A 56,255-nucleotide genomic window follows, 5' to 3' on the forward strand; every position below is an offset into this window, starting at 1 on the left:
ATCTTTTTTATTTATAAACAGAAATGGAAGATAAATAAGAGAGGGTATAAAAAATGGGATAAACCACTGCTCTTTGATAGTTTGGCTCATAAGTGTGTAAACTACTAAGGGGGTTAGTAGGAGAATCAAAACTCCAAAAATTGCATTTTTAAAAGTTTTTCTTAATTTAAAAGGAACTCTTGGAAGGTGCTCTTTGGAACTCTCATCTTCAGATCTTACAAAATGGATGTTTTTAAAAGCCTCAAAGATTGAGGATGCCCAAAACCATCCTAGAAAAAAGAGTAGAATAAGAACTGCTATATTTTGAAGATCATTCAAGCTGCTCCTTTCTCTAATGATACCTTACTTTTGATCTAGGATGTTTTAATTATCTGCGGAGGAAATTTTGAGAACGCTTTTTTAAAAGCATTTGCTCTTACGTCTTTGAACTTTCCAGTTGCGATAGGAGGCAGAAAGTATGCTCCCTCTTCGCTCTCTTGGGCATCATGATTGTTGTCATACATAAATGCTATCTCTTTGCCGAGTTTCTTTGCCTGAGCCGAGAGATTTCTGGCATAAGCGATGATATTTTTGTGATGTCTGTCAAACTTGTTACCTGAGCCAAAAAAGACAAATTTACCGCTTAGACGGATATTTAGATAGTCATGGTAGTTAAGCTCTCTGTCGTATCTCGTGAGCTGATTGCTCGTATATTTGTCCAAATCCGCATCGAACTCCTCTAAAATAGGCGTTGGCTCTATATTTGGCTTGTTGATGTTAAAGAGATATTTTATCTCTATAAGTTTGCCTCTGTATCCATCTTTTATGGCAGAAGCAAATAGATTACAGTTGTTGTCGAAGTTTAATTCACAAAATTTGCCGTCAAACTCATAACCCTGAACGGCAAGCTTTGTGTTGGTGTTGTAGCCGATAGGAGCAATAGTTGGGTTGTATAAAAATATAGTTCCAATTACAGATTTGCGCTTTTTGCTTAGCAATTCCTCTAGTTTTTCTATATCTATTACTTCGTTATCCTCTGGTATATAGATATACTGCTCTACTAGATACTCTATATCAAAACTTGTTAAAAATTTTCCAAATGCTTGCAAATTAAACCCTCTTTATCTTTATGCGAATTATACTACAATTTCAAATTATTAACGAGGGAAGAGCTTTATGGAGTTTGGATTTTATCTAAAGAAGTTTGTTACGTTTTTTATTGAACCGCTTGGTTTTGTACTGGCGCTTTTTACCATTGGGCTCTACTTTTTGCTCGCAGATAAGAGAGGTTTTGCAAAACTATTTTTATCCCTCTCTTTTGCATTTTTGCTTCTATTCTCTTATGAGCCGTTCTCAAATTTTTTAGTAAAAAATCTTGAAGAGAGCTACCCCAAATATGACTACAATAGAGACATAAGATATATCCATGTTCTTGGAAGCGGACACAATACGGATGAGTCGCAGCCGCTCTCATCAAATATAGGCTCATCAGGCATTAAAAGAGTTTTAGAGGGTGTCATTATTCATCTGCAGACTCCAGACTCAAAGCTTGTGTTTACTGGTTATGAGGGAAATACAGATATTGCAAATGCAGTTATGAATGCGAGACTGGCGGCATCTCTAGGCGTTGAAGAGAAAAATATGATCATAAATCCTGAGCCAAAGGATACTAAAGAGGAGGCCCTCTTTTTAAGAAGCATAGTTGCAGATGAGAAGTTCGTGCTTGTAACATCCGCAACGCATATGCCAAGGTCTATGAAGCTCTTTGAATCCCTCGGTTTAAACCCTGTCGCGGCACCTACCGATTTTCGTAAAAAAAAGCATACAGGCTACTTTAAAGCGCCAGATATTGACTCACTACAAAATTCACAAATTGCAATTCACGAATATTTTGGAATTTTGTGGAGTATCATAAAAAAGTAGGGTATAAAAAGCAAACTTTTTGTTATATTTGTATAAGATAACATATCAATCAACAGAGTTTAAGGAAGTTCGTTTATGCATAGAGGCTTAAAAAATTTATATCTTATTTTTATCTTTTTTGCACTGTTTGCCCAGAGCAGTTTTTCAGATATTATAAAGGTGGATGGAAAGACACAAAAGGTAGGAGTTACTAAATTCTCTGAGCTTTTTATAGATGATCAAAGCCACTTCTCATACGAAGATGTCTCAGAAAATACATTTGGAGACAACTTTAAATCCTCAAACTCTACTGCAGTCTCATCAAAGACCCCAAGAGAGACAATATGGCTTAGATTTAACATTGTAAACTCAAGCAACACTACTTTTTCGGGCAAGCTTGAGATACCTATAGTTTGGCTAAATAAAGTCGAAGTATATTTAAGAACTCCAAGCAAAGATGCAAACAGAACTTTTGATACGCTAAAACTCTCTGATATAAAAGAGGTTAACGCAAGGTCTTTTTTTATTCCTCTTGAGATGAGCGCACTTCAAAGCTCCACTATTTATATCAAGGCTCAGGGCGTAAACAAAATGGCATTTGCACCTAAGCTCTACTCGCTTGAGAAGGCGGAGTCACGCACTATATATATCGCTATGCTAAACGGTGCTTTGATCGGCATACTACTTGTTATATTTTTGTATAATCTAAGCAACTATTTGACTCTCAAAGATAAAAACTATCTCTTTTATCTCTACTATCTAGTCGGTCTGCTCTTCTTGGTGGGCACATACTACGGATATAACATTCAGCTTCTGTGGGACAGTAGCTATGAGTTTAACGAGAATATTTACTACCCGATAGTCGCATTTAACTTTTTAACTGCCCTGCTTCTTAGTAGAAACTTTTTAAAAGTCGAGAGTCAATCTGCAAAAATTGACAAATATCTGTTAATTCTGGCAGGGTTGTCTGTTCTTCTTGGTATATTTGGACTTATCTTTGGCAGCTGCAACAGTTCTGCTTATGCAACTCTTATCTTCACGCTTGTAAACTTTATATTTTTGGTATCAATCTCTGCTATTTCTATAAAGCAAAATATCTCTGGGAGTGGCTACTTCTTGCTGGCATGGCTCTTCCTGTCGGTTGGAAATCTGGTTCTTATCGGTTTGGTCTTGGGCTTTATTAAGTATAGCGATTTGGTATATGACATATATGCTGTTTTGGTCGTGTTAAATATTCTGATGATCTCGTTTGCAATGGTTGAACGCATCAGGGATGAGGAGTCCCAGTGTGAATTTAAGGTGCAAAAAGAGCATGAAGTAGCAAGTAAGCTCAATATCTCAAAAAAAGAACTTAGAGAGTTAAATGAAAAACTTCAGCGTAAACTTGCAAGACAGGAGAAGGAGCTTGAGACAAAAAGCAAAGAGTCTCAGATGTTATCAAATAAAGATGAAGTTACTAAGCTCTACAATAAAAGTAAGCTTGAAGAGATCCTCACAAACGAGCTTCACAGAGCAAAAAGATATGACTACGAATTTAGTGTAATTGTTGCTAACATTGACGGAATGAAAGAGATAAACGATACGCACGGTTATGAAGTTGGAAACTCTGTAATGAAAGAGATGGGTGAACTCTTTATTCGCCATATCCGCTACTTAGATACGGTGGGTAGATGGAGTGATAACGAGTATCTTATAATATGTCCACAAACAGGCGGAAAACACGCATTTACGGCGGCGGAGCACCTTCAAAGCTATGTAGAGAGAAATAAGTTCTTTTTTATAGGTAAAGCAACTGCCAGTTTTGGAGTTACGGATTGTCAGCCTGACGACACTCTTCAAGAGCTTCTAAAAAGAGCCTATGAGGCTCTTGCAAAAGCGAAAGAGGGTGGAAAGAACAGAGTCGAAATACTATAATTCGACCCTTTTAAACGTAAGCAGACTCTTTTAGGTATCTGTTTACGGTAAGTTTTGAAAACTTATCAAGATACTGCCAGAAGTCATCTTTGATATTCTGGTCAATATCAAGCTCCATTAACACCTCTCTAAACGTTCCGAGCCACTCATCTCTTGACTTTTCGTAGATAGAGAAGTTTTTGTGAATATCTATCATATACTGATCAAGATCCTTGCCCTTCATCTCCTCATCATAGATTGATGGACCGCCGCATATCTGAATAAAGAACTTTGTGTTCTTTTTCTTCACCTCTTCAAACTCTTCGGGATCTTGAGGAAAAAAATGTGCTATGTTGCTCTCATAGATACGGTCGTAGAACTTATACATAAGCTCCTGCATACCGTCATAACCCAGCGCTTCATAAAAAGCAGGATCAGGGTTTTTAAACTTTACATCTTCGCCTTGGATCGCTTTTGTTATTTCGTAGCTCATCTTTTTTTCCAATACTTAAAATTGTCAAAATATTAGCAAAAGTTGGTTAATATTTTATCTTTGCCAGATAGAGTCCGTTGCTTTTTGCGGGTCTAATTTTTTGGTTTTTCTTGCATAAAAGCTGTTCTTTGATCTCGGCTTCATCAAGAGCAAGAAGAGCGCCAACCATCATTCTGATCTGGCTTCTTAAAAATCCGTTTGCCTCGAAATTAAGTATGATGTAACCTTTGTATCTATAGGCGAAAGCTTTATAGATACTTCTTCTAGTGCTTTTTACATCGCTGCCGCTTTTCATAAAAAACTTAAAATCGTGTTCGCCGATAAAGAGTTTTATATTTTGCTTTAACTTTGAAAAATCAACACTTTTAAAGAGGGTTACAAAATTATCTTCAAAAGGATTTTTTGATGACTCTTTTATTATGTAGCGATATACCCTTTTTTTAGCACTGTATCTCGCATGAAAATTATCATCGACGGCTTTGGCTGATTTGACTAAAATTGAAGCGCTAAGCATCTTGTTTAGAACTTTTTTTAGCTTATCTAAGTCACTCCAAAAGAGAGGCAGGTCAATATGGCAGACCTGTCCGGTCGCATGTACGCCTCTGTCAGTTCTTCCGCTGGCGACTACTTTCGAGTCTATATTTATTTGGCTCAGAACGTGTTCCAGCTCTCCTAAAATAGTATTTTTTGAGCTTTTTTGTGTTTGCGAACCCAAAAAATCCGTACCGTTATAGGCAATAACTAGAGCACATCTCATCTAAAACTTGGATACTATCATTTTTTTGTAGATCAAGTATGTGGCTATAAGCCATCCTACGATCATTACGGGGATCGCATAAACTGATATTACTAGCTGAAGAGCGACTGCAAGGGCATCATATATGATTATTGAGAGGAACAAGAAGAGGTACACTTTCCCCTTTTGATGTCTTACATGAACTATCCCTATACTTGCAATGAGAAAGAGGCTTAGAATTGGAAAGAGAGAGAAGAGGGTGTTGGTAATAAGTCTCTTTTGCGTCTTTATAGATGGCTCTTTTGGAAGCCAGTACTCCATCGGTGTCTGATACTCATCTAGTTCTGTTTTCATCGTATCGTTTATAAACATAGTCTCAAAATCTATCTGCGTAAACTTCTCCTCTGAGTAGCTGTAACCCTCTCCGTCGGTAAGCTTTAGACGCAATATGCCAGAGTCGTTTATGATCTCGGCTTTTTTAGCACCTATTATCACCTCTTCGTTCTGTTTTTTGTTAAATAGTATTACGTCCGAGTAGGTCTCGTTTTGGTTATCTTTTCCTATATAGAGAAGCCACTCTCCAAACTTATGTCCAAACTCCGATGCGGAGAGATTGAACTTTGCTTCGCTTTTTTTATAGGAGATAAAGTTGTTCGAGAGAACTTTTGCATGCGGAAAAAGGACAAAGAAGTTAAAGAGCATAACAATTGACAAAAACAGAGCAGGGAACAGCAGTGTTTTTAGGATTACTTTAGGGCGGATACCGAGTGCAAAAAGCACTACTATCTCATTATCGTTTGAGAGCTTGAAGAGTGCTAGGGTTGCCGCTATAAAAAATGAGATAGGCAGAGTATAAAAAAGAAGCTCCGGAAGCATAAAGAAAAAAAGCTTACCCATCTCAAACAAAGAGAGCTGTATAACAGCCGTATAGGTAGCCATCTTAATCAAAAATACGACCGATGCAATTGAAAAAAGCGGTAAAAATATAGATAAAAATAGGATCGAGAGAGACTGCTTTATATAGTTTTGTAATATTATCATTAGTAAGTGGCCTCTATGTATCTTAAAATCGGGGTATCAAACATGTAGACTATAAATGTCGCCATTGCCAAGAACGGAACAAAAGGAACCTTCTGCTCCTCCTTTGACATCTTTAAAACAAATAGCATAACGGGGAGTGCCAAAAGTGCTGAGAGAAAAATTGCCGCGAGTGTTAACTTGACTCCAAGTAGCGCTCCCATAGTAGCTGCGACCATTATATCGCCTTCCCCCATAGCCTCTATAAAAGGGTATGTATGATAGTTTTTGCTCCACGATGTCACTCTTTTTTTTGCTTCTCTATGAGCAGATGATGTCAAAATATATGAGAGAGCAAATCTAAGCAGGGTAAATCCGCCCGCAAAGAGCAGGGCATTTTGGAAATTCAGGGCAATGCCTCCTATGCTCCAAGCGCCAAATATTGCAAAAAGCAGAGCTAAAAGATTTAAAGAATCAGGAACCATCTTATACTTAAAGTCTATCATGGAGAGTGCTAAAAGCGTTAAAAAACTAAAACCTATCAGCAGAGCAGGAAAACTAAGTCCCAGTTTTAAAGCCAGAGCCAAAAATATAACTCCCGATATTATTTCGATAAACGGATACTGCAGTGATATTTTTGAGTCGCAATACGCGCACTTGCCTCTTAAGAATATCCATGAAAAGATAGGTATGTTATGCCAAGGCTTGAGGGTGTTTCTACACGCAGGGCAGTGTGAAAAACCATCCATAACGCTCTCATCTTGAGGGATTCTAAGGATAACAACGTTTAAGAACGAACCAAGCAGGACGCCCAGTATAAAAGCGGTTGTGAGTTCCACTATTTCAATCCTCCAAATCTTCTCTCAATTTTTGTAAAATCTTTTATAATTCTCTCAAGTTCATCCGTCGTAAAGTCAGGCCAGAGCGTATCGGTGAAGAAAAGCTCTGCATAAGCTGCCTGCCAAAGCAGAAAGTTAGAGAGTCTGTGGTCTCCGCCCGTACGGATAAGAAGATCAACATTGTGTTTGCAGTCAAGCGCATTGGAGAGCATCGCCTCTGTGATATCCTCTTGTGAGTTTTTGATCCCATTTACGGCTCTTAGTATCTCGTCATGAGCGCCGTAGTTAAGTGCTAGTGATTGAACAAGACCGTCACAGTGTGCAGTTTTCTCCTGAACGCCTTTAACAGTCTGCTGAAGAGATTTTGAAAATGCTCTCATATCTCCTATGGGCTCAAACCTGATGTTGTTTTGAAGATAGTTCTCAAGCTCGCTCTCCAGATATTTCTGCAACAGTTTCATCAAAAACTCTACCTCAAGGCGAGGTCTTTTCCAGTTTTCGGTCGAAAAAGCGTAGAGTGTGAGTCTCTCTATATCTTCATCTTTTGCACAAAACTCAGTGATCGCTCTGACAACTTTTGCACCTGCTTCATGCCCATTGACTCTCTTTTGCTCTCTTAGCTCCGCCCATCTGCCGTTTCCATCCATGATTATGGCTATATGTCTTGCTCTGTTCATATCTTTTTTGCATGCTCTAGTATTTGAAATGATACGCTTAGTTTATCAGAGCTTGGGATCAGCTCTTTTTTATTTGCTAATATAAACTCTATCTCGTTTGTATCACTTCCAAAGCTTGATGAGTCTTTTAAAACATTGAGGCAGACCGCATCTACGCCTTTTGAGTCTATCATTTTTAGAGCGTTGGTTATTGCGTGCTCTTTGTCCATCTCGGCTTTAAAGCCTATTGTGGTTATCTCATTTTTATCAATAGAGCTTAAAATATCGATATTTTTTTTGAGCTTCAGTTCCCACTCATCTCCAAGCTGCTCTTTTTTGAGCTTTGAGCTTTGCGGATACTCTGCCACATAGTCGCTAACTGCTGCCGCCATAAAGAGGTATGGCTTTTTTTGTATAAGATGTATCTGCTCCTCTCTCATAAGCGTTGCTTTAGAGAGCTTGCCTTTTTTAGCTATACGCACCGAGTCTCTTAGGTACTCCATCATCTCAGCGGAACTCTCAACATCTATGGTGTATAGGTCTTGCGGGAGATCTTTGTCAAATTTTGTAGCTATAAGATTTACATCCGCACCTCTACAGTAAAGAGCAGTTGCAAGGGCAGAAGCCATCTTTCCGCTTGAGAAGTTTGAGAGGTAACGCACTTCATCTATCTTCTCAACAGTTCCGCCTCCCGTTACTATAACGCGTCTGTCCGTCCAAAACTCATCTTTAAGAACTGTTTTTGCACAGTGCCAGAATATCTCCAGCGGCTCAGCCATTGCGCCATCACCCACTGTTTTACATGCAAGCTCTTTTGTCTGCGTCTCTATTATTTCATAGTTAGCGATTGCCAGCATCTTGAGATTTCCCTTTGTTATGGGATTGTTTATCATATTTGTATTTGCTGAGGGCGCTATCACTTTTAGATGCGGATAGGCTAGGGCGCACTGCAGAAGCATATTGTCGGCTATCGCGTTTGCAAGTTTTGCTATGGTGTTTGCCGTTGCGGGAGCGATAACAAAAAGATCCGCCCATTCACCAGCTTTTATGTGGTTGTGAGAGTCTGTCCAAGATTCGTTCATATCATCCAGAACTCTGTTTGAGGTAAGAGCTTCAAAACTAAGCGGAGTTACGAACTTTTTAGCCGCTTCACTCATAACTACTTTTACCTCTGCGCCGGCTTTGGTAAGAAGTCTTACAAGCTCAAGCGACTTATAAGCCGCGATCGAGCCTGTAACACCCAGTAGTATTTTTTTGTTTTTTAGCAAGTTTGATGGGATGAGCATTTTTTACCTCATAAGTATTAATGGCGGCATTTTAACATAAAAGAGCTGATTAGAGCTTACTTTTGTCAACCTCTACTCCACCATACTCAAGTGTGTAAATGAGGTCGGTAGTGTGGAGCTTGTCAAAGTTCTCAAGCATGATCTGACGCAGGTACTCCTTCTCTTCCTTTTCAGCTTTAATCAGACTAGGGGCAAATATCCCTTTTCTCTCAAGAACCAATGATGTAATATCTTTGTCCATCTGAATATGGTTCATAAGCTCTTTTATATCGGTCTCAAAAATAGAGCTAAGCATAGAGAACATTCCAGCAAGATAGGCTTTGTCTTTGTTTACACGGTCAGCTTCAGCTTCCATCTTTTCGGCTCTTCTAAGAGCTAGTGCCAAAATAGTCTTGGATGCAGGATTTTTTGAGACCTCCGAGTAGAGATACAGAAGCAGCCATCTTAGCAGTTTGTCTCTTCCCATAAGCGTGATAACCTGCATCAAAGACTCTATTTTGACATTGAATTTTTTTGAGTTGTTGAAAAACTGAACAAGCTTGTATGAGAGATCTGGCTGTTTTTTTATGAAAAACTCAAGCTGTTCTGTGCTGTTGTTGTCCTTTATGATCTTTATAAGCTGCAGAATTATAAACTGTGCAGGCTCTTTTGAACCTATGATCTCTATGACTTCTGGCTTGTCAAGATAGTACCCCTGATAGTAATCAAACCCCATCTTTGAGTACTTCTGATAATCCTCTTTTGTCTCTATGTTCTGCGCCAAAAGCTTGATTCTGCTGCCTTTGAACTTCTCCATCACCTTCTCAAGGTTCTCATGCAGGGATAGAACTACGTCCATTTTAATGATGTCTATGTAGTTAAATAGTCTGTTGAACTTTTTTATCATCTCGGCACTTGAGTCAAAGTGTTCAAGTGAGAATCTGAAGCCTCTTTTTTTGTACTGTATGATCTTTGCGATCACTTTTTCATTCAGATCAATATCTTCTAAAATATTAAGAACAAACCTGTCTTTGTCCAAAACGTCCAATATCCCTTTTTGAAGCGACTCCTCATCCACGTTTACAAATGCCAAGACCTTAGAGCCCAAAAGCTTGTCTAGTTCGTTGCTGGTTATTGAGCTGATGATTAGCTGTGAGGTTGCTCTGATCTTTGTCGAGAAGCCCGTAGGCTCCAGTGAGCTGTCCTTAAATACTAGCTCGTAGGCGAAAAGCTGGTTTTTGTTGTCAAAAATCTTCTGTTTGGAAATGTTAATTATGTTCACGTGCAACTTCCTCGGTTTTCTCTGTTTTACATTCTAGCACGAAAAAAATTAACGTGGGATTTTGATATACATCAAGCAGAAATATTTATAGAGTGATAGAATTTCAACTTATAATAATTAAAAGGATAGTTTATATGAAGAAGATGTTATTACTTGCCTTCGCATTATCGTCACTGATTTTTGCCGAATCGCAAACACAGACATGTAAAAAGTGTCATCCGGCGATAGTTGATGAGTTTGAAAACTCAATGCACAGACAGTCATCAATTTACGATGATACGATACACAAAGCTGTATGGGATATGCACCCTGCAAAAGAAAAAGGTGATTATGCGTGTGCCGAGTGCCATACTCCAAATGCAAAAGATGAGGATGATGCCAAAAAAGGCATAACATGCGCTAGTTGTCACACAATAAAAGACGTAGAGGAGCATGCAAGTGCTAATAAGAATGTTTATAGTAAAGATAAAAAGACGTTTTACTCGGCAGAAGCCGGCAGAGAGGGAGAGAAAGTAGTCTATAAAAAAGAGAGCTCATGGTTTGGGCTTAACAAAAGTACAGTAGGTTCGCCGTATCACGATATAGACTATACAAATGAGAAGTATTACAGCGCACAGGCTTGCATGGGCTGTCACTCTCACAGACAAAACTCTGCTGAGTTTATGATATGTGAAACATCAAAAGATGGTGCGCAAAATAAAGATGAGAACTGTATAACGTGCCATATGCCAAAGGTAGATGGAACAGCCACAACTCTCACTGAGACTAAACAACACGCTTTTCACGGTTTTGCGGGAGCTAGAAAAAATCCCGAAATGCTCTCAAAATATGTTGGAGTTGATTTTATAAAGAGCGCAAACGGTTTTGAGGTGATTATTGAGAACAAAGCACCTCATGACCTTATGCTTCATCCGCTAAGAGTGGTAGAGCTTAGAGTAAATCTTGTAAAAGATGTTAAATCAGTATCTTTAAAGACGCATACTTTTGCAAAAATAATAGGTAATGAAGATGGAGCTTCTATGCCGTGGCTGGCAGATAGAGTTGTATCTGACACAATGCTTAAAGCAAATGAGAAAAAAAGCATAAGCTATAATGATAAAGTTCACAAGGGAGATAAAATAGAAGTGATACTTGGATACTATATTGTTAATCCAAAAGCTCTAAAAAAGTTAAATCTGCAAAAAGATGAAGATGCTAAAAAGTTTACGGTTCTTAAAGTACAAAGTTTTATAGCAGAGTAGCCAAAAGGCTGCTCTACTCAAATCTTGACTGCTTTGCCGACCTCATCATCGTTGTAAATACTGTGAGTTCCGTCACAAAAAGGGAAGTTGTTGCTTGTCTTGCACATACAGATATGGTACTGTTTTGTCTTTTCAACAGTTACCTCTTTTGGCAGGCACTCTGTTACTTCATGGCTTCCGTCGCAAAAAATACCCTCTTTGCTTCTTCCGCACGCGCAGATCATATATGTGACCCCCGCTTCAAGAGTCACACCTTTGGGTTTGTTGTGAAATACGATCGCATCTTTACACATGACATCTCCTTTGATAGATACGCACTATTATAGTGGCGATTTTATCTAAATGTCAAGGTAAAAACAGCTATATGGAAGAAGATACCGTAAGCTGCAGTTTCTCTTTCTGGTTTAGTTCTTCTACGGCTATGCCGTATAAAGAGCAAAGCTCTCTTTTTGCCTCTTCGCCAAGGTTGTTTAGATCTACGACATAATCAACGTAGTCATCTTCCTCTGCTATCTTCATCTTAAATGTAGAAATCTGCTCTTTTGTCGGGTGTGTTTTAATTATTTTGTACACGGTTGACCTCTTGTTTTTAAATGGTAATATTGGAGTGGAATTGTATTATTTTTTTTGATTTTTGCGGTAATAAAATTAAGTGGTTTATAAAGTTGTGTAAATAGGGGTGTTTTGGGGGTTTATGATAGTTATGAGCGGAGAGATCCGCTCAAAGAAAGATTACAGACCTGTAACGTTTTCTGCTTGTGGACCTTTTTCGCCCTGACCAATTTCAAAAGTTACCTTTTGACCTTCGTCTAGTGAAACACGACCGTAGCCTGTGCTGTTGATTTGACGAAAGTGTACGAATACATCTTTACCGCCATTTTCTTGTTCGATAAATCCGAAACCTTTTTCACCATTGAACCATTTAACTGTACCGTTTACTAATGCTGCCATTGTAATACCTTTGTGTTTGAATACACCTCATTGCTGAAGTGGTCTAAAATCTAATATGAAGCTTTTCTTTTAGTAGCGGATTATACTGTTAACTAGGTCATCAATGTAAAGCAGACTAAAGATGTAACTCGAATCATCTTTTATTGAGGGAAGTATAACTGAATAAAATGTAAATGTATATAGATTAGGCAAATTCTTTTTAAAGTTGTTGTTTTTTATTGTGTTAAAAAGAAAAACGAGCAATTCGGATGCAATTGTAAAGTATAGTTTTCCAATTAAGTAAAATAGGGAAATAAAGATGAAAATAAACCCAGACTATAAATCAAGGTTTCGCATACTAAAAGGCGGGAAGATAGCTTTAGTCATAACTGCACTTATAGGGAGTATAACCATGTTGAGTGCAGCACCGAGCGATGGTGTCGTGACAACTGGAACAGCAACCATCTCCCAGACGCCCAATACCACGACCATAACCCAAAGCACTCAAAAAGCCAGTATAAACTGGCAAAGCTTCTCTATTGCAAGTAATGAGACGGTAAACTTTGTACAACCATCTTCCTCTTCTGTTACCCTAAACAGAGTCATCGGCAATAGCGCTTCTACCATTGCAGGTAATATGAATGCAAACGGTCAGGTGTTCTTGCTAAACCCTAACGGTGTTATCTTTACAAAAGGTTCTCAAGTCAATGTAGGAGCACTTGTAGCTTCTACACTGAATATGTCAGATACAGACTTCAATAACGGTAACTATGTACTCTCAGGTTCAAGCAGTGTCTCTGTCTTAAACCAAGGTGACATCACTACTGCAAACGGCGGGTATGTCGTCTTTGCTGCAAAGAGCGTAACCAATGAAGGAACCATAACTTCACAAGAGGGAAATGTTCAGTTGGCTTCGGGTGAGCAGATCTCTTTAAACATCAACGGTAACTCTCTGCTCTCTCTTACAATAGATAAAGGTACTTATGATTCTCTTGTATCTAACAAAGGAATTATTCAAGCAGACGGAGGAAGTGTCTATCTGACATCCCAGGCGATGGATTCTGTCTTAAGCGGTGTTGTGAACAACTCAGGTGTCATTGAAGCTCAAAGTATCGGTACTAAAGACGGAAAGATCGTTCTGTTCGCTCACGGAGGTAGTATTCATGCAGGAGGTACTTTAGATACAGGTGCAGGTACGGGTTTCATTGAGACTTCAGGAGAAGTGTTCAGCTCTGATGATACTTTACATGTAACGACAGGTGAGTGGCTTATTGACCCTGTAGATTTGATAATTGATTCTACTCTGGCAAGTACCATATCAACTACGCTAAACGGTGGTGCGGATGTTACCCAGTCAGCTACAAATGACATTACCGTTTCTGCTCCTATTAGTTGGAGCAGTAATATATTAACTCTTGATGCAGGCAATAACATCAACATAAATACTCAGCTTGACCTCACTTCCACGGCAGGACTATTTTTAAAATATGCACAGACTACATCAAGTGGTACTTACAATGTTTACGCTCCTGTCAATATAGCATCAACAGGTAGTTTCTCTACTCAGCATGCCAGTGATACCGTTGTTAACTATACCATTATCTCCGATGCAACTGCGCTTCAAAATATCAACAGCGGACTCTCTGGTAAGTATGCACTAGGAAGCAATATCGACGCTTCAAGTATTGCCAACTTTGTGCCGCTTGGAAAGATTTCAACGCCATTTACAGGAAAATTTGACGGGCTAGGGCATGCTATTGACAAGCTAACTGTAAATTCATCTGATTTATTAACAGATGTTGGATTGTTCGGTGATATAAGCGGTGCAACAATCGAAAATCTTGGCCTTACCAATATCGATATAACATCAACAAATAATTATTCTGTTGGTGGGTTAGTCGGGTTTATGAATAATGCTTCAACAATAAAAAAGAGTTATGTAGATGGTGGAATAATAAGAAATACAAATGCCAATAACGGTACAGGAGGATTTGTTGGACAGATTTATGATGCGGCGAGTAACATCTCAGAAAGTTTTGCAAATGTTGCAATAGTTAATACAAATACAATACAAAATGTAGGTGGATTTGTAGGAGAAAATGGTGGGGTTATTAAAGATAGTTATGCTTTAGGAAGTATAGATAATGCTGATTATACAGGGGGATTTGTTGGCTGGAATAGTAATGAGAATCAAACTTCAACAGGTTCTATAATCAATAGCTATGCAAATGTAACAATAACAAATAGTACGCATACCGGAGGATTTGATGAAAATTCGGATACTAAAGCAAACTTTACAAACTGTTATTTTAATACCGCCACCGGATTGACGGATAATAACCCAGGTGTTTCAGGATTAAGTAGTGCCCAGATGCAGCAACACTCGAACTTTGCCGGATTTGATTTTACAAACACATGGATCGGTTATGATGGGCATACCGCTCCTTTACTTCGTGCTTTTATGGTACCTTTAACAGTAACGGCGAATGATGTCACCACAACCTATAATGGAACTGCCCAAAGTGCAACTGGAGTAAGCTACTCTATCGCTTCACCAAACTCTCTACTTTTAGGTTCAGTTGGATATACATTTGGGACAAATAGTGTTACAAATACAGCGGGAGATCATACCAATGCAGGGAATGTTGCCATTACTCCTTCTGGATATTACTCCACACAACAGGTCGGCGGATATGCTGTTTCATTTGTAGATGGAACGATGACCATAAATAAAAAAGCCATAAGTATTTCAGGTCTAAGTGCGGATAATAAAGTGTATGACGGTACGACGAATGTAAATATTTCAAATTGGGGAAATGTAAGTACGGGAGTGGGAACTGAGACACTCACACTCAATCATGGCACTGCAAGTTTTAGCGATCAAAATGTAGCAACTGCAAAAATAGTCACGGCAACGGGTTACTCTTTAGCCGATGGAACAAATGGAGGAGTTGCTTCAAATTACACTCTTTCAAGTTCAAGTACGACTGCTACTGCTGATATTACGGCTAAGGTATTAACAATCAATGGACTAACAGCGGATAATAAAGTGTATGACGGTACGACGAATGTAAATATTTCAAATTGGGGGAATGTAAGTACGGGAGTGGGAACTGAGACACTCACACTCAATCATGGCACTGCAAGTTTTAGCGATCAAAATGTAGCAACTGCTAAAACTGTTACTGCAATCGATTACTCTTTAGCCGATGGAACAAATGGAGGCGTTGCTTCAAATTACACTCTTTCAAGTTCAAGTACGACTGCTACTGCTGATATTACGGCAGCTGCAAGTCCAGTAACTAACCCAGTAACTACTCCAACGGCTAATTTATCAATGCAGAATTTGTTAGCAAATATATACAATATAAAAGAACCAGATGATATGAACAAGCAAAATAAAAATATCTATCGGCTAAATAATTATCAATATCTCTCATCTGGCTTGGAGAAGATTTTTTATATCGGTGACATCCTAATAATAAATAGGATGCCGGATATCATAAATAATTTAAGATTAGAAGGAAAAGAGAATCAATTTTCAATTAAAGGAGCAAGTTTATGAATAAAAATAACATAGAGACAACTTGAAGAGAAACACTTAAAGTTATGTGTTTGTAGCAATCTGTTTGACATAAGCTATGTTGTTTATAGTCGTTATGATAGTAAGGCTTGACCTTATTGAAATAGTAATTTAAAAAGGAAATATGTTATGGAAGGTTATATAGGAGAAATAAGATTGTGGCCAGTAGTTTGGGCTCCAAAAAATTGGGCATTCTGTGCAGGGCAAACGATGCACATAACGGAAAATCAGGCTTTATTTTCTTTGATAGGAACAACTTACGGTGGAGACGGAAGAGTCACTTTTAAGCTTCCTGATCTTACGGGAAGAGTTCCTGTCGGCGTATCAAGTTTTCCTCATCTGGGTGAACAATTTGGTGATAAAACGGTAACTTTAACTCAAAATAATTTACCTGCACATAATCATGGGATCAAAGATTCCGCTCCATCAAATGCTACAGCAAATCTAAAAGTTTATGATGGAACTGCGAATACAAGCAAACTAGCTGAAGCACAAGCTTTATCTAGTGCGGGCAGTTATGACAATGGACATGGTGTGACTCCAGTTCCTATGTTATCCACATCGGTACCAAATGCGCTACTTAACAATGTTGTAACGGGTATTACATTAACGCTTCCTTCTGCCACGGAAAATACAGGGAAGGGCGAAGCTTTTTATAATTATCAGCCAAGTATGGGACTTCATTATATTATCTGTATAGTCGGTATATTTCCTGATCGTCCATAAAGTTGAAAAAAACCGGATAAAAACTTATCCGGTGACTAGGAGAAAATATAAGACTTTCTTCTAGCGAGCAATTGGAATGCAATTGTAAAGTATAGTTTTCCTAATAAATAAAATAGGGAAAGTATAAGATGAAAACAAATCATGAATATAAATCAAGGTTTCGTATACTAAAAGGCGGGAAGATTGCCTTAGTTGTAAGTACACTCTTTGGAACGATGACCTTATTAAGCGCAGCACCGAGTGGCGGAGTGGTGACAACAGGAACAGCAACTATCTTCCAAACTCCAAATACTACCACCATAACCCAAACTACCAATAAAGCTAGCATAAATTGGCAAAGCTTTAGTGTAGCTCCTACGGAAACAGTGAACTTCGTACAACCCAATAGTGCTTCTGTCACTTTAAATAGAGTAGTAGGAGTAACAAACTCACTTATAGAAGGAACCATAAACGCAAACGGTCAAGTATTTTTACTAAACCCAAACGGAATAGTATTTTCCAAAGGCTCAAGCATAAATGTAGGAGGCTTAGTTGCTTCAACATTAAACCTAAGTGATGAAGATTTCCAAGTAGGGAATTATACTTTAAGTGGTAATAGTACAAACGCTATCCTAAATCTTGGAACTATAAATATTAAAGATAATGGCTATGCTGTTCTAGCAGGTAATAGTGTTTCCAATGAAGGCTTTATAAAAGCAACACTTGGTGATATTCATTTAGTGGGAGCAAGTAAAGTGAGCCTCAATATCAATGGAAACTCCCTAATAAACCTCACCATTGATAAAGGAATACTTGATGCCTTAGTTGAGAATAAAGGGGCTATACAAGCAAATGGCGGAGAGATATATCTAACTTCTCAAGCCTTAAACACAGTACTCAATGGAGTAGTCAATAATAGAGGAATAATAGAAGCAGACTCAATAGATTCTCATAATGGAAAAATCATACTCTTTGCTCATGGAGGGACAACTAACATAGATGGAACTTTAAGTGCAAAAGATGGCTTTATTGAAACTTCCGGAACAAATTTATCTGTAGCTTCCTCGACAGATATTCAAACTAAAAAATGGCTTTTAGACCCAGTTAACTTAACCATAGACTCAAGTGGACTAGCAGATACAGTTAGTGCAATTGCTGTACAAAATTCACTCTCAACTGCAGATGTAGAACTCCAAGCAGACCAAGATATAACAGTAGATGAAGATATTATATGGGGAGAAGCAACTAAGCTTACTTTAACAGCAGGTGATGAGATATTTGTAAATGCTACCATCAACAATACAAACGCAACAACAGGCGGAGTTTACTTTAATGCAGCAAATAGAAACAATAAAGTTGCATTTGACCCGACAACGGGGAAAGTAATAGTAAACAATGTTTTTCAACTCCAATGGATAAACCAAGCGTTAAACGGAAAGTATGAATTGGGTTCAAATATAGACGCAAGTGCAACTTCTTCTTGGAACTCTAATGCTGGGTTTGTTCCTATTGGAACTAGCTCAAACAAATTCACAGGAAGCTTTGATGGGCTTGGGCATACTATTTCTAATCTTTTTATAAATAGACCGACCGAAAATTATGTGGGACTTTTTGGAGATACAAATACAGGTTCAATTATCCAAAATCTTGGGCTTACTAATGTTAATATAAAAGGGAGGAGTGATGTTGGTGGACTTGCTGGATATAATCTTGGTTCAATCACAAACTCCTATGTATCAGGAAGAGTAGATGGGATTTATAGTGTTGTTGGTGGTCTTGTTGGGCAAAATGATGGTACTCTTACTAAGAGTTATTCTACTGCTCAGGTAAGTGGAAATTTTAAAGTTGGTGGGCTTGTCGGACATAATATTGGTTCTATCACAAATACTTACGCAACAGGCAAAGTTAGTGGTGGTACTAGTGGAGCTCTTGTTGGTTGGAATGCAGGTGGAAGCACACTTACCGATTCCTATTGGGATATAGACATTACAGCTAATAGAGTTGGAGCAAATTTTGGAACAATCACAAACCTCACAGGAGTTCATAGCTCAACAAGCACAATAGATGCTTTCACACAAGCAACTTACTCAAATTTAGATTTTACAAATACTTGGTATATGATAGATGGTGAAACACGACCATTTTTAAGAAGTGAATATTCCACTACCATTTCCAATGACCATCAACTTCAACTTATGGCTATGGATTTAAGTGCAAACTATACTTTAGCAAACGATATTACATATAGTGGAGATATGTGGAGCAGTCGTGGATTTAATCCTATTGGGAATCAATCAAGTCAATTTACCGGAGGCTTTGATGGACTAGGACATACGATATCAGATCTTTTTATAGATAGAGGAACAACTGATTTTATAGGATTATTTGGTTTTATCAATTCTAATTTAACGATACAAAATATTGGACTTGAAAATGTAGATATTACGGGTCAAAATTATACGGGTGGTTTAGTTGGCTGGAATACTCTAACTATAAATAATAGTTTTACAACAGGGAAAGTATCTGGAGCTACTTCTGTAGGCGGTTTAGTAGGTTTAAGTGAAAATACGATTAAAAATTCTTATTCCACCTCAAATGTAGAAGGAAATAGTAATAATACTGGTGGTTTAGTTGGATACAACTCGAGAAAGATTGAAAATAGTTATGCAACTGGAAACGTAAGTGGCCGTGATTATGTGGGTGGTTTAGTTGGAGAAAACGGTAGTGCTAGCAGTGAAATCATAAATAGTTATGCAACAGGAAGTGTCACAACTACTAATGATTATGCAGGTGGTTTGGTTGGGCACTCTTATGGTTCAATTACAGATAGTTATGCAACAGGTCATATTACTAGTGGTCGTTACTATATTGGTGGTTTGGTCGCAGGCAATACAAATGGAGTAATTAATAATAGTTACTGGGATATAGATACAACTGGTACCTCAGTTGGATTTAGTTCTAATTCTGGAACAATCACAAATCTCACAGGAATTCACAGCACAACAGGCACAATAGATGCCTTCTCCCAAGCAACCTACACAGGCTTTGACTTCACAAATGACTGGATAATCTACGAAGGAGATACAAGACCGCTTCTGAGAACTTTTATGACTCCTATAACCGTAACAGCAAATGATGCCACAAAAACTTATGATGGAAATGTTTACTCAGGTGCTAATGGAGTAACATACTCTACGACTCCAAATAGCAATTTATTGGGAACGCTAAATTACGGAACAGATATTGATGCTGGGACATATACTTTAACACCATCAGGACTTTACTCAAATCAACAAGGGTATATTGTCTCTTATGGATCAGGAACATTAATTATTAACCCAGTGCCAATTATAACTCCAACAACATCTAATACTCAGGTTATAGATACAAGTGAAATCAAACAGATAAAAACACCTGTCAAAAACGGTATAGCATTTAGAACAGACAATATTATCACCCCAAATAATCTTCTAAATGCCACAATATTTAGCCAAACAAAAATAACCAACAACGGCGTAAAACTACCGGTCGGTTTAATAAATAATGAGGAATTATAAAATGTTACAAAAATTAAAACAAAGTTTTCTAACTTTACTGTTGCTGGCAAGTACACTATTCGCAGCTGATATACCGGATTCAGGAAGTATCTTAAATGAGATAAAACCTTCTTTAAAACAACTAGAAAAGAAAGCACCGCCGGTTATTCCTATGCAAGAGTACAAAGCTCCCATCACTGGAGATGACACGCTTAAAGTGCTGGTAAAAAAGTTTGAGATACAAAACAATACGGTATTTTCTACTGAAGTTTTGCATGACCTCATTAAAGAGTATGAAGGTAAAAACTTAACTATTTTAGAGATTAAAAAAGTAGCAGATATTATTACAAAATATTACAGAGCAAATGGTTATTTTGTGGCTCGTGCTTATATTCCTGTGCAAGACTTAAGCGATAATATTGTGAGAATCACTGTTATTGAAGGTGTATACGGCAAATTTAATATAAATAACTCATCAAAAGTAAAAGAGAGTACTATAAAAAGGTATCTGTCTGAATTTGACAATGAAGAAGTTATATCTATGGATAAACTTGAAAGACAGATATTTCTTATAAACTCATTATCTGGACTTCAAATAGTAAACGCAGAAATTGCTCCGGGAGAAACTGTAGGAAGCAGTGATTTTACTATTACCGCTGAAGAGTCTAAAAGAGTTGAGGGTCATATCTCAATGGATAACTATGGAAATAAATATACAGGTGATGAACGAGCCAATATTGGAGCAACACTCAACTCTCCTTTTGGATATGGCGATGCTCTAAGTATCTATATTCTCAACTCTTTTACCGATGAATTGAAATACGGCAGAATTGCTTACTCCTTACCTGTGGGCAGTGATGGGGTTGTGACAAATATAGGTCTTAGCAAGCTGAAGTATACTTTGGGAGACAGTTATAAAGCTCTTGATGCACATGGAGAAGCTACTCTTTTGGAAGCAGGAGTTAGTTATCCTATTATTAAAACATATACACGCAGTTTGGATTTAAAGGGAGAGTTTGTTCACAGAGTTATGTCGGATTGGATGAGTGGTGAAAAAGATAAAAAAAGTATTGATGATTTTACTTTGTCACTTACTTCTTATGAAACGATGAATCTATTTGAATTGCCGAGTTCTTTGCTGAGCGTTATCTCTTTTACGCACGGGCATAAAAGTTTAAAAAGTCAAACTGCAGAGACAAATGATGCCATTGTACAATCAGAAGGGAGTTTTTCTAAGGCAAACCTAAACTTGACTCATGCTTTGGGGTTCAGTGAAAAGACACTGTTGACAACACGCTTTAATGCTCAAACAAGTTTTACCAGAAATCTGGACTCAAGCCAAGAGTTATCTGTAGGCGGTGTTTATGGTACAAGAGCATACAGTGATAATGAACTCTCGGGAGATAAAGGTTTTTTCTTCTCGACTGAACTTGGCTATACTCTGCCTGCAGTTCAAAATCTTTTGCATAATATGGGACTATTTTACGATACCGCTAAAATATGGTCCAACACAAACAGATGGGCAGGACTGAGTGACAATACTAGAAGACTTAGTGACATAGGAGTTAGTTATAATGCTTCATATAAAAGTCTAAATTTTAAAGCTTCTTACGCTCATGGGTTTGGAAGTGAGGCAACGCCTGTATCACAAGAGTCGAGAAATAAATTTTTGGCTCAACTGTTTTGGTTGTTTTAAGATAAAATATAAGTTATATTTGTAAGGGAATATGATGTTTACAGCAACTCTATTTTTTATTATTATATTTCTTGTTTTGTGGATATTGCGATTAAAAAAGAAGATTAATAAAAAAGAAAAAATAGAAGAAAATTGTAAATACAGAGAAGAGCACTTTAAAAAACTCTTTGATATGGCTCCGATATTTATTGACTCTTTTGATACAAATGGGCATTGCTATTTATGGAACAAAGAGTGTGAGAGAGTATTTGGCTGGACTATTGATGAGCTCAATGCACATGAAAACGTGTTTGCACTTTTCCATCCAGACCCGGAAGTTCAAGAGACAATGAGAGAAGCTTTTGCAACTCGAAAAGAGACACAGTACATTGATATGAGTCCCTTGAGTAAAAGTGGAGAGCCGATACCAAGCAGATGGATAAATGTCGATTTGTCAGAGGGTGAGATTATCTATATAGGTATAGATATGCGAGCTCAAAAAGAGGCAGAAAAAAAGCTTTTGGAAGCTCAATATGAGTTAAGAGAGCTGAACAACTCACTTCAAGAGAGGGTTGATGTGGGTATTAAAGAGATTTATAAAAAAGAGCAACTTCTCCTTGGACAGTCACGAATGGCTCAAATGGGAGAGATGCTAAGTATCATTGCGCACCAATGGAGACAACCTTTGAGTGTCATAGATATGAGCGCTTTTAGTATACAAAATAAAATTGATTTGCAAAAGTTTGATTTTGATGATAAAGCTTCACAAGTAAAGTTTTTAGAGTTTTTAACAAAAGAGATAAAAGATATACATAGGTATACCCAGTACTTAACAGGCACGATAGAAGATTTTACAAACTTTTTTAAACCAACAAAAAGAAAAGAGACGACAACCTTGAATGTGCCGATTGAAAAGGCATTGAATATTCTTGATAGTCTGACAAAAAAAGAAAATATCGATGTAAAAGTTGATATTCAAACCTATAAAAGGGTAAAAATTTATACCTATGAAGTGATGCAGGTTGTTTTAAATATTATTAAAAACAGTATTGATAATTTTATAGAAAAAGAGATACTCAACCCCACAATAAACATTAGTGTTAATGAAGATAACAATAAGTTTACTATTCTTATTTGTGACAATGGAGGCGGCATCGACGAAGCTATTTTAGAGAAGATTTTTGATCCATATTTTTCAACTAAAAGTGAAAAAAACGGGACGGGGCTCGGACTCTATATCTCTAAAATAGTGATAGAAAACCATAGCTTTGGAATGTTAAATGCAAAAAATATTCACAATGGTGCTTGTTTTGAAATAATTTTGTATGGAGAGAGGTAATGGGGCAGTCACTGTATAAAAAATGTAAACATTTAAGTATCCTTTTTGTTGAAGATTATATTCCTCTTCAAGAAAAAATCTCATCGGTTCTTTGTGATTATTTTGGCTATGTTCAAACAGCTTCAAATGGCGAAGAAGGCTTAAGAGAATATGAGAAATTCCAAGAGAAAAATAAAAAAAATTTTGATATTGTGATGACAGATTATCAGATGCCAAAGCTCACAGGCATTGAGTTAATAAAAGCAATAAAACAACATAATAAAGAGCAGATCTTTATTGTTATATCCGCTCATCAAAACACTGAATATCTTATAGAGTATATAAATCTAGGTATCTCATATTTTGTACCAAAACCGATAGGTCCTGAAAATATGTTGGCAGTCTTAGAGAATGTCAGTAATGTTTTTAAAAGTAATGAATCAGTTCGATTAAACAGCGCATTGGTATGGAATAAGAGTCAAAAAGCTCTTTTTTACAATAATGAACTACTGACCCTGGCTAAATATGATTTACTACTGTTTGAAGTGCTCTTGGAAAATATTGGATTTATCTGCTCAATCGATAAGATACTCAACCATTTTTATCTCTACAATGAAGATATTAAACAGGAGAATATACGAAATATGGTTGTTCGCCTGCGAAAAAAGATTCCAGATATTAACATAAAGAGTTTATACGGGATCGGCTACTTACTAAGTGTAGATTAAAAGATCTCTAAGAGACTAGTTGTTTGCTATCATCTCTTGTACAACTTCTTTTAAAAGAGGTAGGTCATTTTGAATTGTATTCCAAACTATTTGGCTGTCAACTCCAAAATATTCATGTATTAGAAGGTTTCTAAAATCTTTTAAATCTCTCCATGGAACTTTTTTGTACTTTGATAATGTTTCATCACAAAGATGGATGGTGGCTTCACCAATAACCTCAAATTCTCTGATTGTTGCACTGTACACAAGTCTGTTATTTGAAAATGTATCAACATTCAAGCCGTGTGTGAACTCTAAAATAGCATTTACTGAGTCTAAAATATCTTGCAGAAAAAGAAGCTCGTCCCTTTTAGACATAAATGATCTCTTTTAAGATTTTCTTTTTTGCTATTGGTTTTAATGTACTCTCTATGCCAAGGTCTACTTTGAGTTTGAAGGCATCTTCAAGTTCTCTTTTGAGTGCAAAAAAGGTACTTAAACTCTTTTTTTCGTTTAACATCTCTATGGCAATATCTATGTCGCTCTCTTCTTTAAAGTCACCGCGTACGTAACTTCCAAATAGACCTATCTTAGTAACACCGTATTTTTGAAAGAATTCATTTTTATGCTGTGATAAGAAGTCTAATATAAACGCTTTTGTCATAAAAATGCCTTGTGTTCCATAAATTTATTTGAAAGATTATAGCAAAAAATGGATATTTTTTTATATGGCATGGATTTTTTCAGTATGTAAAATTCACTCTTTGGAGCGTAAATTAAATCAGTTCTCTTAAATGTTTTAAAACTTAGTGTCTTTTTTGTTTTTTGAGATGAACTCATCTGCAAACCTGAGCATATTTTTGTAGTGGAGAAATATCTCTCTTAACTGCTTTTAAAACACCGTATGAGCAAGATATAAAGCGTTGTGATGCTTCATTCTCTCATAGAGCATTTTGTCGCTTGTAAGAAGATGTTTCTGTTTTCAACGCATAAACCCGACTTCGGCGTTTATGCTTCATTTTAGTTCAAAATGTGCAAATGCACCCTCTACACTTAATACATTTTTATAGCTGGTCTTTGTTATAGTTACCTTTTTTGTAGTTAAGTCACACACCGCGATACGAAAGTTTGAACCCATATACGGTTCAACAATGCAGATGATCTTATCATCGATCTGTCTTGTTGCATGGATAACACCTTGGAGCGTATGAAAAAAATATTTTGGATAGCTCAAAGGCGTGATCTCTACAACCTCCGCAACTATTTTTTTGCCAAGATTTTGTCTTATAAGATTGGCATCTTCATAGTTGTCAAACTGAACACACCAATCGTCAAACTCTTTATTGAAGCGTTTTAAACCTTCGTCCAAAAAACCGCCTGCCTCTGACTGTAGGGCAAATATGCTCATTTGTAGAATCCTGTAAGAATATTCATAATTATACTTGTTAGCTTCTTTGATATCTTTTACAAATGGTAGTTAGCTATGAATTCCATCGGGTTATTGGGTCTTTAAAGGTGCGTTTCAATATCAACGAGTTCTACGCGGGAGCACTCTTTTTTTAAGAGTTTTTTGCTGTTTGCATCATCTTCTGCCAAACTCAAAAGATCTGCAAAGTCATCTTTAGAGACTTCAACAGTATGGAGTTCTTTAAGAGTTTCAATGCTGAGCGTTGCCTCTTCTTTGGATTTAAGCGTAATATTGCGATGCCCCTTGGCAAACTCTGATTTTATAGCTTTTGCCACTTTTTCGTTCTTAAGCAGTTCCTTAAGTGAAATCTTTTGATTGAGATCATTATCGCACAGTACTTTATACGTTACCACTATTTTTCCATCCATTATGCCGATTTCCTTTATTCTCAAGTTTCCAGCTCTTTTATAGCATCTACAAAGACATTATAACTTTCTTGTGAAGAAAATACAAAAGATAAATTGTTTATGTCGATTTGTTTAATACTCATTTAATATCATTTTTATTTTTAAACATGTCTTTTTCCAATCACTCTTGACAAACAAACACTTCATCGAAATTAAATATAAAATAACCGAGTGCTAGTTTATAGCTTAAACCAACTTGATATTCACTTTGGTTTTGTTACAATTAGGCATACAAAAAATTATTGGAGAATCTTATGAAAACATTAACAATTCAGGTGGAAGATAATTTTATGAATGATTTTTTAAATTTTGTCGGCACTTGTAAGGATAAAATCAAAATTACAAAAGATAAAAGTTTAGAGTACGACCCATATTTTTATGAGAGACAGGCAGAATTGCAACAAATCAGAGGTGATATCAAAAGTGGTAAGGCTGAGATGATTTCACACGATGATTTATGGGAAAATATAGAGACTCATTTAAAAACTAAACATAGTTAAAAATGAAAATAATTTATAAAACAGCTTTTGAAAGAGAATTGATTCAAATCATAGATTATATAGCGCAAGATAAAAAAAGTGCTAGTCTTAAATTTGCTTATGAATTAGAAAAGTCAATTTTGTCGATTTTAGATAATCCGCTCAAATATAAACAATCTATTTATTTCAATGATGAAAATATTAGAGACATGACATATAAAGGCTATACGGTAATTTATGAAATTAACTTTGAAAAAGAGTTAATTGAAATTTTCAAAATTTTTAATAGGAACAAGCCTTTATAACTCCACAACCCGCTCAAACATCTCTTTGATCTCCATCTCGTGGCTTATGAGAAATATCTGTCTGTACTGCTCTTTTATGGTGTGGAAAGCCTCTAGTATCTCCATGCGGCGGCTCTCGTCCTGACTTCCAAACACTTCATCGAATGCCAAGAAACCAATGCTGCTTGCACCGCTTAGTTCCGTTAGAGTTTTTGAGATTGCTATGCGAAGCACTAAGTTTGCAAGGTCTATCTCTCCGCCGCTAAAACGCTCTATGGGGTACTTTTTGCCCTCATCATAGATGAAAAAGTCAAAGTCGTTGCTGACCTCTATGTGCTGGTACTTGCCTTTTGTGATACGCGCGTACATCTCTGAGGCGATCTCCGAGATGCGGGGCGCTATTTTTGCATTTAGACGTGTCTTAAACTCAGTAAGGCTCGCTTTTATCTTCTCATAATCAAGCAGGTCATCTTTTTTACTCTGAACTTTTTTCTTTTGCGCTTCATTATTGTTAAGCGAGGCCTCTATATTTTTTATCTCGCCCTCGATCTTTGCGACTTTTACTTTTATCTCCATCAGAAGTGCGGTTTTTGCATCTATGGCTTTGAGCAGTTCGTCATGCTCCGCAAGCTTTGCTTTGTGCTTCTCTTCGTCGTAGATGACAAGGTTAAACTCCGCCTCTTTTTTCTTGTACTGCTCTCTTAGATCTTCGATTCTTTTGCTCACAAGTGCCAAGTCCGCTTTTACGACCGGTAGCCTCTTTAGCTCTGTTTCATGGCTCACGTATAGTTTGTATTTTGGTTCAAGAGATGCAAAGTCGCTTCTTATCTTCTCGTGCGCTTTCTCATCGTAACTGTAGGCTTCAAGCTCTTTAAGCTCCTGCTTGTTTTTAAGCCCTTTTTGCTCTACAAGGGCAAAGTGTTCTTGTGCGGCTTTTAGGTCTTTAAGTTTGCTCTCTATGATTTTAACACTGCTTACGATCTCTGAAAACTCTTTCTCTTTTTGCTTCTTTTCTGTCTCAAATGCGCTCTTTTGAGTCTCTACGTTGGTAAGCTGTTTTTTGTACTCATCTATCTTCTTCTGGTGTGTCTCGTTGACCGTGCCGACAAGCGAGTTTACAACATTGTCATACTCTTCAAGGAGCGGTCTCGTGCATGTCGGACAAGCGCCCTCGTTTCCTAGCTCTTTTAGTTTGGCTATCTTGGCGTTCGTGATATCTATCTGTTTGAGTTCTGAGGCTATTTCGGCTTTTAGCTCGTTTTCGATCGTCTGTTTTGTCTTTACGCTCTCTTGCAAAACTGCGATGTTTATTTCCAGATTTTTTGCATTTAAGACAAACTCGTCATACCCTTCGCAAGCTTTTTCAAGTGCGCCAATGTCTGATCTGCTCTTTGTGTACTGCTCTCTTAGCTGAACCTGCTCCTTTTGCAAACCCTCTTTTTTGAGGAAGAACTCTCTGAGCTTCTCCTGCTCCTTTAACTGCTGCTGCAGGCTAAGATACTCTTTTGCCGCAGGTTTTAAAGATTCGAGCTTCTCCTGCTTGTCTTCAAGTTCATGAAACTCAGCGTTAAGTTTTACCTGATTTAACAGCTCGCTGTTTTTAGAGTTTTTTGTCAGTTCCAGCTGTGATGCGAGTTTTTGCTTCTTCTCTTTTGTCTCTGCAAACACTCCGAGCTCTTTTTTTATCTCTTTTTCTTTTGTTTTTAGTGCATCAAGATATTCTGTCTTGCTCTTCTCATCTTTTACAAGAGCCTCTTTTGAAGCGATATTCTGCTTTATCTGCTCCTCTTTTTGCTTTATCTCCGCTTCGCCCAAAAGCACCTCTTTAAACGCTTCTATTTCGCGTTTTAGCTCTCTGCTTTTTTCAATCAGCTCTCTTTCGACAAAGTCTATTTTTTCAAGTCCCAAAAGACGGCGTATCATCTTTTTTCTATCTTCATTTTTAAGCGTACTGAGGCTTGTAAGCTCTTTTTGGGAGGCAAAAAGAGTGTTCACAAAAGCATCTTTGCTCATCTTTGTTAGTGATGTTATGGAGCTTGTCACCTCTTTGGCACCACTTGTGATAAGCTCTTCATTTTTGTAGAGTTTTGCGTTTGCGCTCATCGCTTTTCCGCGAAATTCACGAACTACTCTGTAGGTTGCCGCATCAAACTCAAACTCAAGCTCAACGACCACCGCATCTTTTGCGTCAGCATTTGAGTTTTTGACTATATCTTTATACCCTTTGCTTCTAAGTTCGCCGTAAAGTGCAAAAAATATCGCCTCGAAGATGGTAGATTTTCCGCTTCCGTTTTTGCCGATGATGCCTATCAAACCCTCGCCAAACTCTATTGTCTTAGCGCTGTATTTTTTAAAGTTTTCAAGTCGGAGTCTAGATAGTATCATCACAAACCTCCTCGTAGTGTGCAAAGAGCTCTTGGACTTTGAGTTTTAGCCTCTCAAACTCCTCTCCTTTTGCTTCCTCTTTTATGTGTTCAAGAAAAAACTCCTCAAGTGATACGGCTTCGGCTTCCATCATCGCTGTCTCACTGCTGACATGCTTGAACTCTCGCTTTACCGATACGCTCATAGCATCTGTAAAAATCTTTTTTATCTCCGAGTTTTGAATGTCAATGGATTGCAGAACGCTCAAATTTGTAAGTTTTACCTCGACTATTGCATCTTTTACGTCGCTTGTATCGATCTTTGAGACGGAGTTTTCATAATCCTCGCAATCTATCTCTTTTACGACTATGGGACGGATTTTTATCTCTTTGTATTCGACCTTTAGCTCATCGTACAAGCTTATCTCCGCAAAGCCTTTAGAGTTTCGTTTATCATTAAGACTTGTTCTCTCTGTAGAGCCGCTGTAGTAGACGTTTTCATGCTTGCCGACCTTTCCAAAACCGTGCCAATGCCCGAGTGCGACATAGTCCATCATCTTAAAGATATACTCTTTTTCACTCGGATAGACCCACTCGCCAAACTCGTTCATAAGATAAAAAGCACCCACGGAGCAGTGCATCATCATTATATTCTTTTTACTTTTGTCAATGCTCTCTTCGCATAGCTCTATCTGTGAAAGCGCCTTTGTTTCGTCGTTCATATGGGGCAGGGCGTGAAATATTATGTGCCCGAACTCTATCTTTTTATATTCTTGATTGTACGCCGCATATACGTTTTTAAAGTTGTCAAATATCTTTAGGATGGGCGAGCTTAGATTTGTTCTGGGCGTTGAGTGGTTTCCCGCTATAAGGATGAACGGGATATCAAGAGAGTCTATGATCTTGAACTGTTCAAGCGCAAAAGTGATAGCGCGGTTTGAGGGGCTTGAGCGGTGAAAAAGGTCACCCGTATGGATAATATAATCGGGTTTTATCTCTTTTATCTGCTCTACGACCTGAGCAAAAGCGTCGTAAAAGTCCGCTTCTCTCTGGTTTATGTTTTCCTCATTTAAGATGTCTAAGTCGTTAAAACCTAAGTGAGTATCGCTAAAATGTAATATTTTCAAAAAAAATCCTAATTCAACAAAAAAATTAGGATTATGATAACTAATGTTTGAGTAAAGTTTCTATAAATTAATATATTCTTTTTACAGAAGTAATGAAAGGTTCATATCTGCTTCCATACTTTACTTCTACCTTGTATTGTAAAGAGGTGTTTCGCGTGTTATTATGACTATTTATTGGTCCGATCTCTTTTAAAAGATATTTAAATTTATAAGGCAGATGAACAGTTTGAACATTAAGCCGTTGTATATAACCGTACAAGATTTTTTCTTTATAATCTTTAACTAGCCCTACAACTCCTTTGACTATAAGATAATCTGTTTTATTGGGATACTTCTGTCTTAATCCTTCATACTCTAAACCTGCATCGATAGCAAAAAGTCTTGATTGTGATATTTGTTCACGAGTAAAATTATTTTTGGCATTCTCATAATCTCTTTGCTTCTTCTTGTCGTCTTTATTAGCATTATATAAAGCCTCTTTTTCCATTAATACTGCTTCTGCTGATTTTAAAGATTTTTTATATAATTCACCATTATTTTCCAGTACGATAAAGACTTCCTTGGTTGGTGTCCTTGTGCTCTCTTTAGAATATAAGTACTTATCTGTATCAAAACCCAACTCTTCTAATTTATCATGGTTTAGAAAATTATCCTGATGTGAGCGACTTGATTTGTTTGCAGTTCTATATACAAGCCTAAGAGATACGCTATTGTTCTCTTTTCTTATATAACTTGGCAGTTGAAGTTCTCTTTGTGTTAATGTTACTTCTGATGTCGCCTCACTTGATCGATTAAGATAAACACCCAGAAGCATAACCGCGTTTGTAATAACTAACAGTACAAAAGCGGATGCAAAAAGCTTGGAGGATAATTTAAATATTTTCATAATAGATTCTCCCTTTTACCTTTTAACAACTCGCTTCTAACTCTTTTGAGTATCATAAGTATGAAAACGGCACTTATCCCTATTATTAGAAAGAAAATATATTTTGGCATCCAGTTCCACCACCAGTTAAAAAACTTTGTATATAGAAAAATGACAAAAAATACATTTCCCATATTTGTAACTTCAGAGAGACCTTTTTTTATCCCAATATATATGGCGAAGGCACTAAAAGCAAATCCTATAACTTGGTAGAAACCCTCTATTGAGTCTTCAGCTAGATTTATATAACTGATTGAGCCATTATTTGATAAGATTAATACAGGCAAGAAAAATAAAAACATAGAAAAATATCTGTAAACAACATCAAAGTTTGTGTATTTGGAATGATTTATAAAAGAGAGTAAAAACAGGATTAAAGCAACCGGAAAAAAGTTCTCAGGATGATTTGAAAAGTTAATCCAATAAGCTCCACCCCAAACTCCAACTTTCGCTGATAGAAAAAACGAAAAGAATATAATTCCTATGCCTAAAAGCAGTCTTGTGTTTAGAGCGTAAGCTAGTAAAAATGCAAACAGCGAGAATATTAAGGAAGCATTTGGCGAAGGTGTAATATTGAATATTTGAGCAATCATAGATATATTTAATACAAATGTAGTAAAAGTAAGTAGAGCGGCGATTTTTGTATAGTAATCTTTGTTTTGTTTATTTGATAGGTAGTATGTAAAGAAAACTAAAACAGTTGGGGTGGAAATAAGTATAAAAACTTGTGTACTTTCTTTAAAGTCGCCCCAAAATTGCAAAAATAGAAAAAATATACTAAATGCCAATCCAAGAGCCGCTAAAAACGAGACTATTTTCATACCAAGACTAAGTTGCTTTTCATTTTTAGTTGTATCTATGTCAAACTCTAAAGAGTAGTTTGATAAAAGATTTTGGTGGTATTTAGCTATCTTTTCATTTTGTTCAGCAGTAAGTGAAACTACATCTGTGTCTTTTAATATTTCAAGTTCTGCTTGAAATGATTTAATTTGATCTGTTCTTTGTTGGGCTGTAAGGGTTGATGTTTTATTCATATATAAATAAATCCTAATTAACAAAAATAATTATTAAATAGTATCAAATATTTTCTGAACTTCACATTATTTTTAGCATTTTTCTTTTTTATAACATCACTATTTTTTGAAAAACTTATAGTAAAAATCTTTTATGGTTCTTAGTTTTGTTCTGCTTATTGCCAGAGAGCCGCTTTCGACTTTTCCGCTTGTAACAGTTGTTCCTGCGGCTATCATCACATCATCTTCGATGGTCACAGGGGCTACAAGCTGGCTGTCGCTTCCTACAAATACATTCTTGCCGATGATGGTCTGGTACTTTTTAACTCCGTCGTAGTTGCAGGTAATGACTCCCGCGCCGATGTTTGTTCCCTCATCGACCGTTGCATCTCCTATGTAGCTTAGATGTCCAGCTTTTACACCTTTTAGGGTGGATTTTTTAACCTCGACAAAGTTTCCTATATGCGTATCTTCAAGTTCTGAAGCAGGGCGCAGATGAGCCAGAGGTCCTACGTCGGAGTTTTTAACTACGCTATCTTCAATAACGCTGTGCGCTTTTATATGTGAGCTGATTATCTTGGAATTGCCCGTTATACGGCATCCGTTCTCAACTATGCACTCGCCCTCGAAAATGACACCCTCTTCAATGTAGATGGTTGAAGGAAGCTGCATTCTCACACCCGCTTCCATCCATTTGGTTTTGATTCTATCTTGCATTATCTCCTCGGCGACAGAGAGATCTTTTTTGGAGTTTACGCCCCTGAAGTGCTCTTCGTCTACCAAAAGAGGAGAAATAGTAAGTCCGTCAGCTCTTGCCATGGAGATCACATCTGTAAGGTAGTACTCTTTTTGAGCGTTGTCGTTGCCAAGAAGAGGGATATATTTGTCCAAAACTTTTTTAGAAAAAGCGTATATGCCGGCATTTACGGTTGTAACTGAGAGTTCAAGTTTAGAGGCATCTTTTTGTTCGACTATCTTTTGTACTTCACCGTCTTTTATGATAACACGGCCGTATCCATCGGGGTTTGGCAGGTCAAAGATGGACATTACGATGTCGGAGTCGTTATGCAGAAATCCATCAAGAGCTTTGGCAGAGATGAGCGGCATATCTCCGTTTAGAACAAGGACTTTTTCATTTTTGACAGAGACGTTTTTCATAGCCCCGCCGGTTCCCGGAAAGTTGATATCGTCTTGAGTGACAAAGTTTATATCGTTAAAGTATGAGCTTACAGCTTTTTGTACGGCATCCTTTTGGTGAGCGATGACCACGGTTATATCATCGCTTATTTCGCGTGATGCTTTTATAATGTAATAGAGCATCTCTCTGCCGCAAACAGTATGTAAAACCTTCGCTTTTGAGGATTTCATTCGACTCCCTTTTCCGGCAGCCAAGATAACTATACTGATTCTGTTTTTGTTCATTTTTAACTCTTTATAATATTTGACAAAATTATACCCTCCGCCTCTTATATTTGAAATTAAATCTCGAAAATTCCCATTTATTGAAGAGCCTAATATTTTTTGTGGTATTATAAGCCCAATATTTTACTATAAGGTATTTGAATGGATTTAGGTACGGTCATAGGTATTGTTTTAGTCTTTGCACTTCTGATGGGTGCAATGGCGATGGGTGTGGGAGTAGGCCCTTATATCGATATCCCTTCAGTTCTTATCGTTATCGGCGGTAGTATCGGTGCGTTGATGGTATCGTTCAAGCCCTCACAGATGAAATCTTTCGTTAAAATCTTTATGGTAGCGGTAAAGCCTCCTCAAGAGGACAAAGTAGAACTTATAAAAAAACTTGTCGCATTTGCAACAAAAGCCAGAAAAGACGGCATATTGGCGCTTGAGGGCGAAGTAAATGACGAGCAGAACGACTTTTTAAGAAAAGGTCTCTCTATGGCGATTGACGGCAATGAGCCTGATAACATAAGAGAGCTTTTAGAGATAGAGATGGAGCAGACAAGCACGCGCCACAAGGTAAACGGTTCAATGTTTAGCCAATGGGCAGGTCTTGCAGGTGCTATGGGTATGGTCGGAACACTTATCGGTCTTGTTGCCATGCTTTTAAATATGGCTGACCCTTCGGCGATCGGTCCATCTATGGCGGTCGCACTCCTAACTACCATGTACGGTGCGATCATCGGTAACGTTTTGGGGACACCTATTGCCAACATACTGGGCATAAGAAATGATGAGGAGACTCTCATAAAAGAGATGATACTTACGGGCATAATGTCGATTCAATCAGGAGATGCTCCAAGAGCACTAGAGGCAAAACTGCTTAGCTATCTGCCTCCAAAAGAGCGTGTGAGTCAATATAACTAATGGCTAAGAAAAAATGTCCTGAATGTGAAAAGTGTCTCCCGCTGTGGCTTGTAGCCTTTGGAGACCTTATGTCACTGCTTTTGTGCTTCTTTGTCCTTCTTCTCTCAATGTCAAGCATGGATGCAAAAAAGATATCTGAAGCCATAGGTTCACTCTCTGGAGCTATGAGCGTCTTGGAGGGCGGTATTAAAACCGAGGTCTCCAAAAGACGTATCCAAGAGTCAACTCCTATTGAGTCTGCTGATGAGACCTCTGAACAGGTAAACAGAGTTATGCAGGCACTTACTGAAGTAAACGAGATGACCGCAGAGGGCGACGGTCCTGCCGTATCTCTTGAAGAGGCGCAAGACGGTTTTGTGATCGAACTTCCTGCCGCTCTGCTTTTCAAATCAGGCAGTGCTACCATACAGAGTGAGGACGCGCTTCTCTTCCTAAAAAGAATAGCACTTATAGTAGGTGAGCTTCCAAACCAAACAAAAGTAAGCGTTCAAGGACATACAGATAATCAGTTGCCGGGAACGGGCAGTCCATATAAAGATAACTGGGAACTCTCTTCTGCCAGAGCGATCTCTGTACTTCAGGAACTTCTTTTAAACGGAGTAGATCCAAAACGAATAAATGCAGCAGGATTTTCAGAGTTCTCTCCAAAAGCAACCAATGTTACAGAGAGCGGCAGAGAGAAAAACCGTAGAGTCGAGCTTCACTTTTACGGTGCAGATCCTGACGATAAACAAAAAGTCGAGCAAGGCGTCTTGGATAAGGCAGCAAGCAAATAATGTTTAAGCTTTTTCTACTTTTTTTGTGGCTGGGAGCAGCCTCTCTCTTTGGAGCTGAAAACGTCGCTATTCCAACTATGAACTTTGAGCTCTCCGCTCCCTCTTCTCCTCAGCAGCTAGTAAGCTCACTTAATGTTCTGGTTCTCTTAACGCTCCTTTTCCTGGCTCCTAGCATGGTGCTTGTGATGACGACTTTTACAAGGTTTGTCATAGTTTTTGGCTTTTTAAGACAGGCCCTTGGTACACAACAGGTTCCTCCCACGCAGCTATTGGTTATGCTTGCGATGATACTCACATTCTTTGTTATGGAACCTGTAGGTGTAAAAGCCTATGAAAACGGAATTAAGCCGTACATAGAAGAGAAAATTGGTTATGAAGAGGCGTTTGATGAAACAACTCTTCCATTTAAGAACTTTATGATCAGAAATACCAGAGAGAAGGACTTGGCTCTCTTTTTTAGAATAAGAAAGATGGAGAACCCGACTACGGTCGCAGATGTTCCTCTATCGGTTATTATTCCGGCCTTTGTCATAAGCGAGCTAAAGACCGCTTTTGAGATAGGCTTTTTGCTCTTTTTACCGTTTTTGGTCATAGATATGGTTGTTGCATCAATTTTGATGTCTATGGGTATGATGATGTTGCCGCCTATTATGATAGCGCTGCCCTTTAAGATACTTGTCTTTATTCTCATAGACGGATGGAACTTGTTAATAGGCAATCTGATAGCCTCGATAAAATAGATATAAAAGTAGATAATGTGAATTGTAAATATTTCGGTGAATGTGGTGCTTGTAGAGTTTATGAAGATGGATACGAGCATCAGCTCTCATTAAAAGCAGATATAAACCAAGATAGATTCAGACCATACTATGATGGAGTCATATCCCTCTTTAGGTCTCCAGAAAGTCACTACCGCTCAAGAAGCGAGTTTAAGATCTGGCACACGGATGATGATATTCACTATGCTATGAACCGCATAGACAAAAGCGGTGTTCTACTTATAGATGAGTGCCCACAGGTTAGCGAGCCGATCGCCGCTTTGATGCCAAAACTCTTAGATGCCATAAAAAAGCACGATATCGGCTTTAAGCTTTTCGGTGCCGATTTTTTAAGCTCAACAAGAGGCGAGACAGTAGTCTCACTCCTCTACCACAGAAAGTTGGATGAGCAGTGGAGAGAAATAGTCCAGAGCATAGCTTCAGAGCTTGGTGTCTATATAATAGGACGAAGCAGGGGTCAAAAGCTTGTAGTCGGTCAGGATTACGTAACAGAGCATTTAGATGTGGATGGAATGGAGTTTAGATTTAACTATATAGAGAACAGTTTTACTCAGCCAAACTCAAAGGTAAATGAGCAGATGCTCTCGTGGGCTTTGAAAAACCTTCCAAAAAGCGAAAGTGATCTGCTTGAGCTATACTGCGGAGCAGGCAACTTTACCATACCTTTTTCACTCAAATTCAGAAAAGTTTTGGCTACTGAGATATCAAAATCCTCAATAAACGCCGCAAAAGTAAATATGAAATTGAACAGTGTCAATAACATAGAGTTCGTTCGAATGAGCGTTGAGGAGTTTGTTCAGGCTCTTGATGGCGTAAGAGAGTTTAATAGAATGAGAGATGTAGATATAAAATCTTACGACATTAAGACAATATTCGTTGATCCGCCAAGAAGCGGTATGGATGAGGCTACGTGTGAGTTTGCTTCGAGGTACGATAATATCTTGTATATCTCTTGTAATCCAGAGACACTGGCAAGAGATCTGGACACTCTATGCAAGACACACTCTGTTTCGGATATGGCTCTTTTTGATCAGTTTCCATATACTCATCACGCAGAGATGGGTGTCAGACTAATCAGAAAAGGGAGCGCTCTGTGAGACTGCTATTTACTCTTTTTCTTCTGTTTTGTTTTGCATATTCTAACGAGATACAGAGAATTGAGGATATAGCAAAAGATATAAGCAAACTGCGCCTAGAGAGTGAGAAGTGTAAAAAAGAGCTGACAAACAGCAGGAAGCTATCAGAAGAAAACAGGGAGCTTCAAAATAGAGTCCAAGAGTTAGAAAAACTGGTAAAAAAGCAAGAAATTCTTTTAAAAACCAAAGAAAATAGTGAAAAAAATCTATTGATTTACAGCAATAGATGTGAAGAGGAGAGCCCTTTTCCCGAGCTTATGATGAAAGATGAGTATACAAAAAAGCCTTTTAGCAGAAATGAGATCATAACCTTTAAAGCAAGCGCTTTTCGCCTTAAAACAGACAGTGTGATATATGACGCGGCTAACGGAAAAAAGATCGATCTGTGGGAGAAGGGCACATCTTTTACCTCTAACAGTATGATGGATGGCTGGATCAAAATTTCTGGTTATTTTGTGAAGCGAAAGTGGAAAAAAGCCCAAAAAGAGCTCTGGGTAAAGTCCGCACAAACTATAAAAAGATAGCAAATATATTATAATGATATAATGCTGAAAATTTTTTAGAAGATTATAAATGAAAAAAATATTGATTATCGGTGACGGTGAAGTATCCAAACACTTTATAAACAGAATTATTGATACTCACACTAGTGAGAACATCTACTATGTAGTAGAGACCAAAGCAAAAAAATATAAAAATGTAAATCCGTCACGTTTTAAATTTTACGAGTTTGATCCTACAAGCCTCTATAAGCTTGCCAATCTTCTTAAGATGGAGTTCGTTCAGGTTATCATCGTTATGGACAGCAAAATGGATGTCCAGTACACTATTAAGAACATCAGAAGTATTAAAAAGCAGCTGCGCATAATTGTTCTGAATAAATGGAAGCTAGAAAACGAAGACTCAAACGTCGTCTTGATAGACTCAAATGAGATCCTCTCATCAAGACTGATCGATTATCTGCCTAATGTCCCGGTCATCGCTCAAAATGTCGGAATAGGCGAGGGTGAGATAATGGAGGTCCTTGTTCCGTTTGGAAGTTCATTTATCTACAAACACATCGGTGTCATCGAGCAAAAAGAGTGGCGAATCGTTGCTATATACAGAAACAGAAAACTGATAATGCCAAACCGCAGAAGAATGATCCAGCCAAACGACCTTCTGCTTTTAGTCGGCGATCCGACCGTTTTAAAATCAGTCTACAGGGCTATAAAAAGAGAGCTTGGACAGTTTCCTGAACCATTTGGATCCAACCTTTACCTCTATCTGGATATGGATATTTTAGATCTCAAAACCGTAGAAGATTTTATAAAAAGAGCGATCTTTATACATGACAAACTAGGGCACACTTTGATAATTAGGGTTGTAAATCCAAGTGATTTTGATGTGGTCTGGATGATAAAAAAGTATAGAGCAGAAAATATTGTTATAGATATAAACTACGATGCAACAGATTTAAAACAGAGCCTCTTTAACGACATAAAGACATATCATATAGGTTTGGTGATCGTCTCTAACGAGATATTTGACGATTATGAGATGAGAACGACGCTCTTTGAAGCTCAGGTGCCTGTTTTCAAAATTGCAGACAGAGAACTCTCAAGCGTAAAAGATGCATCTATCATACTCGGTGACAACCGTGATCTAGAGAAGATATCCTCTACAATATTTGACGTTGCCGAGCAGATGAGCCTTCATATTGAGCTTTACAACTATATGAACGAACATCAAGAGGCAAAAGAGCAGGTGATCGAGCACTACTATAACCTTGCGAGCATCTTCTCAAAGAGCATTAAGGTCATTAAAGAGAGCGAAAATCCTATAAAAAAATTAAAACAAAAAGATGATTTTATACAGATCATACCTTTTACAAAAAAATTAACAAAAAGAAAAATCTACTCCATTCTCTCAACTGACAGCGAAAGACTCTACCACAAACTAGACGCTAATCATCAGATATTTATCCCCGTGCAGATCTGATTTAGCCGTTTTTTATCCTTATTTAAGTATTATACATCTGATGTTACGCACTTAAAGCGAACAAGTCCGCTTAAGTGGCAGGGACAAATGTCCCTACAACCCCCTAAAGCTACGAAAAACTCTGTTTTTCGAGAATCACAAGGTGTTTTAAACACTTTTTTGTAAAAGTGTTTAACATCAAATATATGTAACTAAACTGTTGGATAAAGAATGCAAGTACACATTGAGCTTAAAAAGGTCGTAGACGACTCTTACGACATAACAATAGACAAGCTTCCAAAAATATATTTTGATACAAAAGTAGCAGTTGTTACCAACCCTACGGTTTCAGCTCTTCATCTAGATTATCTTCTCTCAAACATAAGTGCAAAAGAGCTTCATGTGGTAACGCTAAAAGATGGCGAAGAGTATAAAAATCAAGAGAGTATCGATGCCATACTGGACTCTCTGTTTGAACACCGTTTTAACCGTAAATCTATGCTTATTGCATTTGGCGGCGGTGTTATCGGCGATATGACAGGGTTTGCGGCAAGCATTTATCAAAGAGGAATAGATTTTATTCAGATCCCAACAACGCTTCTCTCACAGGTAGATGCGAGTGTCGGCGGAAAAACAGGCATGAACAACAAGTACGGCAAAAATCTTGTAGGAGCGTTTCATCAGCCCAAAGCCGTATATATTGACCCATCTTTTTTGACTACTCTTCCTAAAAGAGAGTTTGCGGCGGGAGTTGCAGAGATAGTTAAGATGGCAGTGACATTTAATAAAGAGTTTTTTGAGTTTCTAGAGAGTGCAGACCTTAGCGATGCAAAAGTGCTTCAAGATGTGATAAAGCAGGCAGTAGAGACAAAAGCAAACGTAGTGGCCGAGGATGAGAAAGAGCGCGGGCTTAGAGCTGCTCTTAACTATGGGCACACCTTTGGGCATGTGATAGAGAATGAGACGAAGTACAAAGAGTTTCTGCACGGAGAGGCTGTTGCTATCGGTATGGTAATGGCAAACGAGACCGCAGTGAAGATGAACCTTATGAGCGAGAAAGAAGCCCTTAGAGTAAAGGCACTGCTTGAAAAATATGACCTACCGACACACTATGAGATTTCAGATGTAAATACATTTTACGAAACATTTTTTCTCGATAAAAAGAGTTCGGATTCTGCCATAACGTTTATTCTGCCTTTGGGTATAGGCGATGTGGTCATAACGGACAAAGTTGACAGAGGAACTGTTATGTGTGTTTTAAATAAGTTCGGAAAAGATAAATGAAAAAGACACTCTTCTATCTGTTAATAGCATCATCACTTCTCTTTTCAAACAGCGTTACAATCGACAAAAATATGAGCGAGCAGGATATCCAGAAGATAAAACTTGCCCAAGAGGATGCAAAAAGAGAAAAAATTGCACAATATATCTCCGAGCTAAAAAATATTGAGGAGAGGATAGCAAAAAAAGATAGCGTCTGGATGAAGAGCTACTCATCATACCTTACTTCTCTGGACGTTAGAGAGAGTCTGGAGAAGATAGTAGAGAGAATAAACTATCTTGAAAAAAAGAAGAACAAAACTTTAAGTGAGATCGATGAGCTCAGTGCACTTATTGCAAGAGAGAAGATCCTTACATCCCAGATAGAGAAGCTCAAAAAAAAGGACAGCTCTCCGTTCTCAGACCTTTTGACCCCTCCAAATATTGACGAAATACCTGCAATAAAGAATCCGTTTGATATTTTTGTAGGTATATCGCTTATAAAGACTCTGGATAGGGACTTTAACGACTATGTGTTGAAAAAAGATGAACTAAAAGAGCTTATCGCCCTCTTGAGATCAGAAATACGCATATATGGAGAGATACTCTCTCTTGATGAGCAGAGCGAATATAGAGAAAAAGCAGAACTAAAACTAAAGCAGCTTGAGAGATTTGAATCTGCTCTTGACACCATGAAGGTCACGGCTGATGTCTATCAAAAAAGATTGGACATCATCGAAGTCAGCATCAACAAAGAGGTTGAGGCTCAAATATTTAAAATAGCCAAGATAGGCGTCGTCATTCTTGTAGTATTTGTCTTCTTCTTCTTGCTTAAGCTATTTGTCAAAAAATATATAACCGACAATGAACGCTTCTATATGGCGAACAAGATCATCACTTTTGTCAATTTTACGCTTATTGTCTTGATTCTGTTTTTCAACTACATTGAAAATGTCAGTTATCTTGTCACTATTTTGGGATTTGCTTCCGCAGGTATTGCTATTGCCATGAAAGATTGGTTTATGAGCATACTCGGTTGGCTTGTAATCGTCTTTGGCGGAAGCATACATGTCGGTGACAGAATACGTGTTGATATGGACGGTATGCAGTACGTCGGCGATGTTATGGATATATCGCTTCTTCGTATGACCATTCTTGAGGATATTACGCTCACGTCAGTTACCAATAACAGAAGAGCTGGAAGAATTATATTTGTGCCAAACAACTATGTCTTTACGAGAATGATAGCAAACTATACACACAGCACTCTTAAGACTGTTTGGGATGGTGTTCATATTACGATCACCTATGATTCAAACCATAAAAAAGCGATGCATCTTGCAAAAGAGATAACCAAGAAGTTCTCTAAAGGCTACACTGACATTACAAGAAAACAACTTAACAAGCTTCGTAATCAGTACAGTCTTAAAAATACAAACGTAGAGCCTAGAATATTCTCTTTTATAGAGCCAAACGGCATTGTCATAGACGCGTGGTATTTGACAAATGCTTATGCTACTTTAACGCTTAGAAGCGTTATCTCCACGGAGATTGTGGATGCATTTATGGCAGAGGATGATATAACCATAGCATACCCTACTCAGATGCTTCACCTTGAGCAGCCTGCCAAGAGAACTCCTCCTTTTGCAACAAATGAAGAGATCGTATAAAATGAAAAAAGTATATTTTAAAACCTTTGGATGCAGAACAAACCTTTACGACTCTCAGGTTATGATGAGCTCTATGCAGGAGTATACGGTAACAGAAGATGAGAGCGAAGCGGATATAATCGTAGTCAACTCATGTACAGTGACTAACGGAGCTGACACGCATGTGCGCTCATATATCTCCCATGTTGAGAACAGCGGCGGCGCAAAGATATTTTTAACTGGATGCGGTGCGCATACAAAAGGCGAGAACCTTTTAAAGCAAGGGCGTGTTTCAGGGGTCTTCGGGCAGAGCGAGAAGATAAAGATAGATGAAATGCTCAGCCGCGAAGAACCTTTTTACGAACTTGGTGATCTAAACTTCATAGATGAGAGCGTTGTCGATGATTTTATCGGCAAGAGCAGGGCGTTTATAAAGATCCAGGAGGGGTGTAATTTTCGCTGTTCATACTGCATAATCCCTTACGTTCGTGGTGATGCAAGAAGTATGAGCGAAGATAAGATACTTGAGCAGATAAGCAGACTTGCGCGAAACGGTTTTGGAGAGTTCATCCTCACAGGAACAAACGTGGGAAGCTACGGTCAAAAGAGTGATAGCTCAATAGCCTCTCTTATGAAAAAAATATCTCAAATACGCGGTGTAAGACGTATAAGGGTAGGCAGTGTAGAGCCTATCCAGATAACGGACGAGTTTAAGGAGATACTGGATGAGCCGTGGCTTGAGCGTCATCTTCATATAGCACTGCAGCACACTTCGCCACAGATGCTAAAGTTTATGAACAGAAGAAACGTATACAAGCAAGACAGAGAGCTTTTTGAGCTTCTTGCAGGCAAAGGTTTTGCGATCGGAACCGACTTTATAACTGGGCATCCGGGGGAGTCTCAGGAGCTTTGGGATGAGGCGATGAGAAATGTAAGAGAATTGCCTTTGACGCATCTGCACGCATTTACATACTCTAAAAGAGACGGCACGCCATCAGCGACGATGAAGCCTGAAGTAAACGGAAAAGTCGCAAAAGACAGGCTTCATGAACTCGAAAACATTGTAAAAGCTAAAAACTTTGAGTTTAGAAAAGCTTTTGGCAAAGAACTTGAAGTTCTTGTAGAGAGCGAAAAAGACGGAGCTTTTGTTGGATATGACCAGCACTTTAACAAGATCATAATCGACTCGGATGAGGATCTGCTTGGCAACTGGATAAATCTGAGCGAGTACGAGGTAAGAGAGGAGTCTAACTATGGTAGGGTCTAAAACGAACAGAGTAGCACTTTATGCATCGGCTTTTTTGGTAGTGATTTTGGTTCTTTTTGCAATGCTCAGAGACAATGCAGATGCCATCTCTTTAAAAGATGCAACTGCTATGCTTCAAGACAGAAGCGTTAAAAGCGTTGTTGCTTCAGAGGATTTTATCTATCTTAAAACAGACAAAGAGGTTTATAAGATAGCATCTTCTCAGATCTCTGCGGATATGCTAAGCGATTACAGAGTAAAAGTTAAAAGTGCCTCAAACGTAGTAGCCTACTTTCTATTTTTAGTTCTTATTTTGGGTATAGGCACACTTGTTTTTAAGTGGCTTCAAAAGAACAAGATATTAAGCACTGACAATATCACAAGCAGCAGGTTTAAATCATCTTTGGAGCACTCGCAGCCAATAGAGTCCATAAAAAGTGATGTAACATTTAACGACATCGGCGGTATAAGTGATGTTAAGATGGAGCTTGAAGAGATTATCGACTTTATGAAAAAACCAAAACGCTATAAAAGTTTTGGTGCAAGAATGCCGCGCGGTGTGCTTTTGGTAGGTCCTCCCGGTGTCGGCAAGACCATGATAGCAAAAGCCGTTGCAAACGCGGCAGGCGTTCCATTTTACTACCAAAGCGGCGCATCTTTCGTTCAGATATATGTCGGCATGGGAGCAAAGAGAGTCCATGAGCTTTTTTCGGCGGCAAAGAACAACTCCCCTTCGATCATATTCATAGATGAGATAGATGCCGTAGGAAAGAAGAGAGACGGACAGAGAAACGACGAGAGAGAAGCGACGCTAAATCAGCTTCTAACAGAGATGGACGGCTTTGAGAACTCAAGCGGCGTTATAGTCATAGCCGCTACAAATAAGATAGATGTGCTTGACTCCGCGCTTCTGCGTGCGGGAAGATTTGATAGAAGAGTCTTTGTCGAGCTTCCTACAAAAAGAGAGAGAGCCTCTATACTTACGAAATATTTGGAGAAAGTTCCAAACGAGGTAGATGTCAACTCTGTTGCAAATATGACCGTAGGCTTTAACGGAGCCTCGTTAGCGGCTCTTGTAAACGAGGCATCTCTGCTTGCCATCAGACAACACGATTTTCAAGTGACTATCGAGCATTTCCATCAGGTAAAAGACAAGGTTATGTTTGGCAAAAAGAAGCTTCAGATGTTAAGCGAGGAGCAGAAGCAGTACCGTGTGACATATCAGGCGGCAAAAGTAATCTGTGCGACATATTTTGACCTGCCTTTTGAGAAACTGCTTCTATCAAACGAGAAACTAACTCCCGCAACGGATGAGCCGCTTATCAAGCATGAACTTGAATCAAGAGTAAAGATGCTTTTAGCGGGCATTGTCGCGTGCAATATCAAATACAGCGAGCATGCAAGCAGCGCCAAGGGCGATCTAGACGAAGCAAAAGAGATAGTCGAGAGGATGATCTCAGAGTACGGCATGGGTTCATCTCTTATGGCAAGCGAGAGCGAAAAAGAGCTGCTTATGAAAAGGCTCTATGAAGAGACCAGAAATCTTCTTGAATCGATGCAAGATGTTATAAAGTATGTGGAGAGCGTCTTAAACGAGCGTGAGAGCATTACAAAAGCGGATGTGAAAAAGAAACTAAATGAAGTTTTATAGCGGCTTTTCTCTAAAAAATGAGCAGTACTACTTTAAAGAGTACATAAACTCATCTGAGTACAGCGTCTTTGGATTTAGCTATGGAGCCATAAAAGCACTCAGATATGTGCAGGATATGCTTAGTCAAAGAAAGCGTATAGACACTCTTCAGCTATTTTCCCCCGCTTTTTTTCAGACAAAAGATGAGAAGTTTAAAAAACTCCAACTATTAGGATATAGAAAAAATCAAGAGGCTTATCTAAGAGAGTTTATAGCCTCATGCTTTTCGCCTTATGAGAAAAAGATAGTAGAGTACGGTAAAAGCTCGATTGAGGAGCTTGAAGAGCTTTTGCAGCATGAGTGGGAGATAGATGAGCTAAAAGAGCTTTTGCAAAGCGGAGTAAAGATAGAGGTCTATCTCGGCGGGGAGGACAGGGTCATAGATGTTGAGAGAGCGAGGGAGTTTTTTTTAGAAGTCGCTACGGTGACATACATCAAAGAGGCAAATCATTTTTTATTAGTAAATTAGGAGAAGAGTATGAGCAAAATAAGAATAGGCGTAATAACGGCAAGTGACAGAGCGAGCAAAGGGATATACGAGGACATATCGGGAGTGGCTATCCAAGATACTATGAAAGACTACCTCAAAAGCGAGTTTGAGATAGTTTACAGATGTATACCTGATGAGCAGGAGATGATAGAGCGTACAATGATAGAGCTTTGCGATGATGACGAGTGTTGTCTAGTGGTTACAACAGGAGGAACAGGTCCTGCGCTTCGTGACGTAACTCCAGAGGCTACAGAGAACGTGTGCCAGAAGATGATGCCAGGGTTTGGCGAGCTTATGAGACAGGTAAGTCTGCAATACGTTCCGACTGCAATTCTCTCACGCCAGACAGCGGGCATCAGAGGCAAAAGCCTTATCATAAATCTACCGGGCAAGCCGAAGTCCATCCGTGAGTGTCTTGATGCTGTATTTCCTGCCGTGCCGTACTGTATAGATCTTATAGAGGGCCCTTACATCGAGACGAACGAGGAAGTCATAAAAGCGTTCAGACCTAAGGCAAAGTAAGTTTTCTGCTTACTCTGCTATGTTTTAATCTCTATTTAACCGCTTCAATATTTGCCGAAACTATGTAGTCTTCGATATTTTCGGACCAATCTTTTAAAAACTTCCTGCTCTCGTTCTTGGGTGTTATATGCATATTTTTAAAACCTGAGTTTTTTGGCAACGTTTCCAAGTCATCTATAAAAATGGCACCTGCTATGCAAGCTCCGTAGCTATCGAGCGTTATTATGTGTGATGGTATCTTTTTTGTTAATACTATGTCAGATATTGCCAATCTGCCGCCTGTTTTTAGAACCCTGAAAGCCTCTTCAAAAACTCTCTGTTTCTCTAATTAGAGGTTGATAATACAGTTTAAGATGATGACATCTACGCTGTTGTCTGCAACTGGAAGGTTCTCTTGTCTTTAATCTGTTTCTTGCCTCTAAAAATTATGTTTTTTATATTGCTTGAACTGATATCAAGTTTATCGGCTATCTAGAGCTATTTTATCTCAGAGAGATATAGTGCTTTGGCGTATTTAGGTGCAAGCGAGTTGATTATCGGTTCTATGCAATTTGACAATTCACTTATCGCATCTGCTTGCTCTTTGTCTTTTAAAATATACTCTTCATTAAACTCTATATTATCTCTGTTTTTGGCATCTTTTCTATAAAAGTCAATAATTGAATTTCTTGTGATTGTAGATATTCATTATTTCACTATCTCTTTGATAGTAGATTATCCCAAATGAAAATCTATTTGTTAAGCATCTTTCTTATCTCTCAATCAAGTTTCTGCCAAGCAGTAGGATATTCTAAAATTCTTTGGATTGTTTTTTGAACTTCATATGTAAATTCTGTACCAAGCCCATCTTTGCACTCTTGATAATAATCAACCGAAGCATTTAATTCAACTTCAGCATCCGGGCGGAAAGAGTAGGTTGTTTATGAGTTAAATCTTTGAGAGATTTTTTTGAAAACTTCGTCTCCATCAACTAGTGTAACGGAATCTGAATCGATTTCTTCTTTTCTTTTGTGAGCTTCTTTTACCCATAGCTTATCTATTTCACTATTTAACGGTGTAATGCTAGCTAATATTTTAAATGTGGATTAAAGAATAGTGAAAAAGATAAAACAGAGAGACTTCTCTCTGTTTTTGTAGTACTAGATGAAGTTTACGTCTGTGACGTGGTGTTTTAGACCAAGCTCTGCAGGGCTACATCCAAGTGCCAGACCTACCATCTGCTGCATATGAAGAACAGGAAGTGAAACTTCTCTGCCTATTGCCTCAGAAGCGTGTTTTGTCTGAGTGTCAAGTTTTAGGTGACAAAGCGGACAAGGTGTTACCATCATATCTGCATTTTGATCAGTCGCGCCTGCTATTGCGTTTCCCGTAAGCACTGCCGCAGTATGTGGAGCTTGAAGCTCAACGTGAAATCCACAGCACTTGTTTTTCTCTTCATAGTCAACATTCATACCGCCGCACGCGATGATAAGGTCATCAAGCGAAGTAGGGTTGTACGGGTTCTCTTTTTGGTTGTGAGACTCGTCATGAAGCTCTGAAGGGCGGATATTGTGACATCCGTAAAACGGAGCGATATTAAACTCGCTAAGAGGCTTAACAACCATCTCTTTTATCTTGTCAAGTCCGAAATCATCGATGATAGCATAGAGGAAGTGAATGATGTTTGAAGTACCTTTGTACTCTAAACCAACCTCTGCAAGCTTCTCATTTACTCTTGCTTTTAGTTCAGGGTTTCTGTCTAGTCTGTGTTTTGTCATAGCAGTGTTTAGCTGACATGTATTACAAATGGTTACCATTGTAAGACCGTGCTTCTCAGCGTAAGCTATGTTTCTGGCATTGAGTACAAGCGATAGGAAATCATCATAGTCTTGTAGATGTGAAGCCCCGCAGCAAGAAGCTTCAGTAAGCTCTACAAGCTCAATGTTCAATTTTTTTGCAACTGCCATAGTTGACATCATCTGTTCCGGAGTACTCTGCTTAGCAGTACATCCTGTAAAAAGTGCATATTTTAATTTTTTCATCTATTTTACTCCTAGAACTTTACAGTTGATGAAGATTTAATAAGTTTTTGTATCTCATCAAGATTGTCTGATTTTGGCATATTCCAAGGCATGATTATCTTGCCTTTTCTAAACATCTGAAGTGCGACAGGAATATGTTTAATGATCGATGGTCCCTCAGAGTAGAGAACTAAGCCGCCCTCATCAAGCACACCGTGTCTTTTGATAGAGTGTAGGAAACCGACTGCGTGGCGTGTTGCAACATTGTTCTTCGCAACACCTCTTTTAAATGCCATCTGGTGCAGTTTTGTGATCTTCTCGATAGGGTTGATCTCTTTTGGACAAACCTCCGCACACTCAAAACATTTGACACAGTCCCAAACGCCTTGCTTCTCTTCGTTGACATCAACAAGTCTCTGTCCATCGCTGTCACGTACATCCGCTTCAAAACGGTAAGCCGCTGCAAATGCCGCAGGACCGAAGAAGTCGCTGTTTATCTCAACAACAGGACAAGCGTAGTGACATGCCCCACACTGAATACAAAGGTCAGCTTCGTTCAGCTCCTCTGCATCATGCGGAGACACAAGGTTTTCAGAAGATGGACACTCATCTACATCTGCAACAAGGTAAGGAGTTACAGCTGCGTGTTTCTCCCAGAAGTCGGCTTTGTCGATAATCATATCTTTGATAGCTCTTTTTGTGCTTAGAGGCTCAATAGTCAAGTCGTTACCGAAGTATTCGATCATAGTAGACATGCTCTCTTTACAAGCAAGAGTGCTTCTGCCGTTTACTTTAATGGCACAAGCCCCGCAGATACCGTGGCGGCAGCTTCTTCTATATGAAAAGCTTCCATCGTGATCCCATTTGATTCTGTTTAATATATCTAAGACAACCTCTTCGGAAGTAACGTCCATACTGTAATCTTCATAGTATGGAAGATAATCTTCGTCAGCATTAAAGCGAAATACTTTGAAGTTTACTTTTTGTGTAGTAATTGCATTTGTACCCATAACTTCTCCTTAGTAATTTCTTGCTTTAAGTTCATGCTTGCCAAGAACGACAGGCATATAATCTAGCTCTATATTGCCATCTTTATCCATGTATGCCATCGTGTGCTTTAAGAAGTTCTCATCGTCACGAGTGTCGAAATCTTCTCTAAAGTGAGCACCGCGGCTCTCGTTTCTAGCGATAGCGCTCTCAACTATGAACGCTGAGTAGTCTATCATATGTCCGAACTCTATCGCTTCTTGAAGCTCAGTATTGAACACTTTTGATTTGTCTTTGACACGGATATTTTTAAATCTCTCTCTTAGCTCTTTGACTTTTGCTACAGCAATATCCAGAGTCTCTTTTGTTCTAAATGCGCCTGCGTTTGCAGTCATACACTGCTGAAGCTCTTCTCTTAGCTGAGTGATAGTCTCGTTTCCGTTGTTGTTTAGTACAAAATCAATCTCTTCAAGAGCTTTTTTAGCGTCTTCTTCAGTAGCTTCACGAAGCGGGATGGTCTCTATCTCGTTAACCATCGTCTTACCAACAAAACGTCCAAATAGAAGCGCTTCAAGAACAGAGTTCGCACCAAGACGGTTTGCACCGTGAACAGATACACAAGAACATTCGCCAGCTGCATAGAAACCCTCAACAAACTCGTCATTGTTCTTACGTACGTTTCCTGCAATATTTACAGGGATGCCGCCCATTGAGTAGTGTGCAGTAGCAGAGATAAGAATCGGCTCCTTAATCATATCAAGACCAAGGAAAGTCATTGCAAGCTCACGAAGCTCAGGCAGTCTCTCCATGATAAGATCTTTTCCTAAGTGAGTCACGTCGATGAAAACCGCATCTTTTCTAGGTCCGACACCGCGTCCTTCGCGGATCTCATTTAAGATAGCGCGGCTTACAACGTCACGTGAAGCTAGTTCCATTGCATTTGGAGCGTATTTCTCCATAAATCTCTCACCAAGAGAGTTGAAAAGACGTCCTCCCTCACCGCGAGCAGCTTCAGAGATCAAAACACCGTTTCCTGATAATCCAGACGGGTGGAATTGAACAAACTCCATATCTTCTAATGGAAGTCCGTGACGTGCTACGATCGATAGACCATCGCCCGTATTTGCATGTGCGTTTGAGTTTATCTTGTAGCTTCTTGCGTATCCGCCTGTAGCGAACATTACAGATTTTGCGTTGAAGATAGCAACTTGAAGGTCTCTGATGTTAAAAGCGACTACGCCCGAGACCTTGCCGTCTTTGTAGATAATGTCTGCTGCGTACCATTCGTCCCAGAACTCAACGCCTACACGGTAAGCCTGCTCGTAGATAGTCTGTAGAAGCGTTAAACCTGTTCTATCTTTTGCGTAACATGCACGAGGTGAAGATTGCCCGCCAAAAGGTCTCTGTGCGATCTTTCCGTCGGCAGTTCTGCTAAATGCCGCACCCATTCTCTCAATCCAACGGATAGTCTCAGGTGCATTTTTACACATAAACTCAACAGCATCTTGATCAGCTAAATAGTCACTCCCCTTTACAGTATCAAACTCATGCAGCTCAACGCTGTCTGCATCGCTAAAAGCTGCATTAACACCACCTTGAGCAGCTCCCGAGTGGCTTCTTAGCGGATGGAGTTTTGTAATAACTGCAACTTTTTTACCTGCATTTTGTAACTCTCTTGCAGCGGCGCATCCTGCTAGGCCTGCACCGACAATTATTGCATCGTAAGTATAAATAGGAATACCCATTAGCTTTCCTTTGTTGATTAAGAATAAAATAAGGCGGATTTTACAATTTTTAGCCTTTGTCTATAATAAAAGGTTGTTATAAAAAGTAAAAATGTTCCGTTATCACTCATTTTGGGCAAAAACAGAGAGCAAAAGTGTGTAGATTTGCTATAGTTAATTAGTGAATATAGATATATAAGAAGACCCCATAACAGCTACTTATGGGGCGAGATGATTAGAGTTCGCTGTGTGCGAGGTCTTTAATCTGAGATATTTTGTCTCCGCCTGTCTCTTTAGCGTAACTTAGTACTTTTTTAGCCTGTGTGATGCCCTCTTCAAGAGATATATGATTTGGTTTTATGACAAACCCACCGCTCATTTTTATGACTATAGGTCCAAGCTCAGGAGATGTCAGTTTGAGCTCTGCAACGCTTTGGCGGATGATATCCGCATCTTTATATGACTGCTCTTTGCTCTCTCTTGATAGAATAACTGTAAACTGGTTGTAGTCTGTTCTTGCTATTACATCAGCTGATTGTTTGTGAAGAGAGATGGCAAATGCAACCTTTTTGAGTATGTTTTGCGTAAGCTCTTGAGAGTAGACTCTGTTCGTCTTTGAGAAGTTGTCGATCTCAAATATCGTCACAGATGTATAGTTCTTCTCTTTGACATTTTTCTTCTCAGCGTAAGAGCTCATAAGACCTTTTAGGTTATTGATGCCTGTTACTGGGTCTACCATTGCAGGGTTTTCAGAGACATCTGGCTTTCTTCTCATTCTCACTGCTATTGCTCCGGCCTCTTGTGAAAATATCTCATACCCTTTTTTGTCTACATTATATAAGTATTCAATATCCTTATATATGGATGCCAATCTTTTTCTATACCAAAAAGCGATAGAGAGGATCAGTATAAATGCAAGATAGGTTATGTTTTTATGAATATTGAACTTCTGCTGGTTGTACGAGACGGCTCTGAATATTATGTTGTTGATCTGATCGTACAGAGAGAGAAAACTTTTTTGAAGAGCCTCCTCCTTCTCTTTGTCGCCGTTGTTTTTCTTTGTATAGAAGTCACTTGCCCTCTCGTTAAACTCTTTTGTAAGTGAGCTTAGTTTGTCCAGGTCTGATAGGTACTCTTTTGAATTTGATAGTATAAATCTCTCAATAAAACTAAACTCGTACTGATTGCGGAGTTTGTCAATATCGTGCAGAAGTTGGGTACTTTTGCCGTTAAACTGTATAAGTGCAAGATCAAGGTCACCCTTTGGAAGTGAGAGGAGAGAGCTGATAATTCGCTTCTGATTGTTAAGATTGTCTATTTTTTCGTATGATTTTGAGTGTTCAACTGCCGCCAGCACTCCAAATGCCGCAAATACTGCCGCTAATAAAAGTAAAAGCGATAAGTTCTGAAAAATCTTTTTTATAGAGTGCTTCATGGTAGAGTTTCCTATATAGATGGTATAATGTCCTGCTATTTTATACATATTGGCTTTAATGGTAACTTAAGGCATTTTAAGAAGTTTTATTGAATTTAGAAAATTATTTTATATCTCAGTTTAAAAACGCTCATATCGGTGATGACGGAGCTTTGGTAGGTTCTGCGGTCTACTCAAAAGATGCCTTTTTCGAAGATGTACACTTTAAGAAAGAGTGGATGAGTTACTATCAGATAGCCACAAAAGCGATGATGATAAATATCTCTGACGCTATCGCCATGAACGCAAAGCCAAAATATGCACTTCTTAGCGTGGCAATGCCTAAATCTATGACGATGAAAGAGATGCGTGAACTGGCGTCAGGATTTGAAGATACGGCAGCAAAGTACGGCATAGAGATAATCGGTGGAGACACCATAGGCAACATCAAGCTTGATATTACGATAACTATCATATCCGAGGCAGATAAACCTCTAAGAAGACAAGGGCTAAGAAAAGGCTATTTAGTCGCTCATACGGGGAAACTCGGAAGAAGTGCAAAAGAGCTTAGAAGATTAGCAAACCTTGGCAAGATACATAAGAGCTCAAAGTTTGTAGATATTAGGCTAAGAGATAAGTTCGTATCTAAAGCGTCACGCTACCTAAAGTGCGGGATGGATATCTCAGACGGTCTTTTTAGCGATTTGGGCAAGCTCTCATCTGCTAACAGGCTGGGGTTTAATTTTTATAAACGCATACCAAAAAGAGTAGGGTGCAGCGGCGAAGAGTATGAGATGCTTTTTGGCTTTGACAAAAGAGACAAAAAAGCGCTCTTTAGAGTTGCAAAACTCTGCCGCACATCCATAACCATAGTTGCACAAAGTGCCAGAAAAAATTATAAAAACAGATGCAAAGCGCATCATTTTTAATTAGACAGGATCATTATGGACAGATTTTATTCGCTCTCACATTCAAGCATAGATTTTCACTTTAGACAGACGCCAAGAGACTTCGTTGTCGAGGAGATGCCGTTATATGAATTTAGCGGCGATGGTGAGCATCTTGTACTGTTTGTCAGAAAAAAAGGGCTCTCTACGCTAGAGCTTGTCTCTATCATTGCAAAATATTTGGGGATTCAAAACAAAGAGATGGGTTATGCGGGACTAAAAGACAAGCACGCTATGACAAAGCAGTACATCTCACTTCATAAAAAACATGAAGCGAAGATGGATACGTTTGCGCATGAAGATATAAAGATACTCTCAAAAGCATACCATAACAATAAGATAAGAATAGGGCATCTAAGCGGTAACAGGTTCTACATTAAATTAAAAAAAGTAAACCCGACCGCAGCAAAAAAGATAGATGAGGCTCTAAAAAATATAGCAACGTTTGGAATGCCAAACTTCTTTGGTTATCAGCGTTTTGGAACGGATGGAAACAACCATATAGACGGTGAGAAGATCGCAAAAGGTGAAAAGAAGGAGCGTAATGTAAAGGTAAAGAAACTTCTTGTCAGCGCATACCAGAGCCATCTTTTTAACCTCTGGCTCAGCAGACGTCTTGAGATAAACGCTCTTGTGCAAAAGTTTGAGACAAAAGATCTCGAACCTCTGCTAAATATGCCAAACCATGAACTTGAAAAAATGAAGGCTCAGACTCACCCTTTTAAGCTTATAAGCGGCGATATTATGGAGCACTATCCTCATGGCAGACTCTTTGATTATGAGGGCAGCGAGCATGACCTTGAGAGATTTAACGAAAAAGATATATCAGTAACCGGTCTTTTGTGCGGTAAAAAAGCAAGAATTGCCTCAGATGCGGCAAGAGTGATAGAAAAAGAGTTTGATGATGAGATAAATGCGGACGGCACAAGAAGATATGCATGGGTATATCCAAAAGACGTTGAGGGAAGATACAAAGATGAAGAGGCTCAGTATGAGCTTAACTTTTCGCTTCCAAAAGGCTCTTATGCCACGGTTTTAATCGAAGAGATAGCGAAAAGAGAAATAAGGGAGTAGAGAATGAAAAAACATATAACATCAGCGATATCGCAATCTTTTGGAAAGTTTGCAAACAGGGAGTTTGCAAAACCGATCCAAAATTTTATAAACAGCTCTTACGTGAAGATTATGGGCTTGGATATGAGCGAGTTTCATTCGCCAACTACTTACCGTACTCTAAACGCGCTCTTTACAAGAAAGCTCAGAGAAGACAGAGACTATTCGCTAGATAGCAAAGATTTTATATCTCCGTGCGACTCTTTTATTACGGAGTGCGGAGATATTGACGTGCGCCACGCTTTTCAGATAAAAGGGATGAAATATCACTCAGACGAGTTATTGGGAGAGCACTTCAGCAAAGAGGAGAAGAGTATAGTCGAATACGGAACGTTTATAAACTTCTATCTCTCTCCAAAAGATTATCACAGATACCATATGCCTACAAATACAAAAGTTCTAAAAGCTGTCCATATTCCAGGTAAATTTTACCCCGTCAATATTCCATCGCTAAAAAAGAGAGTAAATCTTTTTGCAGAGAACGAGAGAGTCGTTTTACTGTGTGAGACAACAGATAAAAAGAGATTTTATATGGTGCTTGTAAGTGCTCTAAATGTCGGAGTTATGCAGGTCTCTTTTGAACCCAAGATAAAGACCAACGCAGACGCACAGAGCAGCAGCGCATACAGTTATGAGAACCTGCACTTAAACAAAGGCGATGATTTCGGCTGTTTTGAGATGGGTTCGACCATCGTTATTTTAGCGCAAAGAGATATGCTTGATGTTAATGTAAGAGCAGGGGAACATGTTAGATACGGCGATACGATAGCAACAATAAAGCAGTAGCAGGTTTAACTATACGTTAAACCTAAAGTGCATAATGTCGCCGTCTTGCACGATGTACTCTTTGCCTTCAAGACGCATTTTTCCAGCCTCTTTTGCTTTTGCTTCGCCGCCGCAGACAATAAAATCTTCATACGATATGACCTCGGCACGGATAAAACCTTTTTCAAAGTCGTTGTGAATTACTGCCGCAGCTTTTGGTGCAGTCGTGTTCTTGCGGATTGTCCACGCGCGAACCTCTTTAACACCCGCAGTAAAGTAGCTCATAAGTCCTAGTTTGTCAAAACCTTTTTGGATGATTTGTCCCAGTCCAGACTCTTCAACGCCAAGAGAGCTTAAAAACTCCTCAGCCTCATCATCTTCAAGACCGACAAGCTCCTCTTCGATCTTTGCACAAAGCTTTATAAGTTCGCAGTTGTTTTTTGTCGCATGCTCTTTTAGGTCAAGTACATACTGGCTGTCTTCAACCAGACCATCCTCATCCACATTTGCACCGTACATGATCTCTTTACCGGTTAAGAGTCTTACTTCATGGTTCAACTGTTTATACTCGTCACTCTCTGCTTTTGGAAAGTTTTTAGCAAGGTTTCCATCAGCCAAAAACTCTAAAAGTTCTTCTGCCAAAGCTAGAACGGCGGCAGCACTTTTGTCGGTTTTTGCCTGTTTTTTGAGTCTGTCGGCTCTGTTTTGTAAAACCTCGATGTCGGCTAAAATAAGCTCTCCCTCGATAATCTCCACATCTCTTAGCGGGTGGATACTTCCCTCAGTATGGACGATGTTGTCATCTTCAAAACATCTGACAATATGCAAAATAACTTCAGTCTCGCGGATGTTGGATAAAAACTTGTTCCCTAAGCCTTCACCTTTGCTTGCACCCTTTACAAGCCCTGCAATATCAACAAAATCAAGCGTTGAGTGCTGGATGCGCTCAGGCTTTACTATTTTTGCAAGCTCTTGCAATCTTACATCAGGAACAGGAACTATTGCCTTGTTTGGCTCGATGGTACAAAACGGGTAGTTAGCCGCCTCCGCGTTCTGTGCTTTTGTAAGTGCGTTAAAAGTTGTTGATTTGCCTACGTTTGGAAGTCCTACAAGACCGATACTTAAACCCATAATTGACCTTTTGTGCTGTTTTATATTTTTTTGTAATGTTAGCCAAAGTATGCATAGAGAACGCTTTAACGGTTTTTGCTATTTTGGAGTGTGTATTTTTAAGAAGAGGATGGTACATTTTTTATATATCAAATCTCTTGTATCTTCACCCTCAACAATTATATTGTAGTTCATTTAAGACTGTAGCACTTTGTTTATAGCTTGATTTAAAGGTATACCGTTATTTTTAGAAATGCTATTTACAGCCTTTTGAACTTTTTGTTTTGCTTCTTTAAAAGAGATGGACGGGTGCTCTTTTTGAGTTGTAGCTTCCACTTTGTCTTTTGGCAATATTTCAAGTAACCCCATAAATTTGTCAAAAATTGAATCATCTATATTTAGTTGTATTGTATGCATTCCCACGGAGACCGTGGGAACGAGAGAAAGTGGAGATTCATTCTCAGGGGCGTTGTTTAGGGGCGTTGTTTCAGTATGCATTCCCATCGGGGACGATGGGAACGAGAAAACATTTAAAAA

Annotated in this window: 55 protein-coding genes (1 of these 55 only partly in view); 26 read left to right on the forward strand and 29 right to left on the reverse strand. The window is 38.5% G+C overall.

Annotated elements, in window-relative coordinates:
- Together FCU45_RS03770 and FCU45_RS03775 are read right to left on the reverse strand one after the other, a co-directional pair.
- Window positions 1-318, reverse strand: partial view of an ankyrin repeat domain-containing protein gene (locus tag FCU45_RS03770; protein WP_137012430.1) — the 5' end (the start) only. Its footprint begins 468 nt before the window's first position; 318 of the gene's 786 nt are visible here — the first part of the coding sequence; its start codon is at window positions 316-318; the stop codon falls past the left edge of the window.
- Window positions 319-353: 35 nt separating this feature from the next.
- Window positions 354-1,088, reverse strand: coding sequence for a hypothetical protein (locus FCU45_RS03775; protein WP_137012432.1), 735 nt, complete (start codon window positions 1,086-1,088; stop codon window positions 354-356).
- Window positions 1,089-1,155: 67 nt separating this feature from the next.
- On the opposite strand from FCU45_RS03775, the gene FCU45_RS03780 reads away from it, so the two are divergent.
- Together FCU45_RS03780 and FCU45_RS03785 are read left to right on the forward strand one after the other, a co-directional pair.
- On the forward strand, window positions 1,156-1,902 hold the full coding sequence (locus FCU45_RS03780) for an ElyC/SanA/YdcF family protein (RefSeq protein ID WP_137012434.1): 747 nt from the start codon (window positions 1,156-1,158) through the stop codon (window positions 1,900-1,902).
- 75 nt (window positions 1,903-1,977) lie between these two features.
- On the forward strand, window positions 1,978-3,795 hold the full coding sequence (locus tag FCU45_RS03785; protein WP_137012436.1) for a sensor domain-containing diguanylate cyclase: 1,818 nt from the start codon (window positions 1,978-1,980) through the stop codon (window positions 3,793-3,795).
- Window positions 3,796-3,805: 10 nt separating this feature from the next.
- Here the strand turns inward: FCU45_RS03785 and FCU45_RS03790 are convergent, their stop codons facing one another.
- Genes FCU45_RS03790 through FCU45_RS03820 form a run of 7 tightly spaced genes read right to left on the reverse strand, consistent with a single transcriptional unit; the run spans window position 3,806 to window position 10,062 of the window.
- The gene (locus FCU45_RS03790) at window positions 3,806-4,267 is read right to left on the reverse strand and encodes a globin domain-containing protein (protein WP_137012438.1); all 462 of its coding nucleotides are present in this window, start codon (window positions 4,265-4,267) and stop codon (window positions 3,806-3,808) included.
- 46 nt (window positions 4,268-4,313) lie between these two features.
- Window positions 4,314-5,024, reverse strand: coding sequence for a tRNA pseudouridine(38-40) synthase TruA (gene truA / locus FCU45_RS03795; RefSeq protein WP_137012440.1), 711 nt, complete (start codon window positions 5,022-5,024; stop codon window positions 4,314-4,316).
- Window positions 5,025-6,044, reverse strand: coding sequence for an LptF/LptG family permease (locus FCU45_RS03800; protein ID WP_137012441.1), 1,020 nt, complete (start codon window positions 6,042-6,044; stop codon window positions 5,025-5,027).
- The gene (locus tag FCU45_RS03805) at window positions 6,044-6,859 is read right to left on the reverse strand and encodes a prepilin peptidase (protein WP_137012443.1); all 816 of its coding nucleotides are present in this window, start codon (window positions 6,857-6,859) and stop codon (window positions 6,044-6,046) included. Before FCU45_RS03805 ends, FCU45_RS03800 begins: the two co-directional genes overlap by 1 nt.
- Window positions 6,859-7,536: a polyprenyl diphosphate synthase gene (uppS, locus tag FCU45_RS03810; protein WP_137012445.1), complete on the reverse strand. Its 678-nt coding sequence runs from the start codon at window positions 7,534-7,536 to the stop codon at window positions 6,859-6,861. The genes FCU45_RS03805 and uppS overlap by 1 nt, the downstream gene beginning before the upstream one ends.
- A complete protein-coding gene (gene coaBC / locus FCU45_RS03815) occupies window positions 7,533-8,801 on the reverse strand; it encodes a bifunctional phosphopantothenoylcysteine decarboxylase/phosphopantothenate--cysteine ligase CoaBC (RefSeq protein WP_137012447.1) in 1,269 nt (422 codons plus the stop codon). The genes uppS and coaBC overlap by 4 nt, the downstream gene beginning before the upstream one ends.
- A gap of 49 nt (window positions 8,802-8,850) precedes the next feature.
- Window positions 8,851-10,062: an EAL and HDOD domain-containing protein gene (locus tag FCU45_RS03820; protein WP_137012449.1), complete on the reverse strand. Its 1,212-nt coding sequence runs from the start codon at window positions 10,060-10,062 to the stop codon at window positions 8,851-8,853.
- A gap of 134 nt (window positions 10,063-10,196) precedes the next feature.
- Between FCU45_RS03820 and FCU45_RS03825 the strand changes: the two genes are divergently transcribed.
- Window positions 10,197-11,303, forward strand: a complete 1,107-nt coding sequence (locus FCU45_RS03825; protein WP_137012451.1) for a multiheme c-type cytochrome — start codon at window positions 10,197-10,199, stop codon at window positions 11,301-11,303.
- Between the two features lie 17 nt (window positions 11,304-11,320).
- Here the strand turns inward: FCU45_RS03825 and FCU45_RS03830 are convergent, their stop codons facing one another.
- From FCU45_RS03830 to FCU45_RS03840, 3 genes are all read right to left on the reverse strand, one after another.
- On the reverse strand, window positions 11,321-11,596 hold the full coding sequence (locus FCU45_RS03830) for a CDGSH iron-sulfur domain-containing protein (protein ID WP_137012453.1): 276 nt from the start codon (window positions 11,594-11,596) through the stop codon (window positions 11,321-11,323).
- 67 nt (window positions 11,597-11,663) lie between these two features.
- Window positions 11,664-11,876 carry a hypothetical protein gene (locus FCU45_RS03835; RefSeq protein ID WP_137012455.1) on the reverse strand — a complete coding sequence of 71 codons (213 nt, stop codon included), beginning with the start codon at window positions 11,874-11,876 and terminating at the stop codon, window positions 11,664-11,666.
- A 159-nt stretch (window positions 11,877-12,035) separates the two neighbouring features.
- On the reverse strand, window positions 12,036-12,254 hold the full coding sequence (locus FCU45_RS03840; protein ID WP_137012459.1) for a cold-shock protein: 219 nt from the start codon (window positions 12,252-12,254) through the stop codon (window positions 12,036-12,038).
- 298 nt (window positions 12,255-12,552) lie between these two features.
- Here FCU45_RS03840 and FCU45_RS03845 point away from each other — a divergent pair, with 298 nt between their 5' ends.
- The 6 genes from FCU45_RS03845 (at window position 12,553) to FCU45_RS03870 (ending at window position 23,778) form a co-directional block, all read left to right on the forward strand.
- Entirely contained in the window at window positions 12,553-15,798 is a 3,246-nt protein-coding gene (locus FCU45_RS03845) for a two-partner secretion domain-containing protein (RefSeq protein WP_137012461.1), read from the forward strand.
- Window positions 15,799-15,945: 147 nt separating this feature from the next.
- Window positions 15,946-16,542 (forward strand): phage tail protein, encoded by a 597-nt coding sequence (locus tag FCU45_RS03850; protein ID WP_137012463.1) that lies wholly within the window; start codon window positions 15,946-15,948, stop codon window positions 16,540-16,542.
- A gap of 128 nt (window positions 16,543-16,670) precedes the next feature.
- Entirely contained in the window at window positions 16,671-20,078 is a 3,408-nt protein-coding gene (locus tag FCU45_RS03855) for a GLUG motif-containing protein (protein WP_137012465.1), read from the forward strand.
- Between the two features lies 1 nt (window position 20,079).
- The gene (locus FCU45_RS03860) at window positions 20,080-21,753 is read left to right on the forward strand and encodes a ShlB/FhaC/HecB family hemolysin secretion/activation protein (RefSeq protein ID WP_170175822.1); all 1,674 of its coding nucleotides are present in this window, start codon (window positions 20,080-20,082) and stop codon (window positions 21,751-21,753) included.
- Between the two features lie 34 nt (window positions 21,754-21,787).
- Window positions 21,788-23,071, forward strand: coding sequence for a PAS domain-containing sensor histidine kinase (locus FCU45_RS03865; protein ID WP_170175823.1), 1,284 nt, complete (start codon window positions 21,788-21,790; stop codon window positions 23,069-23,071).
- Window positions 23,071-23,778, forward strand: a complete 708-nt coding sequence (locus FCU45_RS03870) for a response regulator transcription factor (RefSeq protein ID WP_137012471.1) — start codon at window positions 23,071-23,073, stop codon at window positions 23,776-23,778. Before FCU45_RS03865 ends, FCU45_RS03870 begins: the two co-directional genes overlap by 1 nt.
- 15 nt (window positions 23,779-23,793) lie before the next feature.
- Here FCU45_RS03870 and FCU45_RS03875 read toward each other — a convergent pair whose 3' ends face one another.
- The 4 genes from FCU45_RS03875 to FCU45_RS03890 all read right to left on the reverse strand — a co-directional run bounded on the left by FCU45_RS03875 (window position 23,794) and on the right by FCU45_RS03890 (window position 25,593).
- Complete coding sequence (locus tag FCU45_RS03875) at window positions 23,794-24,135, reverse strand: HepT-like ribonuclease domain-containing protein (protein ID WP_137012473.1); 342 nt, start codon at window positions 24,133-24,135, stop codon at window positions 23,794-23,796.
- Complete coding sequence (locus tag FCU45_RS03880) at window positions 24,128-24,421, reverse strand: nucleotidyltransferase family protein (protein WP_137012475.1); 294 nt, start codon at window positions 24,419-24,421, stop codon at window positions 24,128-24,130. The genes FCU45_RS03875 and FCU45_RS03880 overlap by 8 nt, the downstream gene beginning before the upstream one ends.
- A 351-nt stretch (window positions 24,422-24,772) precedes the next feature.
- Window positions 24,773-25,165 carry a hypothetical protein gene (locus FCU45_RS03885; RefSeq protein ID WP_137012477.1) on the reverse strand — a complete coding sequence of 131 codons (393 nt, stop codon included), beginning with the start codon at window positions 25,163-25,165 and terminating at the stop codon, window positions 24,773-24,775.
- 101 nt (window positions 25,166-25,266) lie between these two features.
- Window positions 25,267-25,593, reverse strand: a complete 327-nt coding sequence (locus FCU45_RS03890; RefSeq protein WP_137012479.1) for a hypothetical protein — start codon at window positions 25,591-25,593, stop codon at window positions 25,267-25,269.
- A gap of 293 nt (window positions 25,594-25,886) precedes the next feature.
- On the opposite strand from FCU45_RS03890, the gene FCU45_RS03895 reads away from it, so the two are divergent.
- Both FCU45_RS03895 and FCU45_RS03900 read left to right on the forward strand, forming a co-directional pair.
- A complete protein-coding gene (locus FCU45_RS03895; protein WP_137012481.1) occupies window positions 25,887-26,132 on the forward strand; it encodes a hypothetical protein in 246 nt (81 codons plus the stop codon).
- A gap of 2 nt (window positions 26,133-26,134) precedes the next feature.
- A complete protein-coding gene (locus FCU45_RS03900) occupies window positions 26,135-26,416 on the forward strand; it encodes a type II toxin-antitoxin system RelE/ParE family toxin (protein WP_137012483.1) in 282 nt (93 codons plus the stop codon).
- Here FCU45_RS03900 and FCU45_RS03905 read toward each other — a convergent pair.
- The 5 genes from FCU45_RS03905 to glmU form a co-directional block, all read right to left on the reverse strand.
- A complete protein-coding gene (locus FCU45_RS03905) occupies window positions 26,411-28,780 on the reverse strand; it encodes an AAA family ATPase (protein WP_137012549.1) in 2,370 nt (789 codons plus the stop codon). The genes FCU45_RS03900 and FCU45_RS03905 overlap by 6 nt on opposite strands.
- Window positions 28,767-29,885 carry a metallophosphoesterase family protein gene (locus FCU45_RS03910; RefSeq protein ID WP_137012485.1) on the reverse strand — a complete coding sequence of 373 codons (1,119 nt, stop codon included), beginning with the start codon at window positions 29,883-29,885 and terminating at the stop codon, window positions 28,767-28,769. The genes FCU45_RS03905 and FCU45_RS03910 overlap by 14 nt, the downstream gene beginning before the upstream one ends.
- Before the next feature lie 67 nt (window positions 29,886-29,952).
- Window positions 29,953-30,771, reverse strand: a complete 819-nt coding sequence (locus FCU45_RS03915) for a DUF4824 family protein (RefSeq protein WP_137012487.1) — start codon at window positions 30,769-30,771, stop codon at window positions 29,953-29,955.
- Window positions 30,768-31,844 carry a DUF2157 domain-containing protein gene (locus tag FCU45_RS03920; protein ID WP_137012489.1) on the reverse strand — a complete coding sequence of 359 codons (1,077 nt, stop codon included), beginning with the start codon at window positions 31,842-31,844 and terminating at the stop codon, window positions 30,768-30,770. The genes FCU45_RS03915 and FCU45_RS03920 overlap by 4 nt, the downstream gene beginning before the upstream one ends.
- A gap of 99 nt (window positions 31,845-31,943) precedes the next feature.
- Window positions 31,944-33,245 (reverse strand): bifunctional UDP-N-acetylglucosamine diphosphorylase/glucosamine-1-phosphate N-acetyltransferase GlmU, encoded by a 1,302-nt coding sequence (gene glmU, locus FCU45_RS03925; protein ID WP_137012491.1) that lies wholly within the window; start codon window positions 33,243-33,245, stop codon window positions 31,944-31,946.
- A gap of 141 nt (window positions 33,246-33,386) precedes the next feature.
- Here glmU and FCU45_RS03930 point away from each other — a divergent pair, with 141 nt between their 5' ends.
- The 12 genes from FCU45_RS03930 to mog all read left to right on the forward strand — a co-directional run bounded on the left by FCU45_RS03930 (window position 33,387) and on the right by mog (window position 45,658).
- Window positions 33,387-34,151, forward strand: coding sequence for a motility protein A (locus FCU45_RS03930; RefSeq protein WP_137012493.1), 765 nt, complete (start codon window positions 33,387-33,389; stop codon window positions 34,149-34,151).
- On the forward strand, window positions 34,151-34,927 hold the full coding sequence (locus FCU45_RS03935) for a flagellar motor protein MotB (protein ID WP_137012495.1): 777 nt from the start codon (window positions 34,151-34,153) through the stop codon (window positions 34,925-34,927). The genes FCU45_RS03930 and FCU45_RS03935 overlap by 1 nt, the downstream gene beginning before the upstream one ends.
- Window positions 34,927-35,667 carry a flagellar type III secretion system pore protein FliP gene (fliP, locus tag FCU45_RS03940; protein ID WP_137012497.1) on the forward strand — a complete coding sequence of 247 codons (741 nt, stop codon included), beginning with the start codon at window positions 34,927-34,929 and terminating at the stop codon, window positions 35,665-35,667. Before FCU45_RS03935 ends, fliP begins: the two co-directional genes overlap by 1 nt.
- A gap of 17 nt (window positions 35,668-35,684) precedes the next feature.
- Window positions 35,685-36,803 (forward strand): tRNA (uridine(54)-C5)-methyltransferase TrmA, encoded by a 1,119-nt coding sequence (gene trmA, locus FCU45_RS03945; RefSeq protein ID WP_137012499.1) that lies wholly within the window; start codon window positions 35,685-35,687, stop codon window positions 36,801-36,803.
- A complete protein-coding gene (locus FCU45_RS03950; RefSeq protein WP_137012501.1) occupies window positions 36,800-37,366 on the forward strand; it encodes a hypothetical protein in 567 nt (188 codons plus the stop codon). The genes trmA and FCU45_RS03950 overlap by 4 nt, the downstream gene beginning before the upstream one ends.
- Before the next feature lie 49 nt (window positions 37,367-37,415).
- On the forward strand, window positions 37,416-38,822 hold the full coding sequence (locus FCU45_RS03955) for a COG3400 family protein (protein WP_137012503.1): 1,407 nt from the start codon (window positions 37,416-37,418) through the stop codon (window positions 38,820-38,822).
- Between the two features lie 210 nt (window positions 38,823-39,032).
- Complete coding sequence (gene aroB / locus FCU45_RS03960; protein WP_137012505.1) at window positions 39,033-40,085, forward strand: 3-dehydroquinate synthase; 1,053 nt, start codon at window positions 39,033-39,035, stop codon at window positions 40,083-40,085.
- Window positions 40,082-41,731 (forward strand): mechanosensitive ion channel domain-containing protein, encoded by a 1,650-nt coding sequence (locus FCU45_RS03965; protein ID WP_137012507.1) that lies wholly within the window; start codon window positions 40,082-40,084, stop codon window positions 41,729-41,731. Before aroB ends, FCU45_RS03965 begins: the two co-directional genes overlap by 4 nt.
- A 1-nt stretch (window position 41,732) precedes the next feature.
- A complete protein-coding gene (mtaB, locus tag FCU45_RS03970; protein WP_137012509.1) occupies window positions 41,733-42,977 on the forward strand; it encodes a tRNA (N(6)-L-threonylcarbamoyladenosine(37)-C(2))-methylthiotransferase MtaB in 1,245 nt (414 codons plus the stop codon).
- Complete coding sequence (locus FCU45_RS03975; protein ID WP_137012511.1) at window positions 42,964-44,607, forward strand: AAA family ATPase; 1,644 nt, start codon at window positions 42,964-42,966, stop codon at window positions 44,605-44,607. The genes mtaB and FCU45_RS03975 overlap by 14 nt, the downstream gene beginning before the upstream one ends.
- Window positions 44,594-45,115, forward strand: coding sequence for a pimelyl-ACP methyl ester esterase BioV (bioV, locus tag FCU45_RS03980; protein WP_137012513.1), 522 nt, complete (start codon window positions 44,594-44,596; stop codon window positions 45,113-45,115). The genes FCU45_RS03975 and bioV overlap by 14 nt, the downstream gene beginning before the upstream one ends.
- 9 nt (window positions 45,116-45,124) lie before the next feature.
- The gene (mog, locus tag FCU45_RS03985) at window positions 45,125-45,658 is read left to right on the forward strand and encodes a molybdopterin adenylyltransferase (RefSeq protein ID WP_137012515.1); all 534 of its coding nucleotides are present in this window, start codon (window positions 45,125-45,127) and stop codon (window positions 45,656-45,658) included.
- Between the two features lie 31 nt (window positions 45,659-45,689).
- Here the strand turns inward: mog and FCU45_RS03990 are convergent, their stop codons facing one another.
- From FCU45_RS03990 to FCU45_RS04015, 6 genes are all read right to left on the reverse strand, one after another.
- The gene (locus FCU45_RS03990; protein ID WP_137012517.1) at window positions 45,690-45,929 is read right to left on the reverse strand and encodes a class I SAM-dependent methyltransferase; all 240 of its coding nucleotides are present in this window, start codon (window positions 45,927-45,929) and stop codon (window positions 45,690-45,692) included.
- Between the two features lie 649 nt (window positions 45,930-46,578).
- Window positions 46,579-46,731, reverse strand: a complete 153-nt coding sequence (locus FCU45_RS11880) for an addiction module protein (protein WP_137012551.1) — start codon at window positions 46,729-46,731, stop codon at window positions 46,579-46,581.
- Between the two features lie 66 nt (window positions 46,732-46,797).
- Window positions 46,798-47,679, reverse strand: coding sequence for a CoB--CoM heterodisulfide reductase iron-sulfur subunit B family protein (locus FCU45_RS04000; protein ID WP_137012519.1), 882 nt, complete (start codon window positions 47,677-47,679; stop codon window positions 46,798-46,800).
- Between the two features lie 11 nt (window positions 47,680-47,690).
- On the reverse strand, window positions 47,691-48,668 hold the full coding sequence (locus FCU45_RS04005; RefSeq protein WP_137012521.1) for a succinate dehydrogenase/fumarate reductase iron-sulfur subunit: 978 nt from the start codon (window positions 48,666-48,668) through the stop codon (window positions 47,691-47,693).
- Between the two features lie 9 nt (window positions 48,669-48,677).
- Window positions 48,678-50,390, reverse strand: coding sequence for a succinate dehydrogenase flavoprotein subunit (sdhA, locus tag FCU45_RS04010; RefSeq protein ID WP_137012523.1), 1,713 nt, complete (start codon window positions 50,388-50,390; stop codon window positions 48,678-48,680).
- A 214-nt stretch (window positions 50,391-50,604) separates the two neighbouring features.
- Window positions 50,605-51,804: a diguanylate cyclase domain-containing protein gene (locus FCU45_RS04015; RefSeq protein ID WP_137012525.1), complete on the reverse strand. Its 1,200-nt coding sequence runs from the start codon at window positions 51,802-51,804 to the stop codon at window positions 50,605-50,607.
- Window positions 51,805-51,893: 89 nt separating this feature from the next.
- On the opposite strand from FCU45_RS04015, the gene FCU45_RS04020 reads away from it, so the two are divergent.
- The 3 genes from FCU45_RS04020 to FCU45_RS04030 are packed head-to-tail and all read left to right on the forward strand — an operon-like array spanning window position 51,894 to window position 54,629.
- Window positions 51,894-52,712, forward strand: coding sequence for a thiamine-phosphate kinase (locus FCU45_RS04020; RefSeq protein ID WP_137012527.1), 819 nt, complete (start codon window positions 51,894-51,896; stop codon window positions 52,710-52,712).
- Between the two features lie 15 nt (window positions 52,713-52,727).
- Entirely contained in the window at window positions 52,728-53,804 is a 1,077-nt protein-coding gene (gene truD / locus FCU45_RS04025; RefSeq protein ID WP_137012529.1) for a tRNA pseudouridine(13) synthase TruD, read from the forward strand.
- A 3-nt stretch (window positions 53,805-53,807) separates the two neighbouring features.
- Window positions 53,808-54,629 (forward strand): phosphatidylserine decarboxylase, encoded by an 822-nt coding sequence (locus FCU45_RS04030; RefSeq protein ID WP_137012531.1) that lies wholly within the window; start codon window positions 53,808-53,810, stop codon window positions 54,627-54,629.
- A 9-nt stretch (window positions 54,630-54,638) separates the two neighbouring features.
- On the opposite strand, the gene ychF is transcribed toward FCU45_RS04030, so the two are convergent.
- Window positions 54,639-55,739, reverse strand: coding sequence for a redox-regulated ATPase YchF (gene ychF / locus FCU45_RS04035; RefSeq protein WP_137012533.1), 1,101 nt, complete (start codon window positions 55,737-55,739; stop codon window positions 54,639-54,641).
- Between the two features lie 174 nt (window positions 55,740-55,913).
- The coding region (locus tag FCU45_RS11575; RefSeq protein WP_170175824.1) for a hypothetical protein at window positions 55,914-56,255 on the reverse strand (342 nt) is incomplete at its 5' end.

It is taken from the genome of Sulfurimonas crateris (assembly GCF_005217605.1).
GTDB classification, from domain to species: domain Bacteria; phylum Campylobacterota; class Campylobacteria; order Campylobacterales; family Sulfurimonadaceae; genus Sulfurimonas; species Sulfurimonas crateris.

Excerpts from the sequence above, each read along its gene's own strand:
- FCU45_RS03845 (WP_137012461.1), top strand. The coding sequence starts at position 12,553 with ATGAAAATAAACCCAGACTATAAATCAAGGTTTCGCATACTAAAAGGC.
- glmU (WP_137012491.1), bottom strand. The coding sequence starts at position 33,245 with ATGAACAAAAACAGAATCAGTATAGTTATCTTGGCTGCCGGAAAAGGG.
- FCU45_RS03890 (WP_137012479.1), bottom strand. The coding sequence starts at position 25,593 with ATGGATGGAAAAATAGTGGTAACGTATAAAGTACTGTGCGATAATGAT.
- FCU45_RS03865 (WP_170175823.1), top strand. The coding sequence starts at position 21,788 with ATGTTTACAGCAACTCTATTTTTTATTATTATATTTCTTGTTTTGTGG.
- FCU45_RS04005 (WP_137012521.1), bottom strand. The coding sequence starts at position 48,668 with ATGGGTACAAATGCAATTACTACACAAAAAGTAAACTTCAAAGTATTT.
- FCU45_RS03915 (WP_137012487.1), bottom strand. The coding sequence starts at position 30,771 with ATGAAAATATTTAAATTATCCTCCAAGCTTTTTGCATCCGCTTTTGTA.
- FCU45_RS03895 (WP_137012481.1), top strand. The coding sequence starts at position 25,887 with ATGAAAACATTAACAATTCAGGTGGAAGATAATTTTATGAATGATTTT.
- FCU45_RS03880 (WP_137012475.1), bottom strand. The coding sequence starts at position 24,421 with ATGACAAAAGCGTTTATATTAGACTTCTTATCACAGCATAAAAATGAA.
- FCU45_RS03825 (WP_137012451.1), top strand. The coding sequence starts at position 10,197 with ATGAAGAAGATGTTATTACTTGCCTTCGCATTATCGTCACTGATTTTT.
- FCU45_RS03860 (WP_170175822.1), top strand. The coding sequence starts at position 20,080 with ATGTTACAAAAATTAAAACAAAGTTTTCTAACTTTACTGTTGCTGGCA.
- FCU45_RS03840 (WP_137012459.1), bottom strand. The coding sequence starts at position 12,254 with ATGGCAGCATTAGTAAACGGTACAGTTAAATGGTTCAATGGTGAAAAA.
- sdhA (WP_137012523.1), bottom strand. The coding sequence starts at position 50,390 with ATGGGTATTCCTATTTATACTTACGATGCAATAATTGTCGGTGCAGGC.
- FCU45_RS03885 (WP_137012477.1), bottom strand. The coding sequence starts at position 25,165 with ATGAGCATATTTGCCCTACAGTCAGAGGCAGGCGGTTTTTTGGACGAA.
- FCU45_RS03785 (WP_137012436.1), top strand. The coding sequence starts at position 1,978 with ATGCATAGAGGCTTAAAAAATTTATATCTTATTTTTATCTTTTTTGCA.
- coaBC (WP_137012447.1), bottom strand. The coding sequence starts at position 8,801 with ATGCTCATCCCATCAAACTTGCTAAAAAACAAAAAAATACTACTGGGT.
- FCU45_RS03830 (WP_137012453.1), bottom strand. The coding sequence starts at position 11,596 with ATGTGTAAAGATGCGATCGTATTTCACAACAAACCCAAAGGTGTGACT.
- FCU45_RS03790 (WP_137012438.1), bottom strand. The coding sequence starts at position 4,267 with ATGAGCTACGAAATAACAAAAGCGATCCAAGGCGAAGATGTAAAGTTT.
- bioV (WP_137012513.1), top strand. The coding sequence starts at position 44,594 with ATGAAGTTTTATAGCGGCTTTTCTCTAAAAAATGAGCAGTACTACTTT.
- fliP (WP_137012497.1), top strand. The coding sequence starts at position 34,927 with ATGTTTAAGCTTTTTCTACTTTTTTTGTGGCTGGGAGCAGCCTCTCTC.
- FCU45_RS03965 (WP_137012507.1), top strand. The coding sequence starts at position 40,082 with ATGAAAAAGACACTCTTCTATCTGTTAATAGCATCATCACTTCTCTTT.
- ychF (WP_137012533.1), bottom strand. The coding sequence starts at position 55,739 with ATGGGTTTAAGTATCGGTCTTGTAGGACTTCCAAACGTAGGCAAATCA.
- mog (WP_137012515.1), top strand. The coding sequence starts at position 45,125 with ATGAGCAAAATAAGAATAGGCGTAATAACGGCAAGTGACAGAGCGAGC.
- FCU45_RS03875 (WP_137012473.1), bottom strand. The coding sequence starts at position 24,135 with ATGTCTAAAAGGGACGAGCTTCTTTTTCTGCAAGATATTTTAGACTCA.
- FCU45_RS03870 (WP_137012471.1), top strand. The coding sequence starts at position 23,071 with ATGGGGCAGTCACTGTATAAAAAATGTAAACATTTAAGTATCCTTTTT.
- mtaB (WP_137012509.1), top strand. The coding sequence starts at position 41,733 with ATGAAAAAAGTATATTTTAAAACCTTTGGATGCAGAACAAACCTTTAC.
- FCU45_RS03900 (WP_137012483.1), top strand. The coding sequence starts at position 26,135 with ATGAAAATAATTTATAAAACAGCTTTTGAAAGAGAATTGATTCAAATC.
- FCU45_RS04000 (WP_137012519.1), bottom strand. The coding sequence starts at position 47,679 with ATGAAAAAATTAAAATATGCACTTTTTACAGGATGTACTGCTAAGCAG.
- truA (WP_137012440.1), bottom strand. The coding sequence starts at position 5,024 with ATGAGATGTGCTCTAGTTATTGCCTATAACGGTACGGATTTTTTGGGT.
- FCU45_RS03905 (WP_137012549.1), bottom strand. The coding sequence starts at position 28,780 with ATGATACTATCTAGACTCCGACTTGAAAACTTTAAAAAATACAGCGCT.
- truD (WP_137012529.1), top strand. The coding sequence starts at position 52,728 with ATGGACAGATTTTATTCGCTCTCACATTCAAGCATAGATTTTCACTTT.
- FCU45_RS03975 (WP_137012511.1), top strand. The coding sequence starts at position 42,964 with ATGGTAGGGTCTAAAACGAACAGAGTAGCACTTTATGCATCGGCTTTT.
- FCU45_RS04015 (WP_137012525.1), bottom strand. The coding sequence starts at position 51,804 with ATGAAGCACTCTATAAAAAAGATTTTTCAGAACTTATCGCTTTTACTT.
- FCU45_RS03780 (WP_137012434.1), top strand. The coding sequence starts at position 1,156 with ATGGAGTTTGGATTTTATCTAAAGAAGTTTGTTACGTTTTTTATTGAA.
- FCU45_RS03855 (WP_137012465.1), top strand. The coding sequence starts at position 16,671 with ATGAAAACAAATCATGAATATAAATCAAGGTTTCGTATACTAAAAGGC.
- FCU45_RS03920 (WP_137012489.1), bottom strand. The coding sequence starts at position 31,844 with ATGAATAAAACATCAACCCTTACAGCCCAACAAAGAACAGATCAAATT.
- FCU45_RS04030 (WP_137012531.1), top strand. The coding sequence starts at position 53,808 with ATGAAAAAACATATAACATCAGCGATATCGCAATCTTTTGGAAAGTTT.
- FCU45_RS03935 (WP_137012495.1), top strand. The coding sequence starts at position 34,151 with ATGGCTAAGAAAAAATGTCCTGAATGTGAAAAGTGTCTCCCGCTGTGG.
- uppS (WP_137012445.1), bottom strand. The coding sequence starts at position 7,536 with ATGAACAGAGCAAGACATATAGCCATAATCATGGATGGAAACGGCAGA.
- FCU45_RS03930 (WP_137012493.1), top strand. The coding sequence starts at position 33,387 with ATGGATTTAGGTACGGTCATAGGTATTGTTTTAGTCTTTGCACTTCTG.
- FCU45_RS03800 (WP_137012441.1), bottom strand. The coding sequence starts at position 6,044 with ATGATAATATTACAAAACTATATAAAGCAGTCTCTCTCGATCCTATTT.
- aroB (WP_137012505.1), top strand. The coding sequence starts at position 39,033 with ATGCAAGTACACATTGAGCTTAAAAAGGTCGTAGACGACTCTTACGAC.
- FCU45_RS03850 (WP_137012463.1), top strand. The coding sequence starts at position 15,946 with ATGGAAGGTTATATAGGAGAAATAAGATTGTGGCCAGTAGTTTGGGCT.
- FCU45_RS03955 (WP_137012503.1), top strand. The coding sequence starts at position 37,416 with ATGAAAAAAATATTGATTATCGGTGACGGTGAAGTATCCAAACACTTT.